Origin of the sequence: Ovoidimarina sediminis (assembly GCF_032586175.1) — a bacterium.
Classification (GTDB): domain Bacteria; phylum Pseudomonadota; class Alphaproteobacteria; order Rhodobacterales; family Rhodobacteraceae; genus Ovoidimarina; species Ovoidimarina sediminis.
In genome coordinates this window covers 1-55,284 of sequence record NZ_JAWHTE010000025.1, presented here as the reverse complement: position 1 = coordinate 55,284, position 55,284 = coordinate 1, and the positions used below count along the sequence as shown (strand labels likewise).

Genomic DNA, 55,284 nt, shown 5'->3' with positions numbered 1-55,284 from the left:
GGCGGTGTTCCCGAGTTTCCTGAGCGGGAGCTGGCGCTGACGAGTGCGTCGGCGACGGCTTCGCTGGCTCGGCCGAAGGGGACGTGAAGGCCGCGCGAGCGCCCTCGGCGTCCTTCGCCGCAGCAAGGCGGGCGGCGGTTTCCTCCTGAAGCTTGCGGGCCTTTGCCGCCTGCTCTTCGCGCATCTTCGCCGTGTTGGGGCCTTCCGGCTTCATCGACCCGCTTTTCGGCGGCGCCTTAGAAGACTTGGCCGGATCCCATTTCTCAAAACTGTCGGCAGCCTTGTTCAGGGTGTCGAGGCCGAGAGATTTCGACGAGGTCATGTCTTTCAGGCCCGCCGCAGTTTCCTTCATCCCCGACTGATCCGCCGCATCATTCATCGCGCGCTGGAACTCGCGCGCCATGCCGCGGACCTTTGCCGTAAAGCGCCCGAGCGTCCGGAACATGCCCGGAAGGTCTTTCGGCCCCACCACGATCAGCGCCACGATGCCGATCACGAGAAGCTCCATGAATCCGATGTCGAACATCGCCTTCAGGCTCCGTTTTCGAGGATCAGACCTTGTCCTTGGTCGTGTCGACCGACGGATTGTTGGGCGTCACGTCGGCATGTTCTGGCGGGGTGACATCCTTGGCGTCTTCCGCCTTCGCGTCCTCGAGTTCCCGCTTTCCGTCATCCACACCGCGTTTGAACGCTGTGATACCCTTGCCGACCTCGCCCATCAGCGACGAGATCTTGCCGCGCCCGAAAAGCACGAGCACGACGATCGCGATCAAGAGAAGGCCGGGAAGGCCGATGTTTCCAATACCCATGTCAAACTCCCTTGGGCGGGGCGGCCCGCCTCTGTCATGTCTGGCCTTTCTTCTAGAAGGGCGCCTTGCGGCCGGAAAGAGGAGGTGCGCGGTTTCCCTGCTCCATGAGGGCCGATGGCGGCGAAAAGCGGATGCTGGCAAAACTCAACTGACAGGTTTATGTCAGTTGTGCGCGGTTAAGCAGGGTCTTCACACATCGAATCGGAGAACGACAATGAAAGCCCCCAAGACCCTCATGAATACCGGCGCGCTTTGCGCGCCCGCCGACACGAACCGTGCGGGCGACGCCTCGCCGGCGGCGGTTGCCGAAATCGTGCGGTTCCGCCTCGCCAATGGTGTAACCGAAAACGCATTCCTGGATGCGACGCGCGGGATGCAGCCCCTCGTTGCGGCGACCCCTGGCTTTGTCTCGCGGCGGCTGTCGAAGAACGAGGACGGCAGCTGGACCGACTACGTGACCTGGACGGACATGGCTCGTGCCAGGAGTGCCGCCAAAACGATCTTCGCCAATCCCGAAACGAAGCCGTTCATCGATGCGATCGACGGTGCCTCGGTCGACATGCGCCACGAGGCGATCCTGATGCAGATGGAGTGACATGCGCCGCACCGATCGCCTCTTCGACCTGATCGGCATTCTCAGGGACGGCCGCCTGCACAAGGCGGCCGATCTCGCGCGTCGCCTGGAGGTGTCGGAGCGGACGGTCTATCGCGATATGGAAACGCTGCGCGGCTGTGGCATTCCCGTCGAAGGAGAGCGCGGGGTGGGCTATATCCTGACGGCCCCTGTAACGCTTCCACCCCTGAACCTGACGCTGACAGAGCTTGAGGCGCTTCACCTCGGCATGGCGGTCGTTTCGGAGGCGGCCGATCCCGAGCTTCAGGCAGCCGCGCGCAGTCTCGCCGCAAAGATTGACGCGGTCGTACCGGAGGATCGCACGGCGCCACCCTCAGGCTGGGGATTCGCCGTCTACCCGTTCGCAGATGCGCAGGGCGGCTTTACGCACATGCCCACGCTGCGCGCCGCGATCCGAGCGCGGCAGAAACTTGCACTGAGCTACTGGTCCCTCTCCGATGCGGAAACGGAGCGCACGATCCGGCCGCTGCAGATGGAGTACTGGGGCCGGGTCTGGACACTGACCGCATGGTGCGAGTTGCGGGAAGATTTTCGGGTCTTCAGGGTCGATCGCATTCAATCGGCCGACCCGCTGCCCGCGCTGTTCACCGATGAGCCGGGCAAGACACTCGACGATTACATGGCACGTATGACGGGCGCGTCAGACAAGCATCGGCACCAGTGACAGAACCAGAAGCAGCGCCATCGTGAGATTGAATACGCGCAGACGTCCGGGGTTTGTCAGCCAGCGGCGGATCGCCTGCCCTGCAATCGTCCACGTGCTGACCGAGGGCAGATTAATCGCGCCAAAGATAACCGCCACAAGCAGCACCGCCCAGACTTCACGGCCCGGAGCGTAGACGGTCACCGCCGTAAGTGCCATGGCCCAGGCTTTGGGATTGACCCATTGGAACCCCGCCGCCTCCAGAAATGTGAAGGGCCGTCCGCCAGCCGACACGCCGGCCCCGGCGGGTGCCGAGGCATTCGCGATCTTCAAGGCGAGCCACAGAAGGTAAAGAACGCTGGCGCCCTTTAGGACCGTGTGCAGCGCCGGCCAGGCGTCGAACATGCCGGCAAGCCCGAGGCCGACGACGGCCACCATCAAAGTAAATCCGATTCCGATCCCGAGCATGTGCGGAATGGTTCGACGGAATCCGAAGTTCGCCCCTGATGCCATGAGCATCAGGTTGTTCGGCCCCGGTGTTGCAGAGGTCACAAGGGCGAAGGTCGCAAGAGCAATGAGCACGTCGTAGGTCATTGCCGCAGATTGCTCGAAAAGGGACGCAACAGGGTTGCCAATTTGTGCGCTGAAGCTCAATCTGCGCAACTAATGGCGGATCTGGATCAAATTGACGAAAATATATTGCGCGAATTGGTGCGGGACGGGCGCCTGCCCAATATTCAGCTTGCGGAGCGCGTGGGCCTTTCGCCCTCCGCTTGTCTGCGCCGGGTTCAGGATCTCGAGCGACGGGGCATCATTACCGGGTACCGCGCCACGCTTGACAGGACGAAGCTTGGCACCGGGTTCACCGCCTATATCGCGGTCGGGCTGAACGACCACACGAAAGCCTCACAGAAAGCGTTCGAGGCCGCCATCACCCGCTCGCCGGAAGTACGCGAGTGCCACAACATCACCGGAACCGTGGAATACCTTCTCAGGATCGAGACCAGCGATCTGGCGGCCTACAAGGTGTTTCACACCGATGTTCTCGGTGAACTGCCGCAGGTTCATGCGCTGACGACATTCGTCGTGATGGAAAGTCCGAAGGACGAGAGGACCTGATCCCGAAAGGGATGCTTCACCGATTGTTGCCCCAGTTCACGTGCAAGCCAAGGCTGTAACCGATCGACAGGCGCGGGCCGCGCCGAATTCTGAGCGGATCGACAATCGCCGCCGCCTTTGACAAACACCCCATTATCCCAAAGCAGTAAGTGCGCGAATTTGAAGCAGGTGTGCTAACCTCGCGGCAACGACAGCTGTGGAGGGGCAGCATGACCATCGTCAAAAGCCGGTTCGATCCGGTTTCTCCGACATCTCTGAGTGTGACGGAACGGCTTTTCCAGGGCCTTCAGCGTGATCCAGACCGTACAGTGCTAACAGACGGCCCTACGGGCCGGACAATGACCGCGAGTGACCTTGAGACCGGTATTCGCCGCCTCGCCAGCGGCCTGCTTGCGCGGGGGTGCGGAACAGGCACGGTCACGGCCCTGATGGCGCCCAACATCCCGGAATATGTCATTGTCTTTCACGGGGCAGCCTATGCGGGCGGTGCAATTACCACTGTCAATCCGACCTATACTGCCGATGAGTTGCACCACCAGCTTAGAGACAGCGGCGCGACACTTCTTGTCACCATCCCGCAGTTCTTGGAAACCGCACGCGTCGGCATTGAGGGAACGGGCGTTACCGAGATCGTGGTTATCGGCGAGGCCGAGGGCGCGACGCCGCTCGCCACGCTACTTGGCGAGCCGCTGCAAAATCAGATCCCGGTCGACCTTGATGAAGATGTCGTTGCCCTTCCCTATTCCTCCGGGACGACCGGGCTGCCGAAGGGCGTTATGCTGACCCATCGCAACCTCGTCATGAACATCGACCAGACCCTCGTTGCGGCCGATGTCCGGTCGGAAGACGTGACGATCGCGTTTCTGCCGTTCTTTCATATCTATGGGCTGACGGTGCTCATGAACCTGCACCTCGCACATGGTGCGTCGCTCGTTACCATGCCGCGTTTCGACCTAGAGCTGTTCCTGGAACTTGTGCAGACGCATCGACCGCGAAGCCTGTATTGTGTTCCGCCGGTCGCAATCGCGCTGGCAAAGCACCCGGTGGTCGATCAGTTCGACCTGTCATCGGTCGAGATATTCTTCTCGGCCGCCGCTCCCCTTGGCGCGGAACTCGGCGAAGCGGTTGCCACACGGTTGGGTTGCTGCTCGATGCAAGGCTACGGGATGACAGAGCTAAGCCCGGTCAGCCATCTGGTTCACAGGGACGCCCCCCGACCCGGCTCTTGCGGGCAGACCATACCCAACACCGAATGCCGTATCGTGAACCCCGAGACGGGCGAGATTTGCGGCACTGGGGAGCAGGGCGAGCTTTGGGTACGTGGACCGCAGGTGATGAAGGGGTATCTGAACAATCCCGAGGCGACGGCCGCGACGATCACACCGGATGGCTGGCTCAGGACCGGCGACCTCGCGAGCTTCGACGCCGATGGATATCTCTTTATCCACGATCGCCTGAAAGAACTGATCAAGGTGAAAGGCTTCCAAGTCGCTCCGGCGGAGCTTGAAGCGGTACTTCTCACGCACCCAGACGTCGCCGATGCGGCCGTCATTGGCGTGCCGGACGAGGAGGCGGGGGAACGCCCGGCGGCCTTTGTTGTCGCAAAACCGGGCACGGAGCCGTCGGAAGAGGCCCTCAAGGCTCACGTCGCCGAGAAGCTCTCAAGCTACAAGGCTCTTTCGGAAGTCCGTTTCATCGATACCATTCCCAAGGCTGCATCGGGGAAGATCCTGCGCCGCGTGTTGAGAGCTCAAGCCTGAGGCCTGGCGTCACTCTCCGGAACCGGGCGAGCGCACCGGGAACACGAAGCACCGTTCGCGCCGGATCATGAGCCAGAGCGCGGTGCCCGCCTTGGGAAGGAACACGCTTGGCACAGCGGCCTTAAGAAGCGAGCCATCATGGTCCATGCGAAATTCCACGAGGCTCTCGTTCCCGATGAACCGCGCCCGATCCACGACTCCGCGTGCGGGGATGCCATCTTCCGGCGTGGGGTTCGGGCCTTTGCCGTCGCGGTCAAAGTCAATCCTGAGGTGCTGGGGGCGGATCACGATCTCGACCTCCGTGCCGTCAGGCACGCCGGGGGCGAGGAAACGGCCGAAGGGCGTTTCGGTAAGAGCCCCCTGAACCTTGCCCCGGATGACGTTGATATCACTGAAGAACGCCGCGGCCATCCGATCGACCGGAGCGTTGTAGACATTGTAGGGTGCGCCCTTCTGGACAATCCTGCCGGCACGCATGAGCGCGATCTCGTCTGCCATCCGCATCGCCTCTTCCGGCTCGTGCGTCACGAGCAGAACCGCCGCACCCTCCTCCTTCAAGAGATCGAGGGTCTGGTCGCGGATCCCGTCGCGCAGCCGGTTGTCGAGCCCCGAGAACGGCTCGTCCATCAGCATCACGCGAGGTTTCGGCGCCACCGCCCGTATCAGTGCGACGCGCTGTTGTTCGCCGCCCGACAGCTCGTGGGGATACTTGCCGCCATACCCCTCGAGATGTACCCGTTCGAGAAGTTCGCCCACCCGCGCACGCTTCTCGGCGCGGGTGCCCGAGAGGCCGAAGGCCACGTTGTCCTCGATCGAAAGATGCGGAAAGAGAGCGAAATCCTGGAACATCAGGCCGACGCCGCGTGCCTCCGGCGGATCGTGGCGCAGGACGCCGGAGACTTCTTCGCCATCTAGGCGGATTTCACCCGCGTCCTGCCGATCGACCCCGGCCACGATCCGGAGCGTCGTGGACTTGCCGCAGCCAGACGGCCCGAGGAGGCAGGTCACCTGCCCCGGCATCACACTGAGCGAGACGCCGGACACGACATCGCGCCCGCCGAAATGCCGGGTCAGATCAATGATTTCGAGGCGAGGCGTCATCACCGACCGCGCATTCCCGATAGAAAGGCTCAGGGAAGCGGCGTAACAGCCCGAACGTCGCCCGGCAAGGCCGGAGGTCAGATCGTGGCGTTCGTGGCGCCCCCGTCGAGAAGGACATTCTGCCCGACGATGAAGCCCGCGTGTTGCGAGCAGAGGAAGGCACAAGCCGCTCCGAATTCTTCGATTGTCCCGTAGCGGCCCGCGGGGATTGAGGCTTCACGCTTCATCTTGGCCTCTTCGACCGAGATACCCTCGCTCTTCGCCACGCCCTGATCGAGCGATATGGCGCGATCGGTCGCGTGAATGCCCGGAAGAAGGTTGTTGATCACCACACCCCGGTTCGCCACCTGGCGCGACGTGCCGGCGACGAACCCTGTCAGACCCGTCCGCGCCGAGTTCGAGAGGCCCAGCACCGGAATGGGCGCCTTCACCGATTGCGACGTGATGTTGACGACGCGCCCCCAGCCGCGGTCCATCATCCCGGGCACGACAGCCTGCATCATCGCAATGGGCGTCAACATGTTGGCGTCGAGGGCCTTGATGAAATCATCACGTGTCCAGTCGGACCACATCCCCGGCGGCGGGCCACCGGCGTTGTTGACGAGGATGTCGACATCGCCCGCCGCATCGAGCACGGCGGCGCGGCCCTCTGCGCTCGTTATATCGGCCGCGATTGCCGTGACCGACACGCCATGGGTTGTGCGGATCTCTTCCGCTGTCGCCTCAAGCGCCTCGGCACCGCGGGCATTGATCACAAGATCGACACCTTCGCCCGCCAGCGCCATGGCACAGCCCTTGCCGAGGCCCCTCGACGCTGCGCAGACGATCGCCCGTTTTCCGCCAATCCCAAGATCCATAACTCTCTCCCGATCCGTTTCGGGAGAGAGCTATCAGAGCCAAACGTCACCATCGACCCCTAAATGATGCGGCGAAAGCAACTGCGCCGGGCAGCTGCGTCATCCGGTGGGGTAGAAGAACTCCTCCCGCACGATCTTGCCGTCGGCGACGTGATAGACGGCAACTTCGTCCATCTCGCTCACTTCACCGGTTTCCTTGTTCCTGGTCTTCACCTCGAAGCGGACGGCAAACCGGTCATCCCCGTGGGGGTACGGGTCGGAGATATCTCCGCCAATCAGCTCGAACGTGCTGTCCCACCAGGTGTGTTTGCCCTTGATCGCCTCAAGGCCGTGGGCCTCTCGGCCCATGCCCATCGGATCCGAGGCCTCGACCGAAACGGCATCGGCGGCATAAAGCTTGTCGAGATTTTCCATCGCCCGGTTCTCGCGGCACCCGGCCACGAGCTCGGCGGCTATGTCGTTCAACGTCATCAAATCAATCTCCCTGAGAGCATCAGAATCTGCCCGAAAGGCTCATTTGTTCTTGTTATGTTCCGACTCTGCCCGAGTCGCACCACGAAATCAACGCCCCTACGCAACCCGGCTTTTCAACACCTTCGGGCATCTCTATATGGCGTCCATGCTCGACCGTGCCTCAAACGCCTCCCCCCTGCCCCCGGAAATCGCCCGGCGGCGCACATTCGCCATCATTTCGCATCCCGATGCTGGCAAGACGACGCTCACCGAGAAGTTTCTGCTCTACGGCGGTGCGATCCAGATGGCGGGCCAGGTACGCGCCAAGGGTGAGGCGCGGCGCACACGATCGGATTTCATGGAGATGGAAAAGGATCGCGGCATTTCCGTGTCCGCCTCCGCGATGTCCTTCGACTTCGACACATGGCGTTTCAATCTGGTGGATACGCCGGGCCACTCCGACTTTTCCGAAGACACCTATCGCACGCTTACAGCTGTTGACGCCGCCATCATGGTGATCGACGGGGCGAAGGGGGTGGAAAGCCAGACGCGCAAACTCTTCGAAGTCTGCCGGTTGCGCGACCTTCCGATCCTGACCTTCTGCAACAAGATGGACCGGGAAAGCCGCGATACGTTCGAGATCATCGACGAGATTCAGGAAAACCTCGCCATCGACGTCACGCCTGCCTCCTGGCCGATCGGGATGGGGCGCGACTTTGTCGGATCCTACGACATGCTGAACGACCGGCTGGAGCTTATGGCCCGGGCCGACCGCAACAAGCGCGCGGAATCGATCGAGATCAGCGGACTGGACGACCCGAAACTTGCCGAGCATGTGCCTGCCGATCTGCTCGGCCAGGTTCGTGAAGAAATCGAAATGGCGCGCGAGCTTCTGCCGGCATTCGACCGGCAGGCCTTTCTGGACGGGACGATGACACCGATCTGGTTCGGCTCGGCCATCAACTCGTTCGGCGTTCGGGAGCTGATGCGCGGGATCGGCGAATTTGGCCCCGAACCTCAGCCACAGTCCGCCGAACCCCGCCAGGTCTCGCCGGACGAAGCGAAGGTCGCCGGGTTCGTCTTCAAGGTTCAGGCCAACATGGACCCCAAGCACCGCGACCGGGTGGCCTTCCTGCGCCTCGCCTCGGGGCATTTCCAGCGGGGCATGAAGCTGACCCACGTGCGCACCAAGAAGCCCATGGCAGTTTCTAACCCCGTGCTGTTCCTCGCGGCGGACCGCGAACTTGCGGAGGAGGCCTGGGCAGGCGACATCATCGGTATCCCGAACCACGGCCAGCTTCGGATCGGCGACACCCTTACCGAGGGCGAGGCGCTTCGCGTCACCGGCATTCCGTCCTTCGCGCCTGAGCTTTTGCAGGGCGTGCGGGCGGGTGACCCGATGAAGGCCAAACACCTCGACAAGGCGCTGATGCAATTTGCCGAAGAAGGCGCGGCGAAGGTCTTCAAGCCGATGATCGGCTCGGGCTTCATCGTCGGCGTCGTGGGCCAGCTTCAATTCGAAGTGCTCGCAAGCAGGATCGAAGGCGAATACGGTCTTCCCGTTCGGTTCGAGCCCTCTCAGTTCACTTCGGCTCGCTGGGTTTCCGGGCCGAAGGACAAGGTCGAGGCTTTCGTCAATTCGAACAAAGGCCATATCGCCCACGACAATGACGGCGATGTCGTCTATCTCACCCGTCTTCAGTGGGACATCGATCGGATCGAACGCGATCACCCCGACCTGACGCTTTCAGCCACGAAGGAAATGATGGTCTGAAGCGATGCTCGCCGCGCCTTTCGGCGCGCCGATCTATGCGGGGCTCTGCCCCGCACCCTGGAGTATTTTCGCCAAAATGATTGGGCGTTAGGAAAGCCTTCAGCACGATCAGCGAAACCGTACCGATGTTTCGCGTTTCCCTTCTTGCGTTTCTTCTTGCGGCGGCCTGTGCGCCGCCGCCGGAAAGCGCGCGCTCAGCACAGACCGGAATTGAACGCCACGCCTCCCGTGTGATCCGGCTCGACACCGGGAGAGGAGCAAGCTTCGATGCCCGTGCGGCGATGGTGCGCGCCGGACGGCAGGAGCGGTGGGTCGTTCTGACCTCGGTCATTCGAAGCGATGGCGACGGCCCGCGGATCGCCGCGGCCTGGTCCAACGGGATACGGCTTGACTATCGGGTGCTCGATCATCGGCGGCGCGCCTGTGATGCGCTCTGGTCAGCGGTTTGCCTTTACGAAGAGAAGGGAGAGATCCGCCTGTCACGCGCCGCATTCGAGGCCGCGGCATCTTCTGGTGGTCTTTACCTGCACCTAAGCGGCTATCGCGGAAGCTATGGCGGGCATATCGAGGGGGCGGCGTTCGCGGAAGTCCTTCGCCGGGCCGGTGCGGCGGCGCAGCCGTCAAAATCCGACGACATTCACTGTCAGCAGATCCTGACAACTTGTGGATAAATCCGGGGGTAGAATCGGGCGTAACCCGAACCCTGATCGCCGCCGCCGCACGACCTTGGAAAGATACGGTTCGGGCGGAAACCGTCTTGCGGACCCGAAGGCCGCACCAACGGATCGGGCGAGAGCACCAAAACATGGTTTGATGCAGCAATTTCTTGGGTGAAAGCTTGCGCCGTCGCTCCTTACTTACTCGCTTCTGTGCCCGTCCAGATTGACCTTGTGGTCACAACCGTGTAGCCACGCGCAATCTGAGGCGGCTTGTGGACAAGTCTGGGCCATCCGGGCCCTGCCTCTCAGCCGACGGGCCATGACAGCGGTCCGTAAACCAACGGACATATATGACAAAATTCTCTGACCTTAAGCTAAGCCCGAAAGTCCTCAAAGCCGTCGAAGAAGCCGGCTACGAAACTCCGACACCGATTCAGTTGGGCGCGATCCCTCCGGCCCTTGAGGGGCGCGACGTTCTTGGCATCGCGCAAACCGGTACGGGCAAGACCGCTTCCTTCACGCTGCCGATGATCACGATGCTGGCGCGAGGCCGGGCCCGGGCCCGCATGCCTCGCAGCCTCGTCCTCGCCCCCACCCGCGAACTCGCGGCACAGGTGGCCGAGAACTTCGACACCTATTCGAAGCACGTGAAACTCACCAAGGCGCTTCTGATCGGCGGTGTAAGCTTCAAGGAGCAGGATGCGCTGATCGACAAGGGCGTTGATGTTCTGATCGCCACGCCGGGGCGACTGCTCGACCATTTCGAACGCGGCAAGCTTCTGCTGACCGGTATCGATATCATGGTGGTGGACGAGGCGGACCGGATGCTCGATATGGGCTTCATCCCGGATATCGAGCGCATCTTCGGCCTGACGCCCTTTACACGTCAGACGCTCTTTTTCTCCGCCACTATGGCACCTGAGATCGAGCGTATCACGAATACCTTCCTGTCCAATCCCGCGCGGATCGAAGTGGCCCGCCAGGCCACCGCGTCGGAGACGATCGAACAACAGGTGGTGATGTTCAAGGGAAGCCGTCGCGACCGGGCCGCGAGCGAAAAACGCCGCCTTCTGCGTGATCTGATCGACCGCGAGGGTGAGACCTGCACCAACGCGATCATCTTCTGCAACCGCAAGACGGATGTGGATATCGTTGCGAAAAGCCTCAAGAAATACGGCTACAACGCCTCGCCGATTCACGGGGATCTCGATCAATCGCAGCGGACGCGAACGCTTGACGGGTTCCGCTCCGGCGACCTTCGGCTTCTGATTGCCTCAGACGTCGCAGCCCGCGGGCTCGACATCCCTGCGGTGAGCCACGTCTTCAATTTCGACGTGCCCGGCCACCCCGAAGACTACGTGCACCGCATCGGACGAACCGGTCGCGCTGGCCGCGAAGGCAAGGCGATCACCATTTGCGCAAGCAGCGACGAAAAGGCGCTGGCAGCGGTTGAGAAACTAATCGCCAAGGATATTCCGAGGACGGACGCCCCGGGCAAGCCGACGTCAGCAGACCAGGACGCGCCTGAGGCGACGATACGGGATGACGCGCCGAAGGGCGGACGAAGCCGCCGGTCGCGTGGGAAGGACGAGCCGCAGGCGCCGGCACAGGCGGAGCCCGCCAAGAAAACCTCTTCCGAGCGGTCAGATGGCCGTCGGGGCCGCCGTGGCGGGGATCGCGGAGGCGACGACAAGGTCGTCGGCATGGGGGATCATATGCCGTCCTTCATCGAAAAGAGCTTCGACGAGCGACTGGCCGGCTGACGGCCTATTCGGTTGTTTCGCGAATAGCACGCGAGAAATCCGTGCCCCTGACGTCCAGAGGCAGCGCCTTTACCCGATCGGCCGCGCCCGCCCGTGCGCGCACGGCTTCAAATCCCTCGCCTTTACCCAGATACCCCTCGCCGTGGAGGAACTCCGCGGCATATCCGGGCAGGAACCACGCCTTGTCATATCCAACCGCCCCCGGAGATACCCGGTTCATCGTCAGTGCCAGAACATTGGCACAGTTGGCGAAGAACGTGTTGTACCAGCGTGGAGTTTCCGCGACTTCAGCGGTCAGCTCCAGCATCGCGGTGAGTACACCCTTTGCGGCCTCGGGCGAGAGAGAAAGCGGGTAGAGGTAAAGCGCGCCATCCCCCGCGAAGACGGTGTCGCGGTACATATCGGCCTCTGTCGCCCAGATCACGGCGTATTCGTAGGAGGGCAGAAGTGCGCCTCGCAAGGCACGGTAGGTTTCATGCGCCTCGCGCCGCGCCTCGACCGAGGCAACGAGGGCCGATCCATCCGTAAATTCGAATGACAGCATCGTGTGGGCCACGGCCTCGTGCCCGGAAAAGGGCTCTACAACGAACCAGACGCGGGCCAGGTCGCGCGGCGCAACGCGACGTTCCACCCATTGCGACTGGATCACAGCGCCATTCGCCTGATGCGAGAAATCTCGAACACCGCTTACACGCCAAACTTCGCCCTTCTGCTCGGCCCGAGCCAGAACGGAATGGTCCAGGGCCCAGCCACGATCGTGGGACGGGGTGACCAGTACCCAGTTCGCGGCGAGCAGGAGGGCTGGCAGACCACAAACGATCAGTGCCAGCCTGATCCGCTTCATCAGCTGACCCGGCTGATTACAACCGTCACCTCGGGCTTTTTCCCGATCTCGTTCTGCGCGGTGTTCCGCACGATCTGACGCAGTTCGCGTTCCATCGCCTCGTCATCCAGAAGGGTCTTAACCCGCGCGCGGTTGACGAATTGCGAGAGGTCTTCTTCAAGGACCTCGACGAGTGCCGCGCGCGATACGCCCGTTTCCGGAAGCCCCTGAAGATCACACCATGGATCGCCCAGAGGCTCGCCCGTATCCTCCACGATCAGTGTCACCGTGACATGTCCGTTCAGAGCCATGCGAATCCTGTCGCGCACAACCCCATCCATCGCGCCAATCTGCACCGACCCGTCGAGATAGGTGCGGCCCGCGTCGATCAGTTCTGCAATCGCCGGCTTTTCCCCAGTCAGATCAAGCATTGTGCCGTTGGGCGCGATGGCTGCGGCATAGCCCCTTTCTTCGGCGATCCGGGCATGTTCTCTCAGATGCCTGTGCTCGCCATGCATCGGGATCACCATTTTGGGCGCGATCAGACCGTGCATCGCCTCAAGATCAGGCCGGTTCGCATGGCCGGAAACATGATAAAGATCGCGGCTATCGTCGACGACATCGACACCCCGTTCACTGAAGTTGTTGATGATCCGAATAACCGATTTCTCGTTGCCGGGGATCGTCTTGGACGAGAAGAGGAACAGATCCCCTTCACTCACCTCGAGCCCCAGATACTTGCCGCGGCTGAGCTGTGCGGACGCCGCGCGCCGTTCCCCCTGGCTTCCCGTCGAGAGCAGCATCAGGTTATCGCGTGGAATGTCCGCCGCCTCTTCCGGCGACACCGTCTTCGGGAAATCGGTGAGAACGCCGGATTCCACCCCTGCCTCGATCATCCGCCGCATCGCACGGCCCAGGAGGCAGATCGAACGCCCTGCCCGTTGCCCGGCCTCGGCCAATGTCTTCACGCGCGCGATGTTGGAAGCGAAGGTTGTCGCGATCACCATGTTCGGCGCAGCCTGAACGAGCTTCTCGATTTCGGGGCCCACGCTGGCCTCCGACCGGCCAGGATGCGTGGAAAAGACATTCGTGGAATCGCAGACCAGTGCCTGAACCCCGTCCTTCGCGATCTCCACGAACATGGCGCGATCGAACGGTTCTCCCACTCCGGGCGTCAGGTCGATCTTGAAATCACCCGAATGCACGATCCGCCCGCCCGGGCTGTCGATCACGAGGGCGGAGCTTTCGGGGATCGAATGGCTGATCGGCGCAAAACCCACCTTGAAGGGCCCCGCCCCCTGTTGGTGGGGCCAGGGGCCCAGCGTTTCCACGATGTCCGGATCGCCCCCCGCCTCCTCAACCTTTCGCCGGGCTATGTTCGAGGTGAAGGCACGCGCATAGATCGGCTTGCCGAGCTTGTGGACGGTGTGGCCGACCGCGCCCACGTGATCTTCATGGGCGTGGGTGATGAATATTGCCTCGATCCGATCCTTCGCGGCAATGAGCCAGTCAAGATCGGCCCAGATCAGATCAACCCCGGGCGATGTCTCCATGTCCGGGAAAGTCACGCCGAGGTCGACGACGATCAGCCGCTCTTCCCCGGGCTTGCCCCAGCCATAGACATAGCAATTCATCCCGATCTCCCCCGCGCCTCCAAGGGGGAGGTAAATCAGCCGCTCGCTGCTCATACCGTCTCGTGTTCCTTATTGTAGCGATGGATCACGGTCAGACCGTGCATCGTCAGATCGCCTTCAATCTCATCAAATAGAACGTCGCCCTGCGAGAACAATGGGGCGAGACCGCCGGTGCCGACGATCTTCATGTCCCTGTCACGCTCCGCCTTGATGCGCGCGCAGCACTCTTTCACAAGGCCCACATAGCCCCAGAATATCCCTGCCTGCATACAGGCCACGGTATTGGTTCCGATCACGCGCTGCGGCTTCGTCACATCGACATGCGGCAACGCGGCCGCCGCCATGTGAATGGCCTCCAGCGAAGTGTTTACCCCCGGGGCGATCAGCCCGCCCACATAGGCCCCGTCATCATCGACCACGTCAAAGGTCGTCGCGGTCCCGAAATCCACGACGATCAGGTTGCCCCCATGCCGGTCGAATGCGCCCGCGGTGTTCACCAGCCGGTCCGGCCCAACCGTCGTCCCCTCATCCACCCTCGGTGCCACAGGCAACAGGCAATCGGGCTTTCCGACGACATAGGGACGCGTATTGAAATACCTGTCGCACAGTACTCGCAGGTTGAACACGACCCGCGGCACGGTGGACGATATAATCACCTCATCAATCGTGACATTCAGGTTCCGCGCCTTCATCAGCGTCGACAGCCACACGTAATACTGGTCCGCCGTTCTCTGATGTTCTGTGGATTGCCGCCAGGTCCCGATAAAGGCCGAGCCATCCCAGACGGAAAATTCGGTATTGGTGTTACCGCAGTCGATACAAAGGAGCATCCGCTGCCCCTCCCCTGTCAGAAATACACATCCGCCGCCGGGATCTTTACCGGCCCTGTGCCTGTGATGAGCACAAGGCGCCCATGTTCGTCCACCGTGTCGAAGATGCCGGTTACCCTCTTGTTGCCGATCTGCGCCGTGATTTCCTCACCCAATCGCGCCGCGCGCTTCAGCCAGTCCTGCCGGATCGTTTCGAAGCCCAGCCGCTCCAGCACCATTTCCTCGGTTGCATAATGGCCCGCGAGAACGGTCAGAAACTCTTCCGCATCCACGTCCTCGCCACTTACATCCTTCACGCAGATCGGCGCGAATGCCGCGTCCTCTTCCGCCGGGGGAGTGTGAACAAGATTTACCCCAATGCCGATGGCGAGCCATTCAACCCGGGTACCGGTGCCGGCACTTTCCAGCAGGATCCCCGCCACCTTGCAATTGTCGAGAAGAACATCGTTAGGCCATTTGCATGACAACCGTTCGCGCGGCACATATAGCGCCAGCGTCTCGAACAGCGCATTGGATGCCAAAAACGAACGAAGCGCAGCCCAGCCAGGCACGCCCCCCGGGCGCATCACCAGTGTTGCTGCGAAGTTGCCCGGCGGATTGGCCCAGGCGCGCCCACGGCGGCCCCGTGCCTTGGTCTGATGGCGTGCCATGATCCAGGTCGGCCGGCCGAGGTGCGGCGCCTGCCGCGCCGCCTCCGCATTCGTGCTGTCGATCGTCCCGAGGACGATCTTTTCATACCCCCCCGGCCAGAGGTCACTCGACAAGGGTTGCCGCCGCCGCCTCGGCCAGCGCCTCGACCCCGAAGAGGTTTATGACGCCGACCACCATGATCGCCGCCGACACAGCCAGCACGACGCCAAGAACAGGTGACGCGTTGGCGTCGAGCGGATCGCGCTCTTCCCCGAAATACATCAGGTAGACGATGCGGAGATAGTAGAATGCCCCGATCACCGAAGCGATCACTCCGGCAATGGCAAGCCAGGTAAGATCCGCGTCCACGGCCGCCAGAAGCACGTAGTACTTGCCGAAGAAGCCCACGAGCGGCGGCACACCAGCGAGGCTGAAGAGAAGAATCAGCATCGCAAGCGCCCTTCCTGGCGAAGTGCGGGAAAACTGGTTGAGGCTGTCGATATCCGTCACCTGCTGCCCGTCCCGTTCCAGCGTCAGGATGAAGGCGAAGGTGCCCACGTTCATCGTCACGTAGATCGCCATGTATACAAGCATTGCCTGCACGCCGAACGCCGTGCCCGCCGCAAGCCCCATCAGCGCATATCCCATATGAGCGATCGAAGAGTAGGCCATCAGGCGTTTGAGATCTCGCTGACCGATCGCCGCGACGGCCCCGAGGAACATGGACAGAACGGAAAGAAGGGCGAGGATCTGCTGCCAGTCGTCAACGACACCTCCAAATGCGTCATGCACGACCCGCGCGAAGAGCCCCATTGCCGCCACCTTGGGCGCGGTTGCGAAGAAGGCCGTCACGGGTGTCGGTGCGCCCTCGTAGACATCCGGCGTCCACATATGGAACGGCACGGCCGACACCTTGAAGGCAAGCCCGGTGATGATGAAGACAAGCCCGAACAACAGGCCTAGCGGAATTGCCCCGTCACCTGCCGCTTCGACGATCCCCGCGAACTGCGTCGTTCCGGCAAAGCCGTAGGTAAGTGACGCACCGTAGAGCAAGAGGCCCGACGACAGGGCGCCGAGCACGAAGTACTTCAGCCCCGCTTCCGTCGATTTCACGCTGTCCCGCCGAAGCGATGCCACGACATAGAGAGCGAGCGACTGAAGTTCGAGCCCCATGTAAAGCGTGATCAGGTCGCCGGCAGAGACCATGACCATCATGCCCACCGCGGCCAGTGCCACGAGTATCGGGTACTCGAACCTCAGAAGGCCACGGCGTTGCATGTAGCCGTCGGACATGAAAAGGACGACCGCCGCCGACCACAGGATCATGACCTTCGCGAAGCGCGAGAAGGCATCGTTCACGAACATGCCGTCGAAGGCGACCACCGTGCCTCGCCCGTTGACGAGTATCATTGCCCCCAGCACGAACATCGCGGACACGGTCGACCAGAGGATCGGGCGCGCCAGCTTGTCCTGCCCGCCATAGGCGCCGACCATCAACGCGATCATCGCAAAGATGGACAGGATGATCTCCGGAAGGATCGCAGCGAAATCACCAGACATCTCAGTGGGCTCCTTCCGTACCGGCGACCATCACCTCGGATCGCCACTCTGCCTGCGCCGTCGTCACATCGCTCACCAGAGCTTCGACCGAGGGCCCGATCATGTCGGTCACAAGGCTCGGGTAGACGCCGAGCAGGATCGTCATCACCACGAGTGGTGCGAAAATCGCCCGCTCTCGCCCGGACATGTCGGTGATCGACTTCAGGCTTTCCTTGATCAGATCGCCCATCACCACGCGGCGGTAGAGCCAAAGCGCGTAGGCCGCCGACAGGATCACGCCGGTCGCCGCCACCACGGCGATCCAGGTGTTCACCTGGAAGACGCCCATCAGTGTGAGGAATTCGCCGACAAAGCCCGATGTGCCGGGCAGCCCGACATTGGCCATCGTGAACAGCATGAAGATCAGCGCATAAGCCGGCATCCGGTTCACGAGGCCCCCATAGGCGTCGATGTCGCGGGTGTGCATCCTGTCATAGACGACACCCACGCAGAGGAAGAGCGCGCCGGAAATGAAGCCGTGGCTGATCATCTGGAAGATCGCGCCGTCGACACCCTGCTGGTTGACTGCAAAGATGCCCATGGTGACGAACCCCATGTGCGCGACCGACGAATAGGCGATCAGCTTCTTCATATCGGTCTGGGCCAGAGCGACGAGCGATGTATAGACGATCGCAATCGCGCTCATCCACAGCACCAGAGGCGCCAGGATATCGGAGGCCACCGGGAACATCGGCAGGCTGAACCGCAGGAAGCCATAGCCCCCCATCTTCAAAAGGATCGCCGCCAGTACGACAGATCCCGCGGTCGGCGCCTGAACGTGTGCATCTGGCAGCCAGGTGTGCACCGGCCACATTGGCATCTTGACCGCAAAGCTCGCGAAGAAGGCCAGCCACATCAGCGTCTGTGCACCACCGAGAACGTGAATGCCGAGAACCTCGAAGCTTTCCGATCCGAAGTTATGGCTGAGAAGCGCGGGAATGTCGGTCGTGCCCGCATCCACATACATCGCGATCATCGCGACCAGCATCAGAACCGAGCCAAGGAAGGTGTAAAGGAAGAACTTGAAGGAGGCATAGATACGTTCCTTCCCGCCCCAGATTCCTATGATCAGGAACATCGGGATCAGGCCGCCCTCGAAGAAGAGGTAGAACAGCACGAGATCCAGCGCGGCGAAGACGCCCAGCATGAGGGTCTCGAGCACGAGGAAGGCGATCATGTATTCCTTCACCCGGTGCGTCACATCCCAGGCCGACCAGATCGTCAGCGGCATCAGGAACGTGGTGAGCAGGATGAAGGGAAGGCTGATCCCGTCCACGCCCATCTTGTAGGTCAGGCCGAGGATCCACTCGCCCTCTTCCACGAACTGGAACCCGGTATCGTTCGGGTCGAACCCTGCCAGTAGGAAAAGCGAGATGAGGAAAGTCGCCGACGTCACGGTCAGCGCGAGGCGCTTGGCATTGAGTTGCGCGGCCTCATCGTCGCCGCGCAGGAACACGCCAAGGATGATCGCCGCGATCATTGGCAGGAAAGTGACGATGGAAAGCAGGTTGTCCATTACTCGGCCCCCCCGCTGATCGTCATCCAAGTGATCAGCACGACGATGCCAAGGACCATCGCGAAGACATAGGTGAAGATGTAGCCAGACTGCGCCCGGCCCGCGAGCCGGGTGAAGAAGGGCACGATCCCCATCGCAACCCCGTTGATCGATCCGTCGATCACCGCGCCATCGCCGCGTTTCCAGAGGAAGCCACCGAGCCACCGCGCGGGCCGAACGAACAGGAAGTCATAGGCCTCGTCGAAATACCACTTGTTCAGGAGGAAGAGGTAAAGAGGCCTTTGCGCCTCCGCCAGCCGACCGGGAAGATCGGGGCGCCGGATGTACATCTGGAATGCCGTCAGGAAGCCCAGAAGCATGGCGACGAAGGGCGACCAGACGACCCATGCCGGTACGTAATGGGCGTCGTGCAGAACGTGATTGTCGGGATGCATGTAGATCGCACCTTGCCCCGGTTGCGGGGCATCGCCCGCGTCTTCGTCAGCCTCACCGTGCCCCTCGCCCTCGGCCTGCGTCTCTTCGCCGGCCGCAAACGCTGCGCCCAGAACAGCCAGGCTCGCGTGATCCGCCTTCTCCTCGGCGTGCGCGCCCGGAATTCCGAAGAACTTGTGAACCTTCGCTTCATCGCCGAAGAACGGCTTGTACCAGATCATGCCCGCGAATACCGCGCCCAAGGCCAGCACGCCCAGGGGTGCCACCATCGTCATCGGGCTTTCATGGGCATGTTCATGGGTGTGCTTGTCACCCCGCGGCGTGCCGTAGAACGTCAGGAACATCAGCCGCCAGGAGTAGAAGCTAGTGAAGAGGGCCGCGATCACGAGCGCCCAGAAGGCGAAGCTCGCCGCACCGGTGCCGCCCGCGAAGGCGCTTTCGATCACCGCATCCTTCGACACGAACCCCGCAAACCCAAGCGGCACACCGAAGAGCTTGAACAGGACCGCCGGAACCCCGACGCCGGTGATCGCCAGCGTCCCGATCATCATCGCCCAGAAGGTATACGGAAGCTTGTCCTTCAGCCCGCCATAGTTCCGCATGTCCTGCTCGTGATGCATCCCGTGGATGACCGAACCGGCCCCTAGGAACAGCATCGCCTTGAAGAAGGCGTGCGTGAAGAGGTGGAACATCGCCACCGAATAGACGCCCACACCCGCGGCCACGAACATGTAGCCAAGCTGCGAACAGGTCGAATAGGCGATCACGCGCTTGATGTCGTTCTGTACCAGCCCCACGGTCGCCGCGAAGAAGGCGGTGCAGGCCCCGATCACCACGATCAGCGTCTTTGCATCCGGCGCAAACTCGATGATCGGCGACATACGGCAGACGAGGAACACGCCCGCCGTCACCATCGTCGCGGCGTGGATCAGCGCGGAAACCGGCGTCGGCCCTTCCATCGCGTCCGGCAGCCATGTGTGCAGGAAAAGCTGCGCCGATTTCCCCATCGCTCCGACGAACAGAAGAAAGGCCACGAGTTCGGCGGCATTCCACTCGACCCCGATGAAGGAAATCGACGTCTCTGCGATCTCGGGCGCGGCGGCGAAGATATCGCTGAAGTTGATGGAATCGACGAGGAAGAACACCGCGAAGATCCCGAGCGCGAAGCCGAAATCCCCCACCCGGTTGACGATGAAGGCCTTCATCGCCGCGGCGTTTGCGCTTGGCTTGCGGAAGTAGAACCCGATCAGAAGGTAGGAGGCGAGGCCCACACCCTCCCAGCCGAAGAAAAGCTGCACGAGGTTGTCCGCCGTCACCAGCATCAGCATCGCAAAGGTGAAGAACGAGAGGTACGCAAAGAACCGGGGCCGGTAACTCTCCTTCTCCTCGTCGAAATTCGCGTCATGCGCCATGTAGCCGAAGGAATAGAGGTGCACGAGCGCCGAGACGGTGGTGATCACGATCAGCATGATCGCCGTCAGCCGGTCGAGCCGGATCGCCCAGTCGGTCGACAAGCTCCCAGATTCAATCCAGCGAAGGATCTGGATCTGCTGCATCTCGCCATCGAAGGTCAGGAAGACGATCCAGCTGAGGAAACAGGCGAGGAACAACAGGCTCGTCGCCACCCACTGCGCCGCCGTCTCCCCCAGAAACTTCCAGCCGAACCCGCAAATGAGCGCGCCGACGAGGGGGGCGAAAAGGATGATCGTTTCCATGTCGGATCAGCCTTTCATCACATTGACGTCTTCGACGTCGATGGTCCCGCGGTTGCGGAAGAAACAGACGAGGATGGCAAGCCCGATGGCCGCCTCCGCCGCCGCCACCGTCAGTACGAAGAGGGTAAAGACCTGCCCGGCCAGATCCTGCAGGAAGGCCGAAAAGGCGACGAAGTTGATGTTCACCGACAGAAGGATCAGCTCGATCGACATCAGAAGGATGATGATGTTCTTCCGGTTCAGGAAGAGCCCGAAAACCCCGATCACGAACAGCGTCGCCGCCACCGTCAGGTAATGTTCAAGTCCCACCATGGGGTCCCTCTTTCTCTCGTCCTTGCGGGCTCTCGCGGCCCGTTCCAATGTCCCGGCGGCCTAAAGCCCCTGCCCCGGCTTCACGTCTTTCAGTTCCAGCGCCTTGGCCGGATCGCGATACATCTGCGCGAGCACATCCTGCCGCTTGATGTCGGCCCGGTGCCGCAGCGTCAGCACGATCGCCCCGATCATCGCGACCAGAAGGATCAACCCGGCCAGCTGGAACAGCAGGAAATAGCGGTCATACAAAAACTGCCCCAGCGCCTTGGTGTTGTGCACGTCCCCCGGCGTCTCCGCGAAGCGGAGCGCCTGGGCCTCGTCCGAGAATTCCCAGACACCGAAGGCGATCCCGAACTGCATAAGCAGGATCACACCGATCAGCAGGGCGAGCGGCATGTATTTCGCCATCTCCGCCTTCAGTTCGGCGAAATCCACGTCGAGCATCATCACAACGAAAAGGAAAAGAACCGCCACGGCACCCACGTAGACGATGATCAGAAGCATCGCCACGAACTCTGCGCCCAGAAGCACGAAAAGCCCGGCGGAGGACAGGAACGCAAGGATCAGCCACAGGACCGAGTGCACCGGGTTCCGGCTGACCACCGTGAAGAACCCGCCGATGATCGTCGACAGGGCAAAGAGGTAGAATGCAAAGGCCGGTACGGTCATCATGCCGCGTCCCCTTCCGTCTCGTCCATCGCCTCGCGCGCAAGCTCCATCGCTTTCGTCATCGCGGGCACGCCGCCGAACACGCCCACGAGCGCGATCGTTTCGGCGATTTCCTGTTTCGTGGCGCCGGCCTCGATCGCATGGCGCACGGTGATCCTGATCTGCGCCTCGGCCTGAGCGCCGAGGATCGTGAGCCCTGCCAGCGTCAGCAGCATTTTCGTCTTCGCGTCGAGGCCTTCGGGGTTGTAGGTCTTGCCGAAGAAACTCTCCATCAGGTCCTTCGGCATGGTCGGGAACATCGCCTCGAACCCCTTGGGCGTGAAATGCTCAAGCGCCGGATTCATGGCTTTCGCCATTTCCTGGCCCAGCGCCATCATTTCGGCAAAGGAATTCTTCTGCGCCTCGTTCATCTGTAGGGCGCATCCAGTTCGAGGTTTCGCGCAATCTCGGCTTCCCAGCGCTCGCCGTTCTCCAGAAGCTTCTCCTTGGTGTAGAACAGCTCCTCCCGCGTCTCCGTCGCGAACTCGAAATTCGGGCCTTCGACGATCGCATCGACAGGGCAGGCCTCCTGGCAGAACCCGCAATAGATGCACTTCGTCATGTCGATGTCATAGCGTGTCGTCCGCCGCGACCCGTCGGCGCGCGGCTCGGCATCGATGGTGATCGCCTGGGCCGGGCAGATCGCCTCGCACAGCTTGCAGGCAATGCACCGCTCTTCGCCGTTGGGATAACGACGCAACGCATGCTCCCCCCGAAACCGCGGGGAAAGTGGCCCCTTCTCATGGGGGTAGTTCACGGTGGCCTTGGGCGCGAAGAAATACTTCAGGCCCAGCCCAAACCCTTTCACGAAATCCGCGAGAAGGAAGTATTTGCCGGCCCTGTTCCAGTCGATCTGGGTCATGTCAGCCTCCGATCAGATCCCAGCGCGCATAAAGCGTGCCGAAGATCCCGAAATGCGCGAGGAACGAAACGATCACCACCCAGGCGAGCGAGAGCGGCAGGAACACCTTCCACCCGATCCGCATCAGCTGGTCATAGCGGTAGCGCGGGGTGATCGCTTTCACCATCGCGAAAATGAAGAAGAAGAACGCCATCTTGGCGACCATCCAGAGCGCGCCGTCGGGCAGCCCCGGAATGGGCGACAGCCAGCCGCCGAAGAACAGCAAGGACATCAGCGCGCACATAAGGAAAATCGCGATGTACTCGCCCGCCATGAAAAGAAGGAAGGGCGTCGAGGAATATTCCACCTGATACCCTGCCACCAGTTCCGATTCCGCCTCCGGCAAGTCGAAGGGTGGGCGGTTCGTTTCCGCCAGCGCCGAGACGAAGAACAGAACGACCATCGGCAGATGCGGCAGCCAGTACCAGCCGAAGAAATGCCAGCTTGTATCCTGCGCCGCGACGATGTTGCCGAAGTTGAGCGAGCCAGTCGAAATGATGATCCCGATGATGATCAGACCGAGCGAGACCTCATAGGAAATCATCTGCGCCGCTGACCGCAGGCTTCCGAGGAACGGGTATTTCGAGTTCGACGCCCAGCCCCCCATGATGACCCCGTAAACCTCGAGCGACGAGATCGCGAAGACATAAAGGATCGCCACGTTCAGGTCGGCCAGAACCCAGGTTTCGTTGAACGGGATGACTGCCCAGGCGATCATGGCAAGCACGAAGGACGTCATCGGCGCCATCATGAACACGGTCCGGTCGGCCCCCGCCGGGATGACGATTTCCTTGACGACGTATTTCAGCGCATCCGCCACCGTCTGGAGCAGCCCGAAGGCGCCCACGACGTTTGGCCCCCGCCGCATCTGGACAGCTGCCCAGATCTTCCGGTCACCGTAGACGAGGAAGAGGAGGCTGACCATGACGAAACCCAGAACCAGAAGGCACTGCGCTGCGATGATCACCGCGATGCCAAGCGGTGTTGCCAGAAAATCAGCCATAATTCGCGATCACCCCAGCTTCTTCCAGTTCCCTGCAGGCCTCGGCCTGCACGGCTACGTCGAGGATGAAATCCCCGCGCGGCACGTCTTTTGTCACGCTGTAAACCGCATCCGCGCGCCGGATGCCACCCTCTTCGCGCATGGCGGTGCGCACATGTCGCGCGAAATCGAGCCTTTGAAGCATCGCGGCCTCTGCGGCGGCACAGTCTGTAGCCGTACGGATCACCGCCGGATCGGGCACGCCCTCGACAGCAACGACGACCTGAACGATGTTTTCCGCCAGAAACCGTGTTTCTTCGAGGGTTACGCTCACCGGATCCGGCGCGGCCGTGGCACATCCGGATGCAAGCACCGCCGACAAGGCGGCAATCATGCCAGAGTGCCCCATGCCGGGCCTCACTCCGCGGCCAGCTTTGCGGGCTTGCGCGAAGCCGCGAGCGCGGTGAGTTCACCCATCACCTCTGACGCCCGCAGGATCGGGTTCGTCAGGTAATGCTTCTCGATAGCTGGGCCGAAATCGCCCTCACCCACCTCGCCCTGCTCGGGCACTTGCCATTCATTTTCAGGCACCTGGTCGATCTGCTTCAGATGCGGAACATCCGCCACCAGAACCTGCCGCAACTCGGCCAGGCTGTTCCAGGGCTGGGTTGCGCCAAGTTCAGACGAAAGCGCCCGGAGGATCGCCCAGTTCTCTTTCGCCTCACCCGGCGGAAAGCCCGCACGCAGTGCCAGTTGCGGCCGCCCTTCGGTATTGACGAAAAGCCCCTGCTCTTCCGTGTAGGCCGCCCCTGGCAGGATGATATCGGCCCGATGTGCGCCCCGGTCGCCGTGGCTGCCCTGATAGATCACGGTCCGGCCATCCGGCAGGTCGATCTCGTCGACACCCAGCGCATAGATCACGTCCGCGCCATCAAGCGCAGCTTCGATGCCACCGTCTGTCGTGCACCCTGCGTCCATCGCACCGACACGCGACGCAGCAGTATGCAGCACAAGGAACTTCGACTCGGCATCCGCGGCAGTCGCCATCGCCGCCGCCAGAACCGCCGCGCCGTCTTCGCCGCGCAAAGCTCCCTGCCCGACGATCATGACGCCAGGAATCCCGCGCTTGTCCGCATGATCCATCTCAGCCAGGTTCTTCAGGGCCGCTCGACCAGTTCCAAGCTCGATCACGTCATAGGTCAGGTCCGCGGGCTCGCCGATCCGGGCCACTTTCGCGCCCCGGAGCCACGCCTTGCGAATCCGCGCGTTCAACACAGGTGCCTCCTGGCGCGGGTTCGACCCGACGAGGAGGATCATGCCGGCACTCTCGATCTCCTCTATCGTCGCCGTCCCGACATAGGCCGACCGGTTACCTGCAGGCAGCTTCACGCCATCTACGCGGCACTCGACACGTCCGCCCTGCCCTTCGACGAGTTGCTTGAGGGCGAAGGCCGCCTCAACCGGCGCCAAATCCCCCACGAGGCCGGCCACGGTCTTGCCCTTCATCGCATCGGCCGCAGCCGCCAGCGCCTCTGGCCAGCTCACCGGTGTCAGCTTGCCGTCCTTCCGGACATAGGGTTTGTCGAGCCGCTGGCGACGCAGGCCGTCCCAGACATAGCGCGACCGGTCCGACAGCCATTCTTCGTTCACCCCGTCGTGGTTGCGGGGCAGGATGCGCATCACTTCGCGCCCTTTCGTATCGACCCGAATATTCGATCCAAGCGCATCCATCACATCGATCGTCTCGGTCTTCGTCAGTTCCCAGGGCCGCGCGGTAAACGCATAGGGTTTCGAAGTCAGCGCCCCCACCGGGCACAGATCCACAATGTTCCCCTGCATTTCGGAATCGAGCGTCTGGCCGAGATAGCTCGTGATTTCAGCATCTTCGCCCCGGCCGGTCTGGCCAAGCTCGGGCATACCCGCAACCTCGGTGATGAACCGCACGCAGCGCGTGCAGCTGATGCACCGCGTCATCGCGGTTCCGACAAGCGGGCCGAGGTCCATGTTGTCGACCGCCCGTTTCGGCTCCCTGAACCGGGAAAAATCGACACCGTAAGCCATGGCCTGATCCTGCAGATCGCACTCCCCGCCCTGATCGCAGATCGGGCAATCGAGCGGGTGGTTGATGAGAAGAAACTCCATCACCCCTTCCCGCGCCTTTTTCACCATCGGCGAATTCGTCTTCACGACGGGCGGTGCACCGTCCGGCCCGGGCCTGAGGTCACGCACCTGCATCGCACAGCTTGCCGCGGGCTTCGGTGGTCCGCCAACGACCTCGACAAGACACATGCGGCAGTTGCCGGCAATCGACAAACGTTCATGGTAGCAGAACCGGGGAATCTCGATCCCCGCCTGTTCGCAGGCCTGGATCAGCGTCAGCGCCGGATCGACCTCCACTTCGATGTCATCGATAATGATTGTGCGCAGGTCCGACATCGACACCCTCACTGGCTGGCCACACGCCCGGGTGTCGTTCGCCGCCCCGATGCGTTCTGGAGAGTCCTAACCTCTGCAGTCGCAGGATTCCAGCGTCATCGGGCGTGAAAAAGGGCCGCGCTCTGACGGCCCCTTTTGCTTGGTTAAAAGTGTCGCTTACTTGCCCCAGATCAGCCAGTAGAAGGCAACGAGCAGGGAGAAGCCGAAGAACAGCAGGATCGGTGCCGAAATCTCCATCGCAGAAAAGCGATACATGAGAACTTCGAACCGATCACCTAGCGACACTGCGTACTCTCCTAACATGGTTTGCGGTCCGCCCGCCCAATAAGGTATCCGAGAACGGCAAGCACAGCGGCAGACCAGCCGACCGGCTCCCGGACAACGGTTTCAGATGAAGTAATGCGGGAAAAACCACGAAGGCGGTTTTCCGCCTCGCGCGCCGCGAACCGCGGGTCGATCGTTCCAAAGCACATACGTCAAGCCCCCCGAGTGCTTAATCGATGAAGTAACTTAGCAGGGTTTCTGGGAATCGCGAAATTGAACTTACGCGGGGTCACTCGCACGTGATTTCCTAAGCGTTTGAAAAATCGAGATTTCCGCAGGTGGTTGTTCATGATCAAGTGTTCAACCTTGGCCTGTGTCCAATCTAGATTTGGTGTATGAAAAGCTCGGGCAACACATATGATGTAGATCGCCACGGCTTGTGGGGCCAACAAGGCCGCTTTCCGGGGCAAAATCGGCCTGTGGACAGAATTTTCAACAAATTGAAACAATTCGCCGCCACCCCGACCGAGCAAAGCTGCCAAAGAGAAACGATCATGCGCATGCGGCGCGTTCTTGATCTGAACAGGATCCAATGGCGCTGTCGGGGTGCTGTGACGCAGAGGTAAGGTGGCGCGGCGAAGTCATTCAGGGCTTGCTACCGCAGTCACCGAAGGTCGCGTTCCGTAACCTCAGGCCGGCAGCTCAAAAGGCACGACTTGGGTGGCTCACCCCGGCACCGCGATCAGAAGCGCCCCGATGGCGGTACCTTCCTCGATTTCCGCAGTACCGGCGGCGCAGATCATCTCGCTTGAAATCGCGCCTTCAAGCCCGTGTTTCGCCATGAATTTCACCTGCTCGGCGGCGAATTTATCCTGCGATTCCTTCATGCCACCGTCCGGGCGCTCAAGGTCGAACCCATCATCAAGCAATCGCTGAAGGACCGCCCCCGTCATCGCCTGTACCCTGGGTGGATCGAGGCTCAGCGCCTCGCAGGCCCGAGCGATCTGCTGCGCAGTGGTCGAGGCCACCACGGCTTCAACGAAATAATCCGGTGCGGGACGCAATTCGACATCTTTTTCAGGCGCTGCGTCCTGCGCCGCGGCCAGACCTGCCAAAAGGGCGAACCCGATGGCGGGGAACACTCGACTGCATTTCATTGCCCGTCCTCCTCGCCACCTCCTTAGCCGCTGCCTGCCTCAGCCGCCACCCGTAAGCCAGGTCCAGCCAAGGCTGACGACCAATACAAGTGCGAAGATCACGACGAAGAACACCACCCCGGCCAAAAGCATCGACAATCCCCACCCGACGAAGGCACCGGTGAAAAAGCCGCCCAGGGCACCCAATATCCCGCTGGCCCCGTAGCCGAGATAAGCCCCAACTGCCGCGCCGATCAGGATGCCGAGGATTGCAAGCGGGCGACGTAGGAAGCGCGGGGCGTCCGCACCGGCGTCACCGAGATCGTTGAAGAAATCCATTCTCCGCCTCCGCAATAGTTCGGGGTATCGTGTCTGGCCGCACCTCCCGGACAAAGGGGAAATCCGCAGAGACTTCCCCCTGCCAGCCGTCAGGCCGGACGGGCCGCCAGGCAGGACCTATTCCGCGGCCACACCGCAGCCCCGCTCCCGCCAAAGCCGTGCGTCCTTCATATGGGCCCATCCGAAGGCATGGTCGCTGTCGCCATGCACTTTCAGGTGCTCAAGCCGCGTGAGCCCCTCGTCCAGCGCTGGACGATGTCCCTCCGGCACCCACCACATGACGAAGTGCATTGCGCCAAGCACCTCGAACCACTCTTCCCGTCGCTCGTAGAACTGCCGGTGTACGGTATTGAACACGAAGGCTTCCAGTGTCTTCACGCTCTCCCAGACCGTCAGGTTCGCGACGAACCGTGGATCGCCGTCAATCTTGGTGTCGGTGTTCCCCGTTCCCGGCTCGCCCGAGCCCTCCATCATCCAGACGAACCCCGGCATGCGCTTGCCCAGCCCGTTCACCCGGTCAAGCGCCCCCGTAAATTCGGCCACACGGGGGTCATCAGTGTCGGCGACAAGGCGACCGATGTTGAGCTGGGCGAGGTGATATCTGTTCTCACTCATCCAAAGAACACCGCCACAAGTGCCAGAAGCGCCAATCCGATGATGCAGAGCCAGCCGATCCCGTATAGCGCGGATCTGAGCGGCTGAATCTCGGTCTTGATGTGCACTGCCGCCATGAAGATCCGCGATACAAGGAACACCGATGCCAGCAAGTTCACCCAGACAGGCGCTGCGCCTGAGGCGATTGCGGTAAGGGTAGCGGCCAGGAAGGGCGCAGACGTCTCAAGCGCATTCTGAAATGCACGCTCGCGGCGATACACCGGATCCGAATAGTCGCGCTTGGGCCGACCGCAATCGCACCGCACCCGCGCCTTGCCCAAGGTCGAAAGCCCGGACAGGCAGAGAACAAGCAACGCCCAAAGCGCGATCGAGGCGATCGCGTGGCCGCAAAGCGCGCCCATCATCGGATCACTCCGCCGCGACCGCGCTTACACGCCCCGTTTTCTGTGCCTTGATCCGGTCCTCGATCTCGTCGCGGAAGTTCCGGATGAGGCCCTGAATGGGCCAGGCCGCCGCATCGCCAAGCGCACAGATCGTGTGCCCCTCGACCTGCTTGGTGACGTCGAGCAGCATGTCGATCTCCTCGACCTCGGCCTCACCCTTCACCAGCCGATCCATCACCCGCATCATCCAGCCGGTGCCTTCCCGGCAGGGCGTGCACTGGCCGCAGCTTTCGTGCTTGTAGAATTTCGAAAGCCGCCAGATCGCCTTGATGATATCGGTCGACTGATCCATCACGATGACGGCGGCTGTTCCCAGACCCGACCGCTGCTCGCGCAGATAGTCGAAATCCATGATCGCCTCGCGCATGTTCTCGCCGCGGATACACGGTACCGAGGAGCCGCCGGGGATCACCGCCTTCAGGTTCTCCCAGCCGCCCCGGATGCCACCGCAATGCCGCTCGATCAGTTCCTCGAAGCTGATCGACATCGCCTCTTCAACCACGCAAGGGTTGTTCACGTGGCCCGAGATCGCGAAGACCTTCGTCCCGTGATTGTTGGGCCGCCCGAAGGACGAAAACCACTCCGGCCCCCGCCGCAGGATCGTTGGCACGACGGCGATGGATTCGACGTTGTTCACCGTGGTCGGGCAGCCATAGAGCCCCGCGCCCGCCGGGAACGGCGGCTTCATCCGCGGCATGCCCTTCTTGCCTTCGAGGCTCTCGAGAAGCGCGGTTTCCTCGCCACAGATATAGGCCCCGGCGCCGTGGTGCAGGTAAAGGTCGAAATCCCACCCCGATCCGGCCGCGTTCTTCCCCAGCAGCCCCGCATCATAGCATTCGTCGATCGCGTTCTGCAGCGCTTCCTTCTCGCGGATATATTCCCCGCGAATGTAGATGTAGCAGGCATGCGCCCCCATCGCGAAGCTCGCGATCAGGCAGCCTTCGATTAAAGTATGCGGATCGTGCCGCATGATCTCGCGGTCCTTGCAGGTGCCGGGTTCCGACTCGTCGGCATTGACCACGAGGTAGGACGGCCGCCCATCACTTTCTTTCGGCATGAAGGACCACTTGAGACCGGTGGGAAACCCCGCACCGCCCCTGCCGCGAAGGCCCGACTGCTTCATCTTGTCGACAATCGCGTCGCGGCCTTCTGCGATGATCGCGGCAGTGCCATCCCAATGGCCTCGCGACCGTGCGCCCGCAAGCGTCCGATCATGCATCCCGTAGAGGTTTGTGAATATCCGGTCTTCGTCCTTAAGCATCCGCTCTCTCTCACTCGCCGCTGCGGCGGCGCCAGATTTGCCAGGTCACGAACAGGCACCAGACAAATCCCGCGAGTGCAAGCATGTCGAACAAGAAGACATACCGCGCGGGCCAGCCCATCGCGCCGCCAAGCCATTGTGCGACCATCCATAAAACCATTACAGCGGCGATCACCAGTGCGACAAGACGCGCCTGGCGCGCCGTGTGCTCATCTCTCTGATCGTTCTGTGGCATCAGCCACTCCCGCTCTGCGCCCGGGGCAGCGGGCGCGGTCCACAATTCAGGCGCGGCGAGCGATCACCGCGCGGTTCCCTGACGCCGTCCAGGCCTCTTGGGCGGGCCGATGTGGCGCTCAAGCCGAGTGTCAGTAGACGTCGCCGCCCTCAACCTTCTTGGAAAACTCCGTCTCTCCGCCAGAAGCGAGGACCTTGGCCTGTTCGACCCAATCGTCGCGGCTCACCCGGCCTTTGAAGCCTTCGAGGTTCTCGTCGACCCAAGCAACCTCGTCCTCACTCCAGGAGGCGACCTGATCGTAATGGTAGAAGCCCATGCGGTTCAGCATAGCTTCAAGCTTCGGCCCCACACCTTTGATTTTCTTCAGGTCATCCGCGTCGCCGTCGCGGGGCCCGTCGAGCCGTGCGGGCCCGTCACCGCTTGCTACTGCCGGGGCGGCGTCTGCGACAGGTTCAGGCGCGGGCTCCGGTTCGGAGGCTGCTTCGGGTTCGGGGGCAGGCTCCGGCGCCGGCTGAGGAGCGGCAGCGGCCGGTGCGGGGGCTGGTGCGGAAGTCTGAGCAGAGGGTGCGGTGCCAGCGCCCTTCGCCGGCTCCAAATTCGAGTGGAATGCACGGAACAGGAAGATCGCCACGACCAGCCCGAGCAGGGCCGCCATGAAAAACGCCACGTTAAACCCTGCGCCCATGACCAGCATGATCACAAAGGCGGCAAGGGCGATCCCACCCGCCAGCACCCCGACAAGCATCATCGAGTTCTGAGTCTGCTTCGCCATCTTAAGAAGTCTCCCTGTCGTCTTCCGCTGTACGTGCGCGCTTTTGTCGCTTTTAGCGTGTTCTTCCAGGGTTGTCTCTATTCTTCCGCGAGTGTTCGGGCCTGACCGACCCAATCATCACGCGAGACCCTGCCGGAGAAGCCTTCAAGGTTGGAATCCACCCATGCCACCTCGGCTTCCGTCCAGTCGGCGATCTGATCGAAATGATAGACACCGAGGCGGTTGAGAAGTGCTTCAAGCTTTGGGCCGACACCCTTGATTCGCTTGAGATCGTCAGCACCGCACTCGCGCGCCTCGCTCAGCATCTGGGGCTGCTCGCCAGCCTCAGGGGCCACGCTTCCCTCTGCTGGCCGTGCGATCTTCTCTTCCTTGATCTCATCGGGCGGCGGGGCATCGGAACGCGCCATCTCCTTCGCCGCACGCTCCTCGGCATGGCTGGGGGCTGCCTCCGCGCCCTGCCACGGTGCTCGGAGCGGTACTTCCGTGCCGTCGATCCGCTTGATCGTGTCGCCGATGCCCGTCGCCAATGCCACCGAGGCATTCTGCTGCAGCCGTTGGTCACCATGCGCGTCGAGCGAGGTAAGGCCCGACGCAGGCTCGGACGCAAAGCGCCCGTTCTGCGGCCCCGGCACCGGTACGTCACCCCGGCCCATCGCATCGATGATCTCACCAAGGCGATCCGCCGTCAGATCCTCGTAGTAGTCTTTTCCGATCTGCACCATCGGCGCGTTCGCGCAGGCGCCAAGGCATTCCACCTCTTCCCAGCTGAACTTACCGTCATCGGACAGGGCATGGGCCCGCTTCGCAATCTTCGCCTTGCAGACATCGACCAGATCCTCGGCCCCCATGATCATACAGCTTGTCGTCCCGCAGACCTGGATATGCGCCACCGATCCCACCGGCTGAAGCTGGAACATGAAATAGAAGGTCGCGACCTCGAGCGCCCGGATGTAGGCCATGTCGAGCATCGCCGCGACGTGTTCGATCGCAGGGCGGGAAAGCCAACCCTCCTGCTCCTGTGCGCGCCAAAGAAGTGGAATTATCGCGCTGGCCTGCCGGCCTTCCGGATACTTGGTAATCTGCGCTTCAGCCCAGGCCCGGTTCTGGGGCGTGAAGGCGAAGCTTTCCGGCTGTTCGGTATGAAGGCGTCTCAGCATCAGGTGTATCCGTTCAAAGCGATTATGTCGCGAAAGCAATCTACGCAGATGAGTTTGGCATCGAGCTTCTCTTCTGCCTCACCAACCCAGTCTCCTCCAGCGGCCTCATAGCGCGCCTGGCAATAGGCGCACCAGCCGCAGGGTTCGTCTGCTTCCGCGTCGGTCCAAAAAAACGACTGGGGCCGCTTTTCAAAGGCGGCCTTGAGCGCGTGGCCGCAGATGAACGCAGGACCGCGCGGCCCGTGTTGTCCGCAGTCGACGGTGCGTGTCACCGATCAATCTCCCCGAACACCACGTCCATCGTTCCGATGATCGCCGCCACATCGGCAAGCTGGTGCCCCTTCGCGACATAATCCATCGCCTGCAGATGCAGGAACCCCGGAGCCCGGAGTTTCGCGCGATAAGGCCGGTTCGTGCCGTCCGCCACGAGGTAGACCCCGAACTCGCCCTTCGGCGCCTCGACTGCGGCATAAACTTCACCCTCCGGCACGTGGAAGCCTTCGGTGTAAAGCTTGAAGTGATGGATCAGGGCCTCCATCGAGGTCTTCATGTCCTTCCGCGACGGCGGCGTGATCTTCCCGCGGGCCAACACATCGCCTTGCCCTTCCGGCTCCCGAAGCTTGGCGATTGCCTGTTCGATGATCTTCACGCTTTCGCGCATCTCGGCCATGCGCACGAGATAGCGATCATAACAGTCGCCGTTCTTGCCGACAGGCACCTTGAAGTCGAACTCGTCATAGCACTCGTATGGCTGGGAACGCCGAAGATCCCAGGCAAGGCCCGAACCACGAACCATCACGCCCGAAAAACCCCAGTTCTGTATGTCTTCTTCGGTGATGACACCGATATCTGCGTTCCGCTGCTTGAAGATCCGGTTCTCGGTCAAGAGCCCATCGATATCGTCGAGGACGGCGGGAAACTCCGCGGCCCAGGTTTCGATGTCGTCGATCAGGTCGGGTGGCAGATCCTGGTGAACGCCGCCGGGGCGGAAATACGCGGCGTGAAGCCGCGCGCCGCACGCCCGCTCGTAGAAGATCATGAGCTTCTCGCGCTCTTCGAACCCCCAGAGCGGCGGCGTCAGAGCGCCCACGTCCATCGCCTGCGTCGTGACGTTCAGAAGATGGTTCAGGACGCGCCCGATTTCGGAATACAGAACACGGATCAGGCTCGCCCGGCGCGGCACCTCGGTACCCGTGAGTTTTTCGATGGCGAGGCACCAGGCATGCTCCTGGTTCATCGGCGCCACGTAATCCAGCCGGTCGAAATAGGGCAGGTTCTGAAGGTAGGTCCGGCTTTCCATCAGCTTTTCGGTACCCCGATGGAGGAGCCCGATGTGTGGATCGCACCGCTCGACGATTTCGCCGTCAAGCTCCAGCACGAGTCTGAGCACGCCATGCGCCGCCGGGTGCTGCGGCCCGAAGTTGATATTGAAATTCCGGATCTTCTGTTCGCCGGTCAGGGCGTCATCGAAATTGCCGTCCATCACACTTTCTCCAATCCGGTCCATGTGGCCGGCAGGCGGCCCATGATCTCTTCGACCGCATCGTATTGCGGTTGAAGGAAATCGCGCATCCGCGCGTGCTGTTCATCCGTGCGCTTGAGGTCTGCGCCAAGCATGATCGTCCGCTCCTGCGGCGGAGTTTGTCGCTCGATGCCAAGGAAATCACAGATCCTGTGGGCTGCCGGGCCTTCGATCAGTTCCTCATAGAACAGCACAAGCCGCTGCTGTTCCGGCACGGCTTCCAGAAGGTTCGTTAGCGTCATGTGATAATCCCCGCGCGCAACGATCGCAGGTTCATGCCCAGCAAGAGCCGAAGACAGCAACGCCTCCGCCGCCTCCGCCGTAACGATGCCTCTCGGGCTCTGCCGCCCCGCAATCATTCGGATATGGCTCCACAGCCGGTCAACCGGATCACGAAGGAGATAGAGGAACATCGAGCCCTCGATCATCGCCATATGACGCAGGCGGTTCCGGGATAGAAGCGCGTAGGCCGGCGTGATGTCGCCGACCACCCGTGCGTCGCCCGCTCCCTTTTCGAGGTAGTCGATGTAGCTCAGGACATTCTCGGGCTGCCGGAACAGATCGCGAAGTTCGGAGATCGCCGACTGAACGTGCAGCTGCGCGCTGTTTGCCCGTGCCCGATCCGCCTGCTGCGTCAGCGCCTTCACCTTCGCCGATGGGCTTCCCAAATCGAACGTGTCGAAATAGTGCAGCTCTTTGACGGCCCGAAAATGGCATTCCGGATGCCTCTGCAGCCATTGATAGAGCCAGCTCGACCCGGCCTTCGCAGCCCCCATACCGAAGAGGATCACAGGCGCCATTACGCCTCCCTCCAATCACGGAACGCGACGATCCAAAGCAGGACGAGCGCGCCGATCCACGTCGCCCCGATCAGCGATATCCAGGGGTTCAGGCCCACCCGGGGCAGAATGCGCGAGAAGGGATAGGAAACCAGCGCCGCCCCGATAAGAAACGAAATGACTGTGCCCAGCGCCATGCCTCAGCCTGCCTTCTCATCGGTCTTTTCGTCGCCTGGAAGCACGTATTCGGCACCCTCCCACGGGCTCATGAAATCGAACTGCCGGTACTCCTGCACAAGGCTTACCGGCTCGTAGACCACGCGCTTCTGCGCCTCGTCGTACCGAACCTCGGTATATCCAGTTGTCGGGAAATCCTTGCGCAAGGGATGACCGCGAAACCCGTAATCGGTGAGGATCCGCCGCAGGTCGGGATGGCCGGTAAACAGGATCCCGAACATGTCGAACACTTCGCGCTCGAACCAATTCGCGGACGGGTGCACCTCGATGATCGATGGCAGCATGTCGTCTTCCCGCACCGCCACCTTCAGGCGAACCCGCTGGTTCTGGTACATCGACAGGAAGTGATAGACCACGTCGAACCGCGCCTCGCGCTCGGGATGATCGACGGCAGTGATATCGATCAGCGTCGAGAAACGGCAATTCCGGTCGCTTCTCAGGAAATCGACGAAGCTTGTAATCGAGGCCTGCGTCACCTCCATCGTCAGTTCGCCATGCGCCACGGTCCAGGACAGGACGCAATCGGGCCGTTTTGCCTCGATATGCGTGCCAAGTTCTTCAAGCGCCTCGGACATCGCCGGTCCCCTCGTCGTCAGATGGTTATCGCGTGATCGTCCCGGTGCGACGGATCTTCCGCTGAAGCTGCATGATGCCGTAGAGCAGCGCCTCCGCCGTCGGCGGGCAGCCCGGCACATATACATCGACGGGCACGATCCGGTCGCAGCCCCGAACCACCGAATAGCTGTAGTGGTAATAGCCCCCGCCATTGGCGCAGGAACCCATGGAAATGACGTAGCGCGGCTCAGGCATCTGGTCATAGACCTTGCGTAGCGCGGGGGCCATCTTGTTGGTCAGCGTCCCTGCCACGATCATCAGATCCGACTGGCGTGGCGAGGCGCGTGGCGCCGTACCGAACCGCTCCAGGTCATAGCGCGGCATTGACGTGTGCATCATCTCAACCGCGCAGCAGGCTAGCCCGAAAGTCATCCAGTGCAGCGATCCAGTGCGCGCCCAGTTGATGATGTCCTCGGTCGAAGTGACAAGAAACCCCTTGTCCTGAAGTTCCCGGTTCAGCTCTTGCGTCGCGACCTCCCGGTCTGCGCCGGCATCGTTGACGGTGGTGCTCATTCCCATTCAAGGGCCCCCTTCTTCCACTCGTAGGCAAAGCCCACGGTCAGAACCGTCAGGAAAATCATCATCGACCAGAATGCGAGGTCCGTCATTCCCCCAAAGGCCACCGCCCACGGAAACAGAAACGCGATTTCAAGGTCGAAGATGATGAAGAGGATCGACACGAGGTAGAACCGCACGTCGAACTTCATCCGCGCATCATCGAACGCGTTGAAACCGCATTCATAGGCCGAAACCTTCTCGGGGTCCGGGTCCCGCGGCGCGGCCACCGCAGCAGCAAGGATCAGGACCAGACCGAGGGCAATCGCTATCCCCAGAAAGATCAGGATCGGCAGGTATTCCCGCAAGAGCTCATCCATACGACCGGCTCCTTCCCCGAAGCGTCTAGCGCGCCTCGTTTTCGTTGGCTGTCATCTACCTACCTTTGGGCGTGTGGGGGGTCAATGCAGGTGCGGCAATCGCACCAGAATGGCCCCTGTGTCGGCCACTCCGGCCGGCACATCGAGGCTTCCCCAAAGTCATCGCGACAGGGCACCTGCACCGTGGTATAGCGATCGCCGTATCAGTGCGGTCCCACAGGGAATTCGCCTAAAACGCGGGTCGAATCGCCATCGAAATGCATGACATCTCCACACAGGGGGGCGCGACGGGTAGCGTGGCCGAGCTTCTCGGCCAAGCAGTGGAACAGTCGCCATCCGCGCTTTTGCTCTTCCGGCCCGATGAACGGCTGACACTTCTGTGGCGAAATCCAGCACATGCCCGCATGTCCGCATCCGAAGAGTTCGACATCACCGGCCAGGGGATGTTCGAGGCCTTCCCGCCCAGCGAAGACGCCGACGGCCGCGCCGCGATGCAGGCGATCCGCGACTCGGTCGTCAGGATCGTCAAAAGCGGAAAACCCGAACAAATCGGCCCCTACCGCTATGATCTGAGTACAGGCGACGGCCGCTTCGTAGAACATCACTGGCTGATCCGCATGTCCCCCGTCAGCGTGAACGGCGAGGTCGCGGCGATCCTGCAACTCGGCCAGGATGTCACCCAGTCCGTGCTTGATGCCCGCCTTGCCGACTCGCTGAAACGCGCCGCGAGTTCGACCGCCGCAGTTAGCTATTTCAGCTATGATCCCGAAACCGATCGGTTTGTCCGCAGCCCCGCAGTGGATGCGATGTTCGGGTTCGTAGAGGGAGAGGCAGGGGATTGCGCCGCGCCGTTCTTCGCACGCGTGTCCCCGGACGATCTGCCCGGTGTTCACGCCGAAGTGGAGCGGGTCTTCGGCGCGCCGCGCGGCGAGATTGCAGCCTTCGACTACCGCGTGGCGCACGCTGATGGCAGCGAACGCTTCATTCGCGTGCGGGCCGAGGTGGCCACCGACCCGGATGACCGCAGGGAAAAGCTTGTGGGTTCTTTCGTCGACATCACAGATGTCGAGATGAATCGCCGTGCACTCGAGCGCGAAGTCGCCTTCCGGGAGGCGCTGATCAAGGAAGCCAATCACCGGATAAAAAACAGCCTTGCGATCTCGCTCTCGATGCTGCGGATGGAGCGGCGGTCATTGGAAGACATCGGCGATGAGGCCTCTGCCGGGGCCGCAGACGCGCTTGCCGGGCTGGAAACACGGATCGGAGCGATTTCTAGGGCCCACGGTCTCATGCAGTTGGCCCCCGACGGCATCGACGTGTCTCTGCACGCGATGCTCACGCAACTCACACAGCAGACAATATCGGTCGCCGGCATGTCCGACGAAGATCTACACCTCGACATCGCGGGCGAAGACGTCCAACTCGACAGTGACCGGGCGACGAGCCTTGCCCTGATCCTGAACGAGCTTCTGACCAACTCCATGAAATATGGGCTGGACGAAAGCGGCAGGGCCGAGATCCGCATCAGCGCGAAAACCGAGGCCGACGCAGTGAACATCGCCGTCAGCAACATTATCGAAACCGATCAGCCGATTCAGCCCATCCCCTCGACACGGCTTGGCGCCACGCTGGTGGAGCAGGTGGCCTCCGATCTGGGGGCGGACGTCGAAGTCGACGCGGGCGAAACACATTACACGACACGCGTCTGGCTGCCGCTTTAGGCGCGAGGCACTAGCCGGACCACCCAAATTCTTCGCGAATATCTGCCGCGACGCCCGAAGCCGCCACTTGCTTCACCGTATGTCTCAGAAACTTCGCGGCCCGTGGGGGCAAATGTTCCAATGCCTGCTTCTCGGGCTGCGCTTGCACCGCCAGTAACAATGCCAGTGCGTGGGCGCGAGTTGGCTGGGTCATGTAGCCCTGCCACCCCATCACTTCCGCACCGGCCAGTTTCAGCACCCCAAGGCCGGATGTGATCACATGCAGATCCGTGGCCAGTTCCTCCGCCTCCGGGCCACCGGGCGGGTGGCTCGCTTGGCTATGCAGAACGTGATGCATCAATTCGTGCGCCAGCGTCGAGATCAGCGGCAGTGGACGTTTGACCAGTTCGGGATCATAGCGGATCACACCGCTGTTTCCATCCGATTGCCACGTGCCGGCCGTTGCCGACGACGCATTGTAATCCAGTCGACAATCGCCGGAGAGCAAATCGAGCGGAACAAGCGAAATCGACGCCCCTTGAAGGCCGAGATGCCGCTTCAGATCATCGAGCACGGCCTCCACGACCTCGTGGCTCTCCCCCTTCGGTGCGGAAAAGAACGCGGGCGTCGGCAGCAACAGTGGCGTATCCGGCCGCAGGATCCCTGTCTCGGCGGCCCCCAGAGACGTTTTCTTCGATCCAGCCCTGCAAGTCCTCCGAAACCGGGTAGCGGCCGAAGATCATTTGACTGGGGTTACCCAGGCCGCAGGGCGCTTTTCGAAAAAGGCCGCAACGCCTTCTCGTGCTTCTTCCGTCTCCCAGCGTGCCACAAGACGCCTGATCGTATCGTCGATTATCTCGGGGCTCACCCCACCACCACAGGCACGCGCCAGGGCCTTTGCTGCAGCAATCGCTCCGGGCGCACAGGCAAGATACGGCGCCACTTCCGCCTCCACCGCGGCGTCAAGATCTCCGCCTGCCACCGCCTTCGCGATCACACCCAGCGTCACGGCCTCTTCGGCATCGAACAGCCGAGACGACATGAACACGCGTCGCGCCATCGCTTCCCCCAGGCGGGCGATGACATGCGGTCCGATCGTCGCCGGAATGAGGCCCAGCTTCGTCTCGGTCAGCCCGAACCGTGCACCGGCAACCCCGATCGACACATCGCAGATGCAGGCCAGCCCGACGCCACCTCCGAACGCATTCCCATGCACCCGGCCGATCACCGGCTTCGGCAAACTGTTCAGGGCTTCGAGCATTTCCGCGAGCTTTCGCGCCTCGCGCCCCCGGTCCGCCGCGCTTGCATCCATCTGCGCCTGCATCCATCTCAGGTCGCCTCCGGCGCAGAAGCTCTTGCCCTCCCCTGCCAGCACCACGACCCGCACATCGGGATCCGAGCCAAGCCGGTCCGCCGCCCCGTGCAGGGCCGCGATCAATTCGGCATTGAGCGCGTTGTGCTTCTCGGCACGCGTCATCCAAAGCGTTGCCACCCCGCGCGCATCCGTTTCCACCCTGATCACGTCACCTGGCATTCAGGCCTCCGCCGATTTTCTCGCGGGCTTTGCATCATTCGCTCCGTATGTTTCGCGCCATGCCGGCTGCACGGGACACAATCTCGGGATTGAGCCCCGTCTCCCAGCCTCGCGCATCGAGCCAGCCAAGCACCACTTCCGTCGCCACATTCCCTGCCGCGCCGGGTGCGTATGGACACCCGCCCAGTCCGCCCACGGCCGCATCGAAAACCCTGAGCCCGTGTTCCAGAGACACCTCGATATTGTCGAGCGCCCGCCCGCCGGTATCGTGGTAATGGCCGGCGAGCCGTTCGGCTGGCACAATCTCGCGAACGGCTTCGAGCATCGCCGAAATCGTCTCAGGCACGCCGCGTCCAATCGTATCACCCAGCGAAATCTCGTAGCAGCCCATTCTGTCGAGGGCTTCGACAACGCGGGCGACGTCGTCGGGGTCTATAGGCCCGTCAAACGGACAATCCGTGACGCATGAGACATATCCGCGAACGGGCAGATTCCGAACATCCGCAGCCTCGCAGACCGGCAAGAACCGCTCCAGGCTTTCAGAAATCGAACAATTGAGGTTCGCGCGGCTGAATCCCTCGCTCGCGCTCGCGAATATCGCAATCTCGTCGGCGCCAGCCTCGATCGCGCGCTCGAACCCGCGCATGTTCGGGGTGAGTGCGGCATAGCTCACGCCGTCCGCCCGTCGGATTCCGGCGAGAACCTCGGCCCCGTCCGCCATCTGAGGAACCCATTTCGGAGACACGAAACTCGCAACCTCGATCCGACGGAACCCGGCCCCGCTCAGGCAATCGATCAGCGAGATCTTTTCTGCAGACGGGATCATTCGTGCTTCGTTCTGAAGCCCGTCCCGCGGACCGACCTCGAAGATCTCAACCGCGCGGGTCATCCCACGCCTCGTAGAAATCGCGCCTGTAGAGCCGTTCTGCATCCTCCGGTGGAAGGGATGCTTGAAAACCGGGACGCTCTGTAATCCGTTCGAACCACGCCGCCGCTTCGGGGAAGTCATCGAGTTTGTAGAAATGCCGCGCCATGTAAACGGCCTGTCCCACTGCCACGTCGGCCGCCGAAAACCCGCTCGTCAGCAGGTAGTCGCGGTTCTCAACCGGCGTCGACAGCCGACCTTCGATCGCCGCCAGACACTTGCCCACCCGCGCAGCCTCAAGCTTCATCACGATCGGGCTTCGCATATGGTCTTCGTACAGCGCTACGTGCTGTTGGGTCAGCGCAGCGGTATGCTGGCTCAACGTCTCGGCAAAATGCACCCAGACCAACCAGTCCTGCCGGTCAGGATCCCCGGTTTCACGGCCCAGTCCCGCCTCGGGGAAGCGTTCGCACAAGATTTCGATCATCGCGCCCGATTCCCAGATCACGTCGCCGTCCATTTCAAGCGCAGGCACACGGCCAACGGGATGAAGCGAAAGATAGGCGTCGGATCTCAGCGTCTTGTCGAAGGGATGCACGACCACCTCGAACGGGCAGCCGATCTCGTGAAGAAGCCAGAGCACCCGCATTGATCGGGTCTGGTGGGCATGGTGAAGCCGTATCATGTCTCAGTCTCCAACCGGATCAGGGCCGCGCCCGCCTCGACCTGCGCGCCAGGGTTCACAAGCACCTCGGCCACCACCCCGTCACGCGCCGCCGTCAAGGCATGCTCCATTTTCATCGCCTCGAGCACGGCAAGCCGCATGCCCTTTTCCACTGCCGCACCCGGCTCTGCGAAGACCGCCTTCACCTGGCCGGGCATCGGCGCCTCTATCACATCTCCCGACATCCCCGCGGCCCCGCCGCGGGCCAGGGGATCTGGGATCTGGAAGTGATAGTTGTTGCCCCAGAAGACGCTGACATTGCCGCCATTACATACGATAGACGCGGGCACCGGCACACCGTCCACGGCCCAGCGGCCGCCCTGCCAGTCAAACCGATGCGTCGTATCGGAGATTTCGGCCTCGCGCGCAGTGCCCGAAAGGCATCGGACCCTCACGGTGCGTTCCGTCTCACCCGAGGCGATGCGCGTCTCCCGCCACTGTGGAGCCCAAAGGCTGAAACCTTCCAGTGCATCGCCTGGCGCACTCAGCCCAAGCGCACCGAGCGCCGCGAGAGACCAGCTTCGCGTGCAGGGCTGGGGTGGATCAGCCAATGCATCAAGGTCACGCGCGATCAGCCCGGTATCCACATCGCCCGCTGCGAACCCTTGGTGCAACGCCAGCTTCCGCAGGAACGCTAGGTTTGTCACCGATCCGGCAACTTCCGTCCCCGCCAATGCCCGCTCCAATGCACGCAAGGCGACGGATCGCGTAGCCCCGTGCACGATGATCTTCGCGATCATCGGGTCGTACCACGGGCTGATGGCATCACCCGCACGCACACCGCTATCGGCGCGTACACCGTACGGAAACGCCAGATGCCAAAGCCGGCCCGTCGCTGGCAGGAACCCGGCCGGCACATCCTCGGCATAGAGCCGCGCCTCGAAGGCATGGCCCGAAATGGACAGATCCTCCTGACCCGCTGGCAGAGCCTCACCAGCAGCAACCCGCAACTGCCATTCCACGAGATCGACGCCGGTGATCGCCTCGGTGACAGGGTGCTCGACCTGAAGCCGTGTGTTCATTTCCATGAACCAGAACCCGTCGGGGCGAAGGCCATGGGCGCCGTCCACGATGAACTCGACCGTACCTGCGCCCCGGTACCCGATCGCCTCTGCCGCCCGCACTGCAGCTTCGCCCATGGCGGCACGCATTTCGGCAGTCATTCCAGGCGCCGGCGCCTCCTCGATCACCTTCTGATGACGCCGTTGCAGGGAACAATCGCGTTCGAAGAGATGCACCGCACGGGTGCCGTCGCCGAAGACCTGAACCTCGATATGCCGCGGTTTTTCAACGTATTTCTCGATCAGCACGGCATCATTCCCGAATGCGCCCGCGGCCTCGCGGCGCGCACTCTCAAGCGCATCCGCGAACCCGGCCGGATCGTCGACGCGGCGCATGCCCTTGCCGCCGCCGCCCGCCACGGCCTTGATCAGCACCGGATAGCCGATCTGCGCGGCAGCACCGGCCAGGTATTCGGGATCCTGCTCCGCCCCGTGATATCCCGGCACCACGGGGACGCCCGCCTGCTCCATCAGTGCCTTTGCAGCATCCTTAAGCCCCATTGCCCGGATCCCCGTGGCAGACGGGCCGATGAAGGTAAGCCCAGCGGCCTCGACGGCCTCCACGAAATCGGGATTCTCCGACAGGAAGCCATAGCCGGGATGGATAGCTTCGGCACCGGCCTGGTTGGCAGCGCGTATAATGGCGTCACCGCGCAAGTAGCTATCCGATGGTTGCGGCCCGCCGATATGCACGGCCGTATCCGCCATCTCCACATGAAGCGCCGCACGGTCGGCATCAGAAAAGACGGCCACCGTCCCCACCCCCATCCGGCGGCAGGTCTTGATCACGCGGCAGGCAATCTCTCCCCGGTTCGCAATCAGGATCCGTTTGAACATCAGAACGTTTTCGCTCCCACATCGCGACTATGCATTCGCGAATTCCTCGACCATCCGGAACCGCTCACAGATAAGTTCCATGTCGTCCGATCATCCCCCGTTCCGTTCGAAATACATGCGGTGATCGCGGCTCCAGCCGTCCAGGCTGTCATTCTCCCCTTCGGCCAGCGCGAAGGCTTCCTCGACCTCCGAAAACCGGCAGATCCTGACTACCAGTGTCTCGATCGCCAAGGCGGGCGAGCCGCCCCATTCCAGCGCGATGTCGCGCCGGCCCACGACGGGTATCGGCTCCCCACCCTCGCCGAAATCCCGCAACGCTCCGCAGGTCGCGGTCTTCTTCCCGGAGTGGACAAGACTCAAAAGCCAGTCGCTTAGTCTTTCGCTCTCTCCGAAGGTGAAGGTCGCAGAACCCGGGTATCTTTGCTGAACGTCCGAAAGCTGTGCCATCGTCATCGCCACTCCTACATCCGGAACACGCCGAACCGGGTCTCCCCGATTCCGGCATTCAGCGCCGCACGCAGGCTCAGGAACAGCACCTCGCGGCTTTTTCTCGGATCGATCACGCCGTCATCCCAAAGCCGCGCTGATGCGTAAAGGGGATGTGACTGACGTTCGAACTGTTCGATCGTGGGCCGTTTGAACGCCTCTTCCTCCTCGGCGCTCCAGTCGCCGCCCGACCGCTCGATCGCGTCACGCTTCACCGTCGCCAGAACCCCTGCAGCCTGCGGGCCGCCCATAACCGAGATCCGGCTGTTCGGCCACGTCCAGAGGAACCGCGGTTGATACGCCCGCCCCGCCATACCGTAATTCCCCGCGCCGAAAGAGCCTCCCACGATCATCGTCACTTTTGGCACAGCCGTGGTCGCGACAGCCGTAACCATCTTCGCACCGTGCCGCGCGATTCCTTCGTTCTCGTACTTTCGGCCCACCATGAAGCCGGTGATGTTCTGCAGGAAAATCAATGGAATACGCCGCTGAGAACAAAGCTCGACGAAATGCGCACCCTTCTGCGCGCTTTCGGAAAACAGAACCCCGTTATTCGCGATGATACCCACCGGGCAGCCCATGACGTGGGCGAACCCGCAAACGAGCGTCTCACCAAACCGCGCCTTAAATTCGTCGAAGCGTGAGCCGTCAACAAGGCGCGCAATCACCTCGCGAATGTCGTAGGGTGTGCGGAGGTCGGCCGGAACGACGGAGAGAAGCTCATCCGGGTCGTAGGCGGGTGGTTCTGGCATCTGCCACTCAACGCTCCGCGGTATGGTACGATTCAGCCCGGCCACCGCCTGCCGCGCGAGCGCCAGCGCATGGGCGTCGTCCTCGGCCAGGTAATCCGCGACGCCCGAGAGACGCGTATGCACATCTCCGCCGCCCAGTTCCTCGGCACTCACCACCTCGCCTGTCGCCGCCTTTACCAGTGGTGGCCCGGCGAGGAAGATCGTTCCCTGTTCCTTCACGATTATGGTCACGTCCGACATCGCCGGCACATAGGCACCGCCCGCAGTGCAGGAGCCCATGACCGCCGCGATCTGCGGAATGCCCTTCGCGCTCATCCGCGCCTGATTAAAGAAGATCCGCCCGAAATGATCGCGGTCGGGAAACACCTCGTCCTGGTTCGGCAGGTTCGCGCCGCCCGAGTCGACGAGGTAGACGCAGGGCAGATGGCATTCCTCGGCGATCTCCTGCGCGCGAAGATGCTTCTTGACGGTCATGGGATAGTAGGTGCCGCCCTTCACTGTGGCATCGTTCGCCAGAATCATCACATCCCGGCCGGCAACCCGGCCCACCCCGGCAATCGCACCGGCCGCGGGCGCATCTCCCCCGTACATTCCATGCGCCGCCGTTGCCCCGACCTCCAGGAAAGGCGCACCGGGATCGAGAAGGTTCGCCACCCGGTCCCGGGGCAGCATCTTTCCGCGGGACACATGGCGTTCCCGCGCCCGCGCACCGCCGCCTGCTGCGGCAAGCGCGGCTGCCTCCTCAACAACCTTCAGCGCCTCGAGATGCGCCGCCCGGTTCGACCGGGCCTCGTCCGATCCGGCCATGAATTGCGAGACGATCCGGCTCAAGAGTCCCCCTCCCGATGCTTAACAATCTCACCCCGAACGATACCCTCGTTCACTGTCAGCCATCGTTCGCGATAGGCGTGCCGCGAAGCCTGGGCCACGTCGTTCTGAAAGGCTGCGTTCACCCCTGCCCCGATCGCCGCGCCGACCAGCGGGGCAAGCTGCGCGACCTTTCTGGTCGAGAGGTTCACGCCGAGCACCCGCGCCACGCGGTGCGCCGTCGCCTGTGCGCCGGCGGTCTGCCCGGTCAGCTTGACGATCCGGCCCCATGTCTCGGTCGGAAGCTGGCTTCTGTCTTCCGCAAGCCGCTGCAGGGCCGTCTGTTTCTCCTCCACCGAATTCGCACCGGCGAGTTGAAGGATATCGAGTATGAACACCCGTTCCTCAACGCCATCACCCCCAAAACCGTAACAAAGGCCCGTCAGCCGCGCGGTGCGAAGAGCGAGGGTGATCGTCGCGGGCACATCGACGGCAAGCCCGATCGCCCCGAACGCACCGGCGGCGCCACCCCCCGTCACGGCATAGCCCAGGGCCCAGCGCCGAATTTCGGCGGCAGCATCCTCGCAAGCCTGAAGATCGCTGAAATCATGGGTGATCGCCGCCCTGCGGATCGAGGCGCTTGCCGCCCAGTCCGCGCCTCGCAGCACCGCTTCGATCGCCTCCGCAGGGATCAGCCTGCTTGTCAGCATCGACACGGGCTTGGCCACCATGCGGATCGCTCGCGGCAGGGCCGAAGGCGGCGCGCTCCGGTAGGCGTCCTGCTCTGCAAGCAGGCGATCGATCAGGGCCTCGTCGGTCATCGCATCACCGCTCCTCGAACTCGGCCAGCCTTGCTTCAAGCCGCAAGGCCTGCCGCCCGGTTTCCTGCATCAGGCACGCCGCCGTGGCTGGGCCCTGCCCGGTGCCGCCGCCCCACTGTGCCCGCTCATAATGGCAGGCCGCATCCCGAAACGGGATCCAGGCCCTTTGCATCTCACGAAGCGGTGCCACGGTCGGCGGCACGGTGGCCCCGATCCGGCGCATCTCCTCTTCCGCAGCCGCCTCCCGAACCAGCAGTGCCTGATAGGCGGCGTTGAGCCGCGCGTCCCAGACCTGCCGTTCGGCATCAAAGCAAAAGCCCATGCCTACGGTTGTGTAGCCATCCGGTGTGTCTATGCAGACATCTGCTGCGCGCCCGATGCACTCTTCACTACCCCCAGCATCAAGGCACGCAAGCGTCGGCTCCTGCGAAAAGGTCAGATCCTGCGCATTGGCCGGAATTGCCATAAAGGCGAACGCTGCAAGAAAAAGCGCGATGCGAAGCGGAAAGCGCACCGGTCGTCTCATGCCTGCCATATGGATATTCGGCGCCATTGCGTGGCCTTTCTCGCCCCAGGCTCAGCCCATGGTGGACATGAGCTCCCGCCCGATCAACATCCGCCGGATCTCGCTTGTTCCGGCGCCGATCTCCATCAGCTTGGCGTCGCGGAACATGCGTGCCACCGGCGCATCGGCAAGAAAACCCGCACCACCCATCGCCTGAACAGCCTGATGCGCCACCTTCATGCCCTCTTCAGAGGCATAAAGGACGCAGGCTGCCGCATCCTGCCGCGTCACCTCACCCCTGTCGCAAGCCTTTGCCACTTCGTAGGCATAAGCGCGTGCCGTACCGAGCGCGGTGTACATATCCGCGATTTTCCCCTGCATGAGCTGAAAATCCCCGATCGGTTTACCGAACTGCTTGCGCTCGCGCATGTACGGCATCACCTCATCGAGGCAGCCCGCCATGATCCCGATGTTTACCCCAGACAGAACGACCCGCTCGTAATCGAGCCCGGACATCAGCACCGCAACGCCCCGGCCCTCTTCGCCCAGAACGTTTTCGAACGGCACTTCGACATCCTCGAAAACAAGCTCACCGGTGTTCGAGCCGCGCATCCCCATCTTGTCGAAATGCGGTGACGTCGAAAATCCCGCCATATCCTTTTCGATCAGGAAGGCGGTGATACCCTTCGATCCGGCCTCTGGGTCGGTCTTGGCGTAGACGACCAGAGTGTCGGCATCCGGCCCGTTCGTGATCCAGTATTTCGTCCCGTTCAGCCGGTAGTGATCGTTCCGCTTCTCGGCGCGAAGCTTCATGCCGACGACGTCGGATCCCGCGCCCGCTTCTGACATCGCCAGCGCGCCCACATGCTCTCCGGAGACAAGCTTTGGCAGGTATCTCGATTTCTGCGCCTCCGTACCATTGAGGCGGATCTGGTTCACGCAGAGGTTGGAATGGGCCCCGTAACTCAGGCCAATCGAGGCGGAGACACGCGAAATCTCTTCCACCGCGACCGTATGAGCAAGGTAGCCCATGCCGGCACCGCCATATTCCTCCTCAACCGTTATGCCCAGAAGGCCAAGCTCTCCCATCTCGCTCCAAAGCTCCGATGGAAAGACGTTCGACCGGTCAACCTCACCCGCAATCGGCTTGACCCGCTCCTGCGCCCAGCGATGCACCATGTCGCGCAGCGCTTCGATATCCTCGCCCAGATCGAAGCGCATGGTCGCGGTGAACATCGGTTGCCTCCCGAATTACTGAACGTTCGTTCAGTTAATAGTGCAAAACCGGCACGCCGGTCAATCTCTGCATGCCCGGATGTCCGCGGCAGTGCAGGTAGAATAGCGCAATTCTGAAAGGTGAAACCCCCGAGCCGCGCCGGGCCTCTCGGGCCGTTTGCGCCTCGGGGGGCTGCTCGCCGGTTCGCCCTGGTGTCGGGACGACCCCTGCATCGTTCGGTTGCGCGCAGTCCTGACAGGCCTCGGCCCGAACGCCAATAGGGGATTACTCTGCAGCAGGCCGGGCGGCGGATCCCCGCCGAGCCTCGTCCGAAATGATCCGTGCAATCAGCGCACAGTCGTCGAGGCTGAAGGTCAGAGGAATGCGCATGTCGAGAAGTCCCGCCAGAACCCTGTCCGTCTCCGGCAAACGCTCAGGCTCGGCATAACGCCAATCCGCATAAGTGGAAGTGAAACCCTGCGGTTCCGCCGCTCCGAACCACTTCAACTCTACCCCACGCGCTTTGCACCGCTCGACAAAGGCCGCAACATCCGGCGCCGGCCAGTCGGGCAGCCGAAACTGGATCGACGAGCCGACGAAAGCCTCCTTTTCCGGCCGCTCGATCACCCGAAGGCCCGGCAGATTGCGCAATCCGGCCTCAACTGCGCGATACCGCTCGGTCCATGCCACGCAATCCGTGTCGAGGTGCTTCAATTGCTCCCGCAGCACCGCAGCACGCAGGTTGTCCATCCGGCTCGACATGTTCGGTACGTCGCGCTTCAGCCGTTCGAACACCTCTCCCGGCGGGATCGCACCATGCCTCTCTGGAAACATGTAGGACCCGGAAAGAAAAACCGCCCGCGCCGCGATCTCTTCATCATCGGTGACAAGAAACCCGCCCTCGCCGGAGTTCATATGCTTGTAGGTCTGGGTTGAATAGCAGGCCACGGCCCCGTGCCGCCCGGAAAGCGTGCCGTCCCACCGCGCACCCATCGTGTGCGCACAGTCCTCGATCACGGTAAGTTCGTGGGCGTGCACGACCTCCATAAGCCTGTCCATATCGCAGATATGACCCCGCATGTGGCTGAGAAGCAGTACCCGCGCGCCGCTCGCGTCTGCCTTCGCAGCAAGATCTTCGAGGTCGATCGTCAGATCTTCCGTCACTCCGACGAAGACGGGCCTTGCCCCGACACCGGCAATCGCCCCTGGCACAGGAGCGAGGGTAAAGGCGTTCGACAACACGGCATCGCCTGGTGCGACGCCGGTTGCACGAAGCGCCATCGCCATCGCCGCCCCACCCGATGTGACGGCTACGCAGTATTTCGCCCCCATATAGGCGGCGAATTCGGCCTCGAGCGCGGCAGCCTCCGCCACCTCTCCAGGCAAGCTGTTGTAGCGGTGCAGCCGCCCGGAGCGCATCACCCGCACAGCGGCCTCTATCGCCGCGTCGCTCAGCGGAAGTTGCTGGGTAAAACTGCCTTCGAACATCTCTTCCATGGGCCGCGATCCTGTCGTGGGTGACAGGCGGCGTCAATGTCGCTTGCGACAGGTGCAGATGTCGGGTTTGGCGTGGCCGTTAAAGGCCGGAACGCGCAGGCTCAGGTCATGACACCCATCGAGGCAATTCATGATCTGAGCTGGTCCGACCTGCCAGAGAACGTGCGCACACAGGCGAAACGCTGCCTGCTCGATCTGCTGGGCGTCGGTGCGGCCGGCGCTGGCACCGAATTATCGCGCATCATCCGCGCCCACGCTGCGGCCCAGTTCGGCGGCCAGGGCCCCATTGCCTTTGACAGTCGCCGCGCATCGCCCGCCGGCGCGGCACTTGCGCTCGGCATGACGATCGATGCAGTCGACGGCCACGACGGCTACAACCCCGCTAAGGGACATATCGGTTGCGGGCTCGTGCCGGCTGCCTGGGCCATCGCCACGGATCTGGCGCAAGACGATGGTCGGGAATTTCTGACCACTCTCGTTCTGGGCTACGAACTCGGCGCGCGCCTCGCCGTGACGCTTCACGCCACAGCAGGCGATTATCACACCTCGGGCGCTTGGGTTGCCCCGGCCGCCGCCGCAGCCGGCGCACGCCTCATGAGGCTCTCCCAAAACGCCACGGCCCACGCGGTGGGGATCGCAGAATACCACGGCCCCCGCAGCCAGATGATGCGCTGCATCGATCATCCCACAATGGTGAAGGACGGCTCGGGCTGGGGCGCGATGGCCGGCGTCTCCGCCGCATACCTCGCGCGCGACGGTTTCACCGGGGCCCCGGCCCTTACGTTCGAGGGCCCAGCATGGGCCGATCTTGGCCAGCGCTGGCTGATCCTCGAACAATACTTCAAACCCTACCCGGTCTGCCGCTGGGCTCAGCCCCCGGTCGAAGCGGCACTTTCGCTTTTGCGCGACCACAAGCTCCGACCATCCGAAATCACGGCACTCCATGTAGAGACATTTCACGAATCCACTCGTCTTGCGGTCTCGCACCCCCGAAATACAGAAGAGGCGCAGTATTCCACGTCTTTCCCGGTGGCTGTCGCGCTCGCCCGCGGCCGGATTACGCCGGAAGACCTGCAAGGCGAGGCTTTGACCGACCCCGAAATCCTCCGCCTGTCGGCTGCCTTGGAGATGACGGAGCATGACCACGCCAACCGGAATTTCCCGTCAGGCCGCTTCGCGCGTGTGACTTTGACGCTTGCAGACGGGCGCAAGGTTTCAAGCGATTGGCACTCGCCGAAATGGGATGCCGCGGCCCCGCCAAGTGACGCCGAACTGACCGAGAAATTTCATGCGATGGCGACGCCCAGTCTCGGCCCGGACGGCGCAAACCGGCTGTTCACAGCGATCCACGATGTCGACAGCGCGGGCCTCCGCCCCCTGACCGAAGCGCTTGCTCAGCCGATCATCTCGGAGACGACACGCGGCAGCGCGGCATAGTCCGGCAACAACCCCTCGGGCGAAAGATCCGCCACACCGTTTCCGTCCGGCCCGAATGTCACGAGCGCGCAGGGCACGCCCGCAGCCCGCGCGGTTTCGCGATCGGTTTCCGTATCGCCGATCAGGCAGGACCTTCGCGGATCTCCGCCGGCGCGCGTTACCGCTGCGAGGTAGGGTGCCGGATCAGGTTTCCGGACGCTCAGAGTATCGGCCCCGACAAGAGAGGCGAACATCTCCCGTGCACCGAGCCGCGTCATCAGAAGCTCGGCCAGTCCCTCGGGCTTGTTCGTACAGATGCCGACGGCATAGCCCCGAAGCCGCAACGTTTCGATCGCGTCGAGCGCTCCGGGATAGAACCGCGTTTCGACATCGATCGCGTCCCGGTAGAACTCTATGAACGGCTGAAACTCGGCATCGACAAGCGCCTCGTCGTTCAGACCCACCCGCGAAAATCCAAGCCGTAGCATCGCGCGCCCACCGCGGAATGCGGTTCCGGCATCGGAGATCGGATCCAGAAGGTCGCCATGTCCCAGACGCCGGAAACAGGCATTCGCCGCACGGATCAGATCGCCACTGGTATCGGCAAGCGTGCCATCGAGATCGAAAATTACCGTGCGCATATCCATCCCACGCTGCTCTCACTACACTTTCGCTGTAACCTAGCGACACCTTAAGTGATTGGCGCCTCCCTTGCGGCACGGCCCGCTTGCCGTAAAACGAGCACGAAGAAAAGGAAAGAGCAGTGATGCCGGCACATTTGATCCTTCTGGCCGCGGGCCAGGGCACACGCATGCAGTCGGACCTTCCCAAGATCCTGCACGAGGTGGGGGGTCTGCCGCTGTTCGTTCACGCCCTCCGCTCAGCCGCACCGCTCGAGCCCGACACCCAGGTGCTTGTGGTCGGCCACGGCGGCGAGCATGTTGCGAAGGTTGCCGAAGACTTTGGCGAAGACGTCGCCGTCGCGGTTCAGGAAGAACAGCTTGGCACCGGTCACGCGGTGCTGACGGCGCGGGACGCGCTGTCGGGCAAGGCAGGCGACGCCGTGGTGCTTTACGGCGACACACCCTTTATCCGTGGCGAAACGCTCGAACGGATGCGAGCCGCGCGCAATGAGGGCGCTGATATCGTAGTGCTCGGTTTCGAGGCGGCGGATCCGGGGCGCTACGGGAGGCTTGTCCTCGATGGCGACACTCTGAATGCCATTGTCGAATGGAAGGATGCCTCGAACGAACAGCGCGCGATCCGGACCTGCAATTCCGGGATCGTGATGGCCGACGCCACGCTTCTCTTCGACTTGCTGAATGACGTCACCAACGATAACGCGCAGGGCGAGTACTATCTCACCGATGTCCCCGCCCTCGCTCGCGCCAGAGGCCTTGTTGCAAGGGCCGTGATCTGCGACGAGGCGGAAACCCTGGGGGTCAATTCGCGTGCTGATCTCGCCGCTGCGGAAGCTGCCTTCCAGGCCCGCATGCGTGCCGAAGCGCTCGATGCTGGCGTCACCCTCACCGCTCCGGACACCGTATTCTTCAGCCATGATACGGTGATCGGGCGCGACGCGCTCATCGAACCCAACGTGGTTTTCGGCCCCGGCGTGACTGTTGAGACCGGGGCACGCATCCGCGCCTTCAGCCATCTCGAAGGCTGCCATGTGGGCCGTGGCGCCATTGTCGGCCCCTATGCCCGCCTGCGCCCCGGCGCGGAGCTTGGCAACGACGTCCACATAGGAAACTTCGTCGAGATCAAGAATGCCGGGATCGGCGAGGGCGCGAAGGTCAATCACCTTAGCTACGTGGGCGACGCCAGCATCGGCGAAAAGACGAACATCGGGGCCGGCACCATTACCTGCAACTATGATGGCGTCTTCAAGCACCGCACAACAATCGGCGCCCGTGCCTTCATCGGATCGGATACGATGCTCGTCGCGCCTGTAACCGTGGGTGACGAGGCGATGACCGCCTGCGGCTCCGTCATCACGCAGGATGTACCTGCCGGCGCACTCGCGCTTGCCCGGGGCAAGCAGGAAAACAAGCCGGGCTTCGCCACCCGGCTGATGGGCAGACTAAGGGCTGCGAAAGCGGCACAGCAGACGAAACAATACAAGGGTTAGGCCATGTGTGGCATTGTCGGCATCCTGAGCGATCACGAGGCGGCCCCCGCGCTCCTCGACGCACTGAAACGTCTTGAATACCGTGGCTATGACAGCGCGGGCGTCGCCACCATCGACGCGGGCCGGCTCGACAGGCGCCGCGCCATGGGCAAGCTGGTCAACCTAGCCGACCTTCTGGTGCACGAGCCGCTCGCAGGCAAAAGCGGCATCGGCCACACCCGCTGGGCCACGCATGGCGCGCCTTCGATCAAGAACGCACACCCCCACAAGGCCGGCCCCGTTGCCGTCGTGCATAACGGGATCATCGAGAATTTCCGGGAGTTGCGGGCGGACCTCTCCGAAAAGGGCTACGAGACGGAGACCGACACCGACACCGAAACCGTCGCCCTTCTCGCCCAGCATTATCTCGATCAGGGCCTTGCGCCCCGCGACGCTGCCGAACAGACGATCGCACGGCTGGAAGGCGCGTTCGCACTCGCCTTTCTCTTCGAAGGCGAAGACGATCTGATCATTGGCGCCCGGCGCGGATCGCCCCTCGCCATCGGCCATGGCGAAGGCGAGATGTTCCTTGGCTCGGATGCCATCGCACTGTCGGGCTTCACGGACCGCGTAACCTATCTCGAAGAAGGCGACCGCGTTGTCCTCACTCGCCAGGGCGCCGACATCATCGATGCCGAGGGCCGGCGCGCCAACCGCCCCGTCAAACGCATCCAGATCGACACCCGCGCAATTGAGAAGGGGGGCCACCGCCACTTCATGGCCAAGGAGATCGCCGAACAACCCACCGTCATGGCCGATGCGCTTCAGCATTATGTCGGTGAAGACGGCAGCCTCAGACTGCCCCGTGACCTCGATTTCTCCCGGTTCGACCGGATCGTCATGGTCGCCTGCGGCACGGCCTACTACGCCTGCCTCACCGCGCGCTACTGGTTCGAAAGCGTGGCCCGCCTGCCGGTAGACATCGACGTGGCCTCCGAGTTCCGCTACCGCGAACCGCCCATCGGCGCCAATACGCTGGCGATCTTCGTCAGCCAGTCCGGCGAAACCGCCGACACACTCGCGGCGCTCCGTTATTGCGAGGCGAAGGCGATGACACTCGCCGTCGTCAATGTCACCGAAAGCTCGATCGCGCGCGAGGCCGACCTCGCGCTTCCGATCCTCGCGGGCACCGAGATCGGCGTGGCATCGACCAAGGCCTTCACCTGCCAGCTTACCGTCCTCGCGCTCCTCGCCCTCAAGGCCGCAAGCGACCGGAACGAAATCAGTGCACAGGATATAGACCAGAGCGTCACGTCGTTACGTACTCTGCCCGGTCTCATCTCCCAGGCACTTGGCGCGGACGGCGCGATCGCCGCAGTCTCGCAAGAGCTTTCAAAGGCGCGCGACATCCTCTTCCTCGGACGTGGCGCGATGTATCCGCTGGCTATGGAAGGCGCACTGAAGCTCAAGGAAATCAGCTACATCCACGCCGAAGGCTATGCGTCGGGAGAGCTCAAGCACGGCCCCATCGCCCTGATCGACCCTGCTGTTCCGGTGATCGTCATGGCCCCTCGCGATGCGCTCTTCGACAAGACCGTTTCGAACATGCAGGAGGTGATGGCCCGTGGTGGCAAGGTGCTTCTCATCACCGATTCCGCCGGGGCAGTGACCGCGGGCGAAGGCACATGGCAGGTGCTTCAGATGCCGTCGGTGGAGACGCTTTTTGCCCCGATCCTCTACGCGATTCCCGCGCAGCTTCTTGCCTACCACACGGCGGTCGCAAAGGGCACGGATGTGGATCAGCCGCGGAACCTCGCGAAATCGGTGACTGTGGAGTGACGCCCGAGGCCGCTCTGGCAGAGATCGCGGCCCGCGCCATCCCCGGTAAAGCCGCCGAAATGGCGGCCTACCACAAGGCAGGTCGCCCCTATCTCGGCACCGCCAATCCCGATATCGACGCCCTCGCCAAGGCGTGGCGGCAAGAGCTTGGGCTGGACGATCGCCTCGCTCTCGCCTCCGGGCTTTGGCACAGTAACGTGCACGAAGGCCGCGTTGCCGCAGCGAAACTCCTCACCCAGGCACGCATCCGCCCCGACGACAGCGCGGCCTGGGCCCTCATCGCGTCGTGGGTTCCGGAATTTGACGCCTGGGCCCTAGCCGATCACGCCGCGATTGCGGGACAGAAGCGCCTTGTCTGGGTTCCGGCCAGACTCGACCAGGTCGAAAGCTGGACGATGTCGGATCATATTTGGACGCGCCGCGCCGCCCTCGTGATGACACTGCCCTGGACGAAACAGCGCGACCCGAAACCTGCCGAACGCGAGGCACGCGAACGCATCCTCGGCTGGGCCGCTGGCTATGTCGAAGACACCGAATGGTTCATCCAGAAAGCCGTCGCGTGGTGGCTCCGCGAACTGTCGAAGCGTGATCCGCAGCCGGTGCGCGTCTTTCTCGAAACCTACGGCGACCGCATGAAACCCTTCGCCAGAAAGGAGGCGGCCCGCCAGCTTCCGTGACGCGAAAGTCTGCGTGACGCCCTAAAGCATCCGGCCTTTAACCTGAGACATATCCGGCAGCCCTGAAGTAGTTCCAACACTCTTCGGGTGAGTATAG

Annotated in this window: 60 protein-coding genes (1 of these 60 only partly in view); 12 read left to right on the top strand and 48 right to left on the bottom strand. The window is 62.5% G+C overall.

All coding sequences use genetic code 11. The features are described 5' to 3' along the window. Positions 1-526, bottom strand: partial view of a Sec-independent protein translocase protein TatB gene (gene tatB, locus RXV90_RS21240; RefSeq protein ID WP_316651558.1) — the 5' portion only. Its footprint begins 77 nt before the window's first position; 526 of the gene's 603 nt are visible here — the first part of the coding sequence; its start codon is at positions 524-526; its stop codon lies off the left edge, out of view. 25 nt (positions 527-551) lie between these two features. Continuing rightward, positions 552-809: a twin-arginine translocase TatA/TatE family subunit gene (locus tag RXV90_RS21235; RefSeq protein WP_316651556.1), complete on the bottom strand. Its 258-nt coding sequence runs from the start codon at positions 807-809 to the stop codon at positions 552-554. 214 nt (positions 810-1,023) lie between these two features. Between RXV90_RS21235 and RXV90_RS21230 the strand changes: the two genes are divergently transcribed. Continuing rightward, positions 1,024-1,404, top strand: coding sequence for an antibiotic biosynthesis monooxygenase family protein (locus tag RXV90_RS21230; RefSeq protein WP_316651554.1), 381 nt, complete (start codon positions 1,024-1,026; stop codon positions 1,402-1,404). A 1-nt stretch (position 1,405) separates the two neighbouring features. After that, the gene (locus RXV90_RS21225; RefSeq protein WP_316651553.1) at positions 1,406-2,107 is read left to right on the top strand and encodes a helix-turn-helix transcriptional regulator; all 702 of its coding nucleotides are present in this window, start codon (positions 1,406-1,408) and stop codon (positions 2,105-2,107) included. On the opposite strand, the gene RXV90_RS21220 is transcribed toward RXV90_RS21225, so the two are convergent. Beyond that, positions 2,084-2,680: a LysE family translocator gene (locus tag RXV90_RS21220; RefSeq protein WP_316651550.1), complete on the bottom strand. Its 597-nt coding sequence runs from the start codon at positions 2,678-2,680 to the stop codon at positions 2,084-2,086. The two genes, RXV90_RS21225 and RXV90_RS21220, sit on opposite strands and share 24 nt — an antisense overlap. Positions 2,681-2,752: 72 nt before the next feature. On the opposite strand from RXV90_RS21220, the gene RXV90_RS21215 reads away from it, so the two are divergent. Next, a complete protein-coding gene (locus tag RXV90_RS21215; RefSeq protein ID WP_316651549.1) occupies positions 2,753-3,205 on the top strand; it encodes an Lrp/AsnC family transcriptional regulator in 453 nt (150 codons plus the stop codon). A gap of 209 nt (positions 3,206-3,414) precedes the next feature. Beyond that, complete coding sequence (locus tag RXV90_RS21210; protein WP_316651546.1) at positions 3,415-4,965, top strand: AMP-binding protein; 1,551 nt, start codon at positions 3,415-3,417, stop codon at positions 4,963-4,965. 9 nt (positions 4,966-4,974) lie between these two features. Here the strand turns inward: RXV90_RS21210 and RXV90_RS21205 are convergent, their stop codons facing one another. The 3 genes from RXV90_RS21205 to RXV90_RS21195 all read right to left on the bottom strand — a co-directional run bounded on the left by RXV90_RS21205 (position 4,975) and on the right by RXV90_RS21195 (position 7,394). Further along, positions 4,975-6,066, bottom strand: coding sequence for an ABC transporter ATP-binding protein (locus RXV90_RS21205; RefSeq protein ID WP_316651542.1), 1,092 nt, complete (start codon positions 6,064-6,066; stop codon positions 4,975-4,977). 77 nt (positions 6,067-6,143) lie between these two features. Further along, positions 6,144-6,923, bottom strand: coding sequence for an SDR family oxidoreductase (locus tag RXV90_RS21200; RefSeq protein ID WP_316651540.1), 780 nt, complete (start codon positions 6,921-6,923; stop codon positions 6,144-6,146). Between the two features lie 99 nt (positions 6,924-7,022). Beyond that, complete coding sequence (locus RXV90_RS21195; RefSeq protein WP_316651538.1) at positions 7,023-7,394, bottom strand: nuclear transport factor 2 family protein; 372 nt, start codon at positions 7,392-7,394, stop codon at positions 7,023-7,025. A gap of 148 nt (positions 7,395-7,542) precedes the next feature. Between RXV90_RS21195 and RXV90_RS21190 the strand changes: the two genes are divergently transcribed. The 3 genes from RXV90_RS21190 (at position 7,543) to RXV90_RS21180 (ending at position 11,572) form a co-directional block, all read left to right on the top strand. Beyond that, a complete protein-coding gene (locus RXV90_RS21190; protein ID WP_316651536.1) occupies positions 7,543-9,150 on the top strand; it encodes a peptide chain release factor 3 in 1,608 nt (535 codons plus the stop codon). A gap of 125 nt (positions 9,151-9,275) precedes the next feature. Further along, positions 9,276-9,821, top strand: coding sequence for a hypothetical protein (locus RXV90_RS21185; protein ID WP_316651534.1), 546 nt, complete (start codon positions 9,276-9,278; stop codon positions 9,819-9,821). 338 nt (positions 9,822-10,159) lie between these two features. Beyond that, on the top strand, positions 10,160-11,572 hold the full coding sequence (locus tag RXV90_RS21180; RefSeq protein ID WP_316651532.1) for a DEAD/DEAH box helicase: 1,413 nt from the start codon (positions 10,160-10,162) through the stop codon (positions 11,570-11,572). 4 nt (positions 11,573-11,576) lie between these two features. On the opposite strand, the gene RXV90_RS21175 is transcribed toward RXV90_RS21180, so the two are convergent. The 30 genes from RXV90_RS21175 to RXV90_RS21030 form a co-directional block, all read right to left on the bottom strand. Then, entirely contained in the window at positions 11,577-12,416 is an 840-nt protein-coding gene (locus tag RXV90_RS21175) for a lipoprotein N-acyltransferase Lnb domain-containing protein (protein ID WP_316651530.1), read from the bottom strand. Next, complete coding sequence (locus RXV90_RS21170; RefSeq protein ID WP_316651528.1) at positions 12,416-14,083, bottom strand: ribonuclease J; 1,668 nt, start codon at positions 14,081-14,083, stop codon at positions 12,416-12,418. Before RXV90_RS21170 ends, RXV90_RS21175 begins: the two co-directional genes overlap by 1 nt. Continuing rightward, complete coding sequence (locus RXV90_RS21165) at positions 14,080-14,859, bottom strand: type III pantothenate kinase (RefSeq protein WP_316651526.1); 780 nt, start codon at positions 14,857-14,859, stop codon at positions 14,080-14,082. Before RXV90_RS21165 ends, RXV90_RS21170 begins: the two co-directional genes overlap by 4 nt. 17 nt (positions 14,860-14,876) lie before the next feature. After that, positions 14,877-15,623: a biotin--[acetyl-CoA-carboxylase] ligase gene (locus tag RXV90_RS21160; protein ID WP_316651522.1), complete on the bottom strand. Its 747-nt coding sequence runs from the start codon at positions 15,621-15,623 to the stop codon at positions 14,877-14,879. Continuing rightward, on the bottom strand, positions 15,613-17,049 hold the full coding sequence (nuoN, locus tag RXV90_RS21155; RefSeq protein WP_316651519.1) for an NADH-quinone oxidoreductase subunit NuoN: 1,437 nt from the start codon (positions 17,047-17,049) through the stop codon (positions 15,613-15,615). The genes RXV90_RS21160 and nuoN overlap by 11 nt, the downstream gene beginning before the upstream one ends. 1 nt (position 17,050) lies before the next feature. After that, the gene (locus RXV90_RS21150; RefSeq protein WP_316651517.1) at positions 17,051-18,604 is read right to left on the bottom strand and encodes an NADH-quinone oxidoreductase subunit M; all 1,554 of its coding nucleotides are present in this window, start codon (positions 18,602-18,604) and stop codon (positions 17,051-17,053) included. Then, a complete protein-coding gene (gene nuoL, locus RXV90_RS21145; RefSeq protein WP_316651514.1) occupies positions 18,604-20,751 on the bottom strand; it encodes an NADH-quinone oxidoreductase subunit L in 2,148 nt (715 codons plus the stop codon). Before nuoL ends, RXV90_RS21150 begins: the two co-directional genes overlap by 1 nt. Positions 20,752-20,757: 6 nt before the next feature. After that, the gene (gene nuoK / locus RXV90_RS21140; protein WP_316651512.1) at positions 20,758-21,063 is read right to left on the bottom strand and encodes an NADH-quinone oxidoreductase subunit NuoK; all 306 of its coding nucleotides are present in this window, start codon (positions 21,061-21,063) and stop codon (positions 20,758-20,760) included. A 60-nt stretch (positions 21,064-21,123) separates the two neighbouring features. After that, on the bottom strand, positions 21,124-21,732 hold the full coding sequence (locus RXV90_RS21135) for an NADH-quinone oxidoreductase subunit J (RefSeq protein WP_316651581.1): 609 nt from the start codon (positions 21,730-21,732) through the stop codon (positions 21,124-21,126). Continuing rightward, positions 21,732-22,142, bottom strand: coding sequence for a carboxymuconolactone decarboxylase family protein (locus RXV90_RS21130; protein ID WP_316651511.1), 411 nt, complete (start codon positions 22,140-22,142; stop codon positions 21,732-21,734). Before RXV90_RS21130 ends, RXV90_RS21135 begins: the two co-directional genes overlap by 1 nt. Continuing rightward, entirely contained in the window at positions 22,139-22,633 is a 495-nt protein-coding gene (gene nuoI, locus RXV90_RS21125; protein WP_316651509.1) for an NADH-quinone oxidoreductase subunit NuoI, read from the bottom strand. Before nuoI ends, RXV90_RS21130 begins: the two co-directional genes overlap by 4 nt. Position 22,634: 1 nt before the next feature. Beyond that, a complete protein-coding gene (gene nuoH / locus RXV90_RS21120; RefSeq protein WP_316651506.1) occupies positions 22,635-23,675 on the bottom strand; it encodes an NADH-quinone oxidoreductase subunit NuoH in 1,041 nt (346 codons plus the stop codon). Next, positions 23,668-24,063: a hypothetical protein gene (locus RXV90_RS21115; protein WP_316651505.1), complete on the bottom strand. Its 396-nt coding sequence runs from the start codon at positions 24,061-24,063 to the stop codon at positions 23,668-23,670. The genes nuoH and RXV90_RS21115 overlap by 8 nt, the downstream gene beginning before the upstream one ends. Before the next feature lie 8 nt (positions 24,064-24,071). Then, on the bottom strand, positions 24,072-26,090 hold the full coding sequence (nuoG, locus tag RXV90_RS21110) for an NADH-quinone oxidoreductase subunit NuoG (protein ID WP_316651503.1): 2,019 nt from the start codon (positions 26,088-26,090) through the stop codon (positions 24,072-24,074). A 156-nt stretch (positions 26,091-26,246) separates the two neighbouring features. Beyond that, positions 26,247-26,375 (bottom strand): hypothetical protein, encoded by a 129-nt coding sequence (locus tag RXV90_RS21105; protein WP_316651501.1) that lies wholly within the window; start codon positions 26,373-26,375, stop codon positions 26,247-26,249. A gap of 704 nt (positions 26,376-27,079) precedes the next feature. Then, on the bottom strand, positions 27,080-27,511 hold the full coding sequence (locus RXV90_RS21100) for a DUF5333 family protein (protein WP_316651499.1): 432 nt from the start codon (positions 27,509-27,511) through the stop codon (positions 27,080-27,082). 39 nt (positions 27,512-27,550) lie between these two features. Further along, positions 27,551-27,829, bottom strand: coding sequence for a hypothetical protein (locus RXV90_RS21095; RefSeq protein WP_316651496.1), 279 nt, complete (start codon positions 27,827-27,829; stop codon positions 27,551-27,553). 117 nt (positions 27,830-27,946) lie between these two features. Further along, positions 27,947-28,444 (bottom strand): DUF3291 domain-containing protein, encoded by a 498-nt coding sequence (locus RXV90_RS21090; RefSeq protein ID WP_316651494.1) that lies wholly within the window; start codon positions 28,442-28,444, stop codon positions 27,947-27,949. Beyond that, positions 28,441-28,848: an MAPEG family protein gene (locus RXV90_RS21085; protein ID WP_316651492.1), complete on the bottom strand. Its 408-nt coding sequence runs from the start codon at positions 28,846-28,848 to the stop codon at positions 28,441-28,443. Before RXV90_RS21085 ends, RXV90_RS21090 begins: the two co-directional genes overlap by 4 nt. Positions 28,849-28,852: 4 nt before the next feature. Then, positions 28,853-30,148 carry an NADH-quinone oxidoreductase subunit NuoF gene (nuoF, locus tag RXV90_RS21080; RefSeq protein ID WP_316651489.1) on the bottom strand — a complete coding sequence of 432 codons (1,296 nt, stop codon included), beginning with the start codon at positions 30,146-30,148 and terminating at the stop codon, positions 28,853-28,855. Positions 30,149-30,158: 10 nt separating this feature from the next. Continuing rightward, complete coding sequence (locus RXV90_RS21075) at positions 30,159-30,383, bottom strand: DUF5337 domain-containing protein (RefSeq protein WP_316651487.1); 225 nt, start codon at positions 30,381-30,383, stop codon at positions 30,159-30,161. Between the two features lie 130 nt (positions 30,384-30,513). Then, positions 30,514-31,155 (bottom strand): NADH:ubiquinone oxidoreductase, encoded by a 642-nt coding sequence (locus tag RXV90_RS21070; RefSeq protein ID WP_316651485.1) that lies wholly within the window; start codon positions 31,153-31,155, stop codon positions 30,514-30,516. A 77-nt stretch (positions 31,156-31,232) separates the two neighbouring features. Further along, positions 31,233-32,312, bottom strand: a complete 1,080-nt coding sequence (gene nuoE, locus RXV90_RS21065; protein WP_316651483.1) for an NADH-quinone oxidoreductase subunit NuoE — start codon at positions 32,310-32,312, stop codon at positions 31,233-31,235. Further along, entirely contained in the window at positions 32,312-32,584 is a 273-nt protein-coding gene (locus RXV90_RS21060; protein WP_316651481.1) for a hypothetical protein, read from the bottom strand. The genes nuoE and RXV90_RS21060 overlap by 1 nt, the downstream gene beginning before the upstream one ends. Continuing rightward, positions 32,581-33,795 (bottom strand): NADH-quinone oxidoreductase subunit D, encoded by a 1,215-nt coding sequence (locus tag RXV90_RS21055; protein ID WP_316651479.1) that lies wholly within the window; start codon positions 33,793-33,795, stop codon positions 32,581-32,583. The genes RXV90_RS21060 and RXV90_RS21055 overlap by 4 nt, the downstream gene beginning before the upstream one ends. Continuing rightward, the gene (locus RXV90_RS21050; RefSeq protein ID WP_316651477.1) at positions 33,795-34,634 is read right to left on the bottom strand and encodes a sulfotransferase; all 840 of its coding nucleotides are present in this window, start codon (positions 34,632-34,634) and stop codon (positions 33,795-33,797) included. The genes RXV90_RS21055 and RXV90_RS21050 overlap by 1 nt, the downstream gene beginning before the upstream one ends. Further along, positions 34,634-34,810 carry a hypothetical protein gene (locus RXV90_RS21045; protein ID WP_316651475.1) on the bottom strand — a complete coding sequence of 59 codons (177 nt, stop codon included), beginning with the start codon at positions 34,808-34,810 and terminating at the stop codon, positions 34,634-34,636. Before RXV90_RS21045 ends, RXV90_RS21050 begins: the two co-directional genes overlap by 1 nt. Before the next feature lie 3 nt (positions 34,811-34,813). Continuing rightward, positions 34,814-35,425 carry an NADH-quinone oxidoreductase subunit C gene (locus tag RXV90_RS21040; protein ID WP_316651472.1) on the bottom strand — a complete coding sequence of 204 codons (612 nt, stop codon included), beginning with the start codon at positions 35,423-35,425 and terminating at the stop codon, positions 34,814-34,816. 25 nt (positions 35,426-35,450) lie between these two features. Next, a complete protein-coding gene (locus RXV90_RS21035) occupies positions 35,451-35,984 on the bottom strand; it encodes a NuoB/complex I 20 kDa subunit family protein (RefSeq protein WP_316651470.1) in 534 nt (177 codons plus the stop codon). After that, positions 35,975-36,340 carry an NADH-quinone oxidoreductase subunit A gene (locus tag RXV90_RS21030; RefSeq protein WP_316651468.1) on the bottom strand — a complete coding sequence of 122 codons (366 nt, stop codon included), beginning with the start codon at positions 36,338-36,340 and terminating at the stop codon, positions 35,975-35,977. The genes RXV90_RS21035 and RXV90_RS21030 overlap by 10 nt, the downstream gene beginning before the upstream one ends. A gap of 257 nt (positions 36,341-36,597) precedes the next feature. On the opposite strand from RXV90_RS21030, the gene RXV90_RS21025 reads away from it, so the two are divergent. After that, complete coding sequence (locus RXV90_RS21025) at positions 36,598-38,061, top strand: sensor histidine kinase (RefSeq protein ID WP_316651466.1); 1,464 nt, start codon at positions 36,598-36,600, stop codon at positions 38,059-38,061. Between the two features lie 10 nt (positions 38,062-38,071). On the opposite strand, the gene RXV90_RS21020 is transcribed toward RXV90_RS21025, so the two are convergent. The 11 genes from RXV90_RS21020 to RXV90_RS20970 form a co-directional block, all read right to left on the bottom strand. After that, positions 38,072-38,677, bottom strand: coding sequence for a hypothetical protein (locus tag RXV90_RS21020; RefSeq protein WP_316651464.1), 606 nt, complete (start codon positions 38,675-38,677; stop codon positions 38,072-38,074). A gap of 102 nt (positions 38,678-38,779) precedes the next feature. Next, positions 38,780-39,574 carry a crotonase/enoyl-CoA hydratase family protein gene (locus RXV90_RS21015; protein WP_316651462.1) on the bottom strand — a complete coding sequence of 265 codons (795 nt, stop codon included), beginning with the start codon at positions 39,572-39,574 and terminating at the stop codon, positions 38,780-38,782. A gap of 34 nt (positions 39,575-39,608) precedes the next feature. Continuing rightward, a complete protein-coding gene (locus tag RXV90_RS21010; protein ID WP_316651460.1) occupies positions 39,609-40,463 on the bottom strand; it encodes a hydroxymethylglutaryl-CoA lyase in 855 nt (284 codons plus the stop codon). After that, complete coding sequence (locus tag RXV90_RS21005; RefSeq protein WP_316651458.1) at positions 40,447-41,124, bottom strand: glutathione S-transferase family protein; 678 nt, start codon at positions 41,122-41,124, stop codon at positions 40,447-40,449. The genes RXV90_RS21010 and RXV90_RS21005 overlap by 17 nt, the downstream gene beginning before the upstream one ends. Continuing rightward, a complete protein-coding gene (locus RXV90_RS21000) occupies positions 41,121-43,061 on the bottom strand; it encodes an acetyl/propionyl/methylcrotonyl-CoA carboxylase subunit alpha (protein ID WP_316651457.1) in 1,941 nt (646 codons plus the stop codon). The genes RXV90_RS21005 and RXV90_RS21000 overlap by 4 nt, the downstream gene beginning before the upstream one ends. Before the next feature lie 90 nt (positions 43,062-43,151). Continuing rightward, on the bottom strand, positions 43,152-43,514 hold the full coding sequence (locus tag RXV90_RS20995) for an ASCH domain-containing protein (RefSeq protein ID WP_316651455.1): 363 nt from the start codon (positions 43,512-43,514) through the stop codon (positions 43,152-43,154). Between the two features lie 8 nt (positions 43,515-43,522). Then, positions 43,523-45,106 carry a carboxyl transferase domain-containing protein gene (locus RXV90_RS20990; protein ID WP_316651579.1) on the bottom strand — a complete coding sequence of 528 codons (1,584 nt, stop codon included), beginning with the start codon at positions 45,104-45,106 and terminating at the stop codon, positions 43,523-43,525. A 20-nt stretch (positions 45,107-45,126) separates the two neighbouring features. Continuing rightward, positions 45,127-45,927, bottom strand: a complete 801-nt coding sequence (locus RXV90_RS20985; RefSeq protein ID WP_316651452.1) for an EcsC family protein — start codon at positions 45,925-45,927, stop codon at positions 45,127-45,129. 4 nt (positions 45,928-45,931) lie between these two features. Then, on the bottom strand, positions 45,932-46,453 hold the full coding sequence (locus RXV90_RS20980; protein ID WP_316651450.1) for a lysozyme inhibitor LprI family protein: 522 nt from the start codon (positions 46,451-46,453) through the stop codon (positions 45,932-45,934). A 51-nt stretch (positions 46,454-46,504) separates the two neighbouring features. Continuing rightward, complete coding sequence (locus RXV90_RS20975) at positions 46,505-47,668, bottom strand: isovaleryl-CoA dehydrogenase (protein WP_316651448.1); 1,164 nt, start codon at positions 47,666-47,668, stop codon at positions 46,505-46,507. 265 nt (positions 47,669-47,933) lie between these two features. Continuing rightward, positions 47,934-49,145 carry a DegT/DnrJ/EryC1/StrS family aminotransferase gene (locus RXV90_RS20970; protein WP_316651446.1) on the bottom strand — a complete coding sequence of 404 codons (1,212 nt, stop codon included), beginning with the start codon at positions 49,143-49,145 and terminating at the stop codon, positions 47,934-47,936. Positions 49,146-49,181: 36 nt separating this feature from the next. On the opposite strand from RXV90_RS20970, the gene RXV90_RS20965 reads away from it, so the two are divergent. After that, positions 49,182-50,582 (top strand): MmgE/PrpD family protein, encoded by a 1,401-nt coding sequence (locus tag RXV90_RS20965; protein ID WP_316651444.1) that lies wholly within the window; start codon positions 49,182-49,184, stop codon positions 50,580-50,582. Here the strand turns inward: RXV90_RS20965 and RXV90_RS20960 are convergent. Then, a complete protein-coding gene (locus RXV90_RS20960) occupies positions 50,540-51,202 on the bottom strand; it encodes an HAD-IA family hydrolase (protein WP_316651442.1) in 663 nt (220 codons plus the stop codon). The two genes, RXV90_RS20965 and RXV90_RS20960, sit on opposite strands and share 43 nt — an antisense overlap. Before the next feature lie 125 nt (positions 51,203-51,327). Between RXV90_RS20960 and glmU the strand changes: the two genes are divergently transcribed. From glmU to RXV90_RS20945, 3 genes are read left to right on the top strand one after another with little or no spacing between them, the layout of a single operon-like run. After that, a complete protein-coding gene (glmU, locus tag RXV90_RS20955; protein ID WP_316651440.1) occupies positions 51,328-52,692 on the top strand; it encodes a bifunctional UDP-N-acetylglucosamine diphosphorylase/glucosamine-1-phosphate N-acetyltransferase GlmU in 1,365 nt (454 codons plus the stop codon). 3 nt (positions 52,693-52,695) lie between these two features. Next, entirely contained in the window at positions 52,696-54,510 is a 1,815-nt protein-coding gene (glmS, locus tag RXV90_RS20950; RefSeq protein ID WP_316651439.1) for a glutamine--fructose-6-phosphate transaminase (isomerizing), read from the top strand. Continuing rightward, positions 54,507-55,187, top strand: coding sequence for a DNA alkylation repair protein (locus tag RXV90_RS20945; RefSeq protein ID WP_316651437.1), 681 nt, complete (start codon positions 54,507-54,509; stop codon positions 55,185-55,187). Before glmS ends, RXV90_RS20945 begins: the two co-directional genes overlap by 4 nt. Positions 55,188-55,284: the final 97 nt, after the last annotated feature.

Coding starts and splice junctions, on each gene's coding strand:
- RXV90_RS21235 (WP_316651556.1), bottom strand. CDS start 809: ATGGGTATTGGAAACATCGGCCTTCCCGGCCTTCTCTTGATCGCGATC.
- RXV90_RS21230 (WP_316651554.1), top strand. CDS start 1,024: ATGAAAGCCCCCAAGACCCTCATGAATACCGGCGCGCTTTGCGCGCCC.
- RXV90_RS21225 (WP_316651553.1), top strand. CDS start 1,406: ATGCGCCGCACCGATCGCCTCTTCGACCTGATCGGCATTCTCAGGGAC.
- RXV90_RS21220 (WP_316651550.1), bottom strand. CDS start 2,680: ATGACCTACGACGTGCTCATTGCTCTTGCGACCTTCGCCCTTGTGACC.
- RXV90_RS21215 (WP_316651549.1), top strand. CDS start 2,753: ATGGCGGATCTGGATCAAATTGACGAAAATATATTGCGCGAATTGGTG.
- RXV90_RS21210 (WP_316651546.1), top strand. CDS start 3,415: ATGACCATCGTCAAAAGCCGGTTCGATCCGGTTTCTCCGACATCTCTG.
- RXV90_RS21205 (WP_316651542.1), bottom strand. CDS start 6,066: ATGACGCCTCGCCTCGAAATCATTGATCTGACCCGGCATTTCGGCGGG.
- RXV90_RS21200 (WP_316651540.1), bottom strand. CDS start 6,923: ATGGATCTTGGGATTGGCGGAAAACGGGCGATCGTCTGCGCAGCGTCG.
- RXV90_RS21195 (WP_316651538.1), bottom strand. CDS start 7,394: ATGACGTTGAACGACATAGCCGCCGAGCTCGTGGCCGGGTGCCGCGAG.
- RXV90_RS21190 (WP_316651536.1), top strand. CDS start 7,543: ATGCTCGACCGTGCCTCAAACGCCTCCCCCCTGCCCCCGGAAATCGCC.
- RXV90_RS21185 (WP_316651534.1), top strand. CDS start 9,276: ATGTTTCGCGTTTCCCTTCTTGCGTTTCTTCTTGCGGCGGCCTGTGCG.
- RXV90_RS21180 (WP_316651532.1), top strand. CDS start 10,160: ATGACAAAATTCTCTGACCTTAAGCTAAGCCCGAAAGTCCTCAAAGCC.
- RXV90_RS21175 (WP_316651530.1), bottom strand. CDS start 12,416: ATGAAGCGGATCAGGCTGGCACTGATCGTTTGTGGTCTGCCAGCCCTC.
- RXV90_RS21170 (WP_316651528.1), bottom strand. CDS start 14,083: ATGAGCAGCGAGCGGCTGATTTACCTCCCCCTTGGAGGCGCGGGGGAG.
- RXV90_RS21165 (WP_316651526.1), bottom strand. CDS start 14,859: ATGCTCCTTTGTATCGACTGCGGTAACACCAATACCGAATTTTCCGTC.
- nuoN (WP_316651519.1), bottom strand. CDS start 17,049: ATGTCTGGTGATTTCGCTGCGATCCTTCCGGAGATCATCCTGTCCATC.
- RXV90_RS21150 (WP_316651517.1), bottom strand. CDS start 18,604: ATGGACAACCTGCTTTCCATCGTCACTTTCCTGCCAATGATCGCGGCG.
- nuoL (WP_316651514.1), bottom strand. CDS start 20,751: ATGGAAACGATCATCCTTTTCGCCCCCCTCGTCGGCGCGCTCATTTGC.
- nuoK (WP_316651512.1), bottom strand. CDS start 21,063: ATGGTGGGACTTGAACATTACCTGACGGTGGCGGCGACGCTGTTCGTG.
- RXV90_RS21135 (WP_316651581.1), bottom strand. CDS start 21,732: ATGACCGTACCGGCCTTTGCATTCTACCTCTTTGCCCTGTCGACGATC.
- RXV90_RS21130 (WP_316651511.1), bottom strand. CDS start 22,142: ATGAACGAGGCGCAGAAGAATTCCTTTGCCGAAATGATGGCGCTGGGC.
- nuoI (WP_316651509.1), bottom strand. CDS start 22,633: ATGACCCAGATCGACTGGAACAGGGCCGGCAAATACTTCCTTCTCGCG.
- nuoH (WP_316651506.1), bottom strand. CDS start 23,675: ATGGCTGATTTTCTGGCAACACCGCTTGGCATCGCGGTGATCATCGCA.
- RXV90_RS21115 (WP_316651505.1), bottom strand. CDS start 24,063: ATGGGGCACTCTGGCATGATTGCCGCCTTGTCGGCGGTGCTTGCATCC.
- nuoG (WP_316651503.1), bottom strand. CDS start 26,090: ATGTCGGACCTGCGCACAATCATTATCGATGACATCGAAGTGGAGGTC.
- RXV90_RS21100 (WP_316651499.1), bottom strand. CDS start 27,511: ATGAAATGCAGTCGAGTGTTCCCCGCCATCGGGTTCGCCCTTTTGGCA.
- RXV90_RS21095 (WP_316651496.1), bottom strand. CDS start 27,829: ATGGATTTCTTCAACGATCTCGGTGACGCCGGTGCGGACGCCCCGCGC.
- RXV90_RS21090 (WP_316651494.1), bottom strand. CDS start 28,444: ATGAGTGAGAACAGATATCACCTCGCCCAGCTCAACATCGGTCGCCTT.
- RXV90_RS21085 (WP_316651492.1), bottom strand. CDS start 28,848: ATGATGGGCGCGCTTTGCGGCCACGCGATCGCCTCGATCGCGCTTTGG.
- nuoF (WP_316651489.1), bottom strand. CDS start 30,148: ATGCTTAAGGACGAAGACCGGATATTCACAAACCTCTACGGGATGCAT.
- RXV90_RS21075 (WP_316651487.1), bottom strand. CDS start 30,383: ATGCCACAGAACGATCAGAGAGATGAGCACACGGCGCGCCAGGCGCGT.
- RXV90_RS21070 (WP_316651485.1), bottom strand. CDS start 31,155: ATGGCGAAGCAGACTCAGAACTCGATGATGCTTGTCGGGGTGCTGGCG.
- nuoE (WP_316651483.1), bottom strand. CDS start 32,312: ATGCTGAGACGCCTTCATACCGAACAGCCGGAAAGCTTCGCCTTCACG.
- RXV90_RS21055 (WP_316651479.1), bottom strand. CDS start 33,795: ATGGACGGCAATTTCGATGACGCCCTGACCGGCGAACAGAAGATCCGG.
- RXV90_RS21050 (WP_316651477.1), bottom strand. CDS start 34,634: ATGGCGCCTGTGATCCTCTTCGGTATGGGGGCTGCGAAGGCCGGGTCG.
- RXV90_RS21045 (WP_316651475.1), bottom strand. CDS start 34,810: ATGGCGCTGGGCACAGTCATTTCGTTTCTTATCGGGGCGGCGCTGGTT.
- RXV90_RS21040 (WP_316651472.1), bottom strand. CDS start 35,425: ATGTCCGAGGCGCTTGAAGAACTTGGCACGCATATCGAGGCAAAACGG.
- RXV90_RS21035 (WP_316651470.1), bottom strand. CDS start 35,984: ATGGGAATGAGCACCACCGTCAACGATGCCGGCGCAGACCGGGAGGTC.
- RXV90_RS21030 (WP_316651468.1), bottom strand. CDS start 36,340: ATGGATGAGCTCTTGCGGGAATACCTGCCGATCCTGATCTTTCTGGGG.
- RXV90_RS21025 (WP_316651466.1), top strand. CDS start 36,598: ATGCATGACATCTCCACACAGGGGGGCGCGACGGGTAGCGTGGCCGAG.
- RXV90_RS21015 (WP_316651462.1), bottom strand. CDS start 39,574: ATGCCAGGTGACGTGATCAGGGTGGAAACGGATGCGCGCGGGGTGGCA.
- RXV90_RS21010 (WP_316651460.1), bottom strand. CDS start 40,463: ATGACCCGCGCGGTTGAGATCTTCGAGGTCGGTCCGCGGGACGGGCTT.
- RXV90_RS21005 (WP_316651458.1), bottom strand. CDS start 41,124: ATGATACGGCTTCACCATGCCCACCAGACCCGATCAATGCGGGTGCTC.
- RXV90_RS21000 (WP_316651457.1), bottom strand. CDS start 43,061: ATGTTCAAACGGATCCTGATTGCGAACCGGGGAGAGATTGCCTGCCGC.
- RXV90_RS20995 (WP_316651455.1), bottom strand. CDS start 43,514: ATGACGATGGCACAGCTTTCGGACGTTCAGCAAAGATACCCGGGTTCT.
- RXV90_RS20990 (WP_316651579.1), bottom strand. CDS start 45,106: ATGGCCGGATCGGACGAGGCCCGGTCGAACCGGGCGGCGCATCTCGAG.
- RXV90_RS20985 (WP_316651452.1), bottom strand. CDS start 45,927: ATGACCGACGAGGCCCTGATCGATCGCCTGCTTGCAGAGCAGGACGCC.
- RXV90_RS20980 (WP_316651450.1), bottom strand. CDS start 46,453: ATGAGACGACCGGTGCGCTTTCCGCTTCGCATCGCGCTTTTTCTTGCA.
- RXV90_RS20975 (WP_316651448.1), bottom strand. CDS start 47,668: ATGTTCACCGCGACCATGCGCTTCGATCTGGGCGAGGATATCGAAGCG.
- RXV90_RS20970 (WP_316651446.1), bottom strand. CDS start 49,145: ATGGAAGAGATGTTCGAAGGCAGTTTTACCCAGCAACTTCCGCTGAGC.
- RXV90_RS20965 (WP_316651444.1), top strand. CDS start 49,182: ATGTCGCTTGCGACAGGTGCAGATGTCGGGTTTGGCGTGGCCGTTAAA.
- RXV90_RS20960 (WP_316651442.1), bottom strand. CDS start 51,202: ATGCGCACGGTAATTTTCGATCTCGATGGCACGCTTGCCGATACCAGT.
- glmU (WP_316651440.1), top strand. CDS start 51,328: ATGCCGGCACATTTGATCCTTCTGGCCGCGGGCCAGGGCACACGCATG.
- glmS (WP_316651439.1), top strand. CDS start 52,696: ATGTGTGGCATTGTCGGCATCCTGAGCGATCACGAGGCGGCCCCCGCG.